Annotated in this window: 54 protein-coding genes, 1 tRNA gene and 2 pseudogenes (2 of these 57 only partly in view); 27 read left to right on the top strand and 30 right to left on the bottom strand. The window is 50.7% G+C overall.

Features of this window, described 5'->3' with window-relative positions; genetic code table 11:
• Nucleotides 1-977 carry the 3' portion of an MFS transporter gene (locus J4650_RS14485; RefSeq protein ID WP_001092104.1) on the top strand. 334 nt of this gene lie to the left of the window's left edge, so only the last 977 of its 1,311 coding nucleotides appear in the window; the start codon falls outside the window, past its left edge; the stop codon is at nt 975-977.
• A gap of 82 nt (nt 978-1,059) precedes the next feature.
• Here J4650_RS14485 and cysE read toward each other — a convergent pair whose 3' ends face one another.
• The 5 genes from cysE to J4650_RS14460 all read right to left on the bottom strand — a co-directional run bounded on the left by cysE (nt 1,060) and on the right by J4650_RS14460 (nt 4,257).
• Nucleotides 1,060-1,881, bottom strand: a complete 822-nt coding sequence (gene cysE, locus J4650_RS14480; RefSeq protein WP_001112114.1) for a serine O-acetyltransferase — start codon at nt 1,879-1,881, stop codon at nt 1,060-1,062.
• A gap of 77 nt (nt 1,882-1,958) precedes the next feature.
• Nucleotides 1,959-2,978, bottom strand: coding sequence for an NAD(P)H-dependent glycerol-3-phosphate dehydrogenase (gene gpsA / locus J4650_RS14475; protein WP_001076596.1), 1,020 nt, complete (start codon nt 2,976-2,978; stop codon nt 1,959-1,961).
• On the bottom strand, nt 2,978-3,445 hold the full coding sequence (gene secB / locus J4650_RS14470) for a protein-export chaperone SecB (protein ID WP_000003370.1): 468 nt from the start codon (nt 3,443-3,445) through the stop codon (nt 2,978-2,980). Before secB ends, gpsA begins: the two co-directional genes overlap by 1 nt.
• 43 nt (nt 3,446-3,488) lie before the next feature.
• Nucleotides 3,489-3,740, bottom strand: coding sequence for a glutaredoxin 3 (grxC, locus tag J4650_RS14465; RefSeq protein WP_001273795.1), 252 nt, complete (start codon nt 3,738-3,740; stop codon nt 3,489-3,491).
• An 85-nt stretch (nt 3,741-3,825) separates the two neighbouring features.
• Nucleotides 3,826-4,257 (bottom strand): rhodanese-like domain-containing protein, encoded by a 432-nt coding sequence (locus J4650_RS14460; protein ID WP_001156179.1) that lies wholly within the window; start codon nt 4,255-4,257, stop codon nt 3,826-3,828.
• A gap of 247 nt (nt 4,258-4,504) precedes the next feature.
• On the opposite strand from J4650_RS14460, the gene gpmM reads away from it, so the two are divergent.
• From gpmM to J4650_RS14445, 3 genes are read left to right on the top strand one after another with little or no spacing between them, the layout of a single operon-like run.
• Nucleotides 4,505-6,049 carry a 2,3-bisphosphoglycerate-independent phosphoglycerate mutase gene (gpmM, locus tag J4650_RS14455; RefSeq protein WP_000116576.1) on the top strand — a complete coding sequence of 515 codons (1,545 nt, stop codon included), beginning with the start codon at nt 4,505-4,507 and terminating at the stop codon, nt 6,047-6,049.
• Nucleotides 6,050-6,082: 33 nt separating this feature from the next.
• Nucleotides 6,083-7,342: a murein hydrolase activator EnvC gene (gene envC, locus J4650_RS14450; RefSeq protein WP_058814511.1), complete on the top strand. Its 1,260-nt coding sequence runs from the start codon at nt 6,083-6,085 to the stop codon at nt 7,340-7,342.
• A 3-nt stretch (nt 7,343-7,345) separates the two neighbouring features.
• Nucleotides 7,346-8,308, top strand: a complete 963-nt coding sequence (locus J4650_RS14445; RefSeq protein ID WP_001135518.1) for a divergent polysaccharide deacetylase family protein — start codon at nt 7,346-7,348, stop codon at nt 8,306-8,308.
• Here the strand turns inward: J4650_RS14445 and J4650_RS14440 are convergent.
• From J4650_RS14440 to kbl, 3 genes are all read right to left on the bottom strand, one after another.
• The gene (locus tag J4650_RS14440) at nt 8,295-9,329 is read right to left on the bottom strand and encodes a glycosyltransferase (RefSeq protein ID WP_023993472.1); all 1,035 of its coding nucleotides are present in this window, start codon (nt 9,327-9,329) and stop codon (nt 8,295-8,297) included. The two genes, J4650_RS14445 and J4650_RS14440, sit on opposite strands and share 14 nt — an antisense overlap.
• Nucleotides 9,330-9,622: 293 nt before the next feature.
• A complete protein-coding gene (gene tdh / locus J4650_RS14435; protein ID WP_023993471.1) occupies nt 9,623-10,648 on the bottom strand; it encodes an L-threonine 3-dehydrogenase in 1,026 nt (341 codons plus the stop codon).
• A 9-nt stretch (nt 10,649-10,657) separates the two neighbouring features.
• Nucleotides 10,658-11,854, bottom strand: a complete 1,197-nt coding sequence (gene kbl / locus J4650_RS14430; RefSeq protein WP_001213790.1) for a glycine C-acetyltransferase — start codon at nt 11,852-11,854, stop codon at nt 10,658-10,660.
• Between the two features lie 202 nt (nt 11,855-12,056).
• Between kbl and rfaD the strand changes: the two genes are divergently transcribed.
• The 4 genes from rfaD to rfaL are packed head-to-tail and all read left to right on the top strand — an operon-like array spanning nt 12,057 to nt 16,245.
• On the top strand, nt 12,057-12,989 hold the full coding sequence (gene rfaD / locus J4650_RS14425; protein WP_000587771.1) for an ADP-glyceromanno-heptose 6-epimerase: 933 nt from the start codon (nt 12,057-12,059) through the stop codon (nt 12,987-12,989).
• A 2-nt stretch (nt 12,990-12,991) separates the two neighbouring features.
• Nucleotides 12,992-14,038 carry an ADP-heptose--LPS heptosyltransferase RfaF gene (gene rfaF, locus J4650_RS14420; protein WP_000699196.1) on the top strand — a complete coding sequence of 349 codons (1,047 nt, stop codon included), beginning with the start codon at nt 12,992-12,994 and terminating at the stop codon, nt 14,036-14,038.
• Nucleotides 14,038-14,991 carry a lipopolysaccharide heptosyltransferase RfaC gene (rfaC, locus tag J4650_RS14415; protein ID WP_001264610.1) on the top strand — a complete coding sequence of 318 codons (954 nt, stop codon included), beginning with the start codon at nt 14,038-14,040 and terminating at the stop codon, nt 14,989-14,991. Before rfaF ends, rfaC begins: the two co-directional genes overlap by 1 nt.
• A 39-nt stretch (nt 14,992-15,030) precedes the next feature.
• Nucleotides 15,031-16,245, top strand: coding sequence for an O-antigen ligase RfaL (gene rfaL / locus J4650_RS14410; protein WP_023993470.1), 1,215 nt, complete (start codon nt 15,031-15,033; stop codon nt 16,243-16,245).
• A 56-nt stretch (nt 16,246-16,301) separates the two neighbouring features.
• On the opposite strand, the gene J4650_RS14405 is transcribed toward rfaL, so the two are convergent.
• The 10 genes from J4650_RS14405 to rfaQ all read right to left on the bottom strand — a co-directional run bounded on the left by J4650_RS14405 (nt 16,302) and on the right by rfaQ (nt 25,672).
• Nucleotides 16,302-17,447: a lipopolysaccharide N-acetylglucosaminyltransferase gene (locus tag J4650_RS14405; protein WP_023993469.1), complete on the bottom strand. Its 1,146-nt coding sequence runs from the start codon at nt 17,445-17,447 to the stop codon at nt 16,302-16,304.
• A 99-nt stretch (nt 17,448-17,546) separates the two neighbouring features.
• Entirely contained in the window at nt 17,547-18,356 is an 810-nt protein-coding gene (waaZ, locus tag J4650_RS14400; RefSeq protein ID WP_000536017.1) for a 3-deoxy-D-manno-oct-2-ulosonate III transferase WaaZ, read from the bottom strand.
• Between the two features lie 149 nt (nt 18,357-18,505).
• Nucleotides 18,506-19,204, bottom strand: coding sequence for a lipopolysaccharide core heptose(II) kinase RfaY (rfaY, locus tag J4650_RS14395; RefSeq protein ID WP_000582811.1), 699 nt, complete (start codon nt 19,202-19,204; stop codon nt 18,506-18,508).
• Nucleotides 19,205-19,226: 22 nt separating this feature from the next.
• A complete protein-coding gene (gene rfaJ / locus J4650_RS14390; protein ID WP_023993468.1) occupies nt 19,227-20,240 on the bottom strand; it encodes a lipopolysaccharide 1,2-glucosyltransferase RfaJ in 1,014 nt (337 codons plus the stop codon).
• 17 nt (nt 20,241-20,257) lie between these two features.
• Entirely contained in the window at nt 20,258-21,271 is a 1,014-nt protein-coding gene (waaO, locus tag J4650_RS14385) for a lipopolysaccharide 3-alpha-galactosyltransferase (protein ID WP_023193300.1), read from the bottom strand.
• A gap of 5 nt (nt 21,272-21,276) precedes the next feature.
• Entirely contained in the window at nt 21,277-22,356 is a 1,080-nt protein-coding gene (waaB, locus tag J4650_RS14380) for a lipopolysaccharide 1,6-galactosyltransferase (protein WP_023993467.1), read from the bottom strand.
• Between the two features lie 69 nt (nt 22,357-22,425).
• On the bottom strand, nt 22,426-22,635 hold the full coding sequence (locus J4650_RS14375; RefSeq protein WP_000065390.1) for a glycosyltransferase family 8 protein: 210 nt from the start codon (nt 22,633-22,635) through the stop codon (nt 22,426-22,428).
• 55 nt (nt 22,636-22,690) lie between these two features.
• Nucleotides 22,691-23,488, bottom strand: a complete 798-nt coding sequence (rfaP, locus tag J4650_RS14370; protein WP_000229825.1) for a lipopolysaccharide core heptose(I) kinase RfaP — start codon at nt 23,486-23,488, stop codon at nt 22,691-22,693.
• Entirely contained in the window at nt 23,481-24,605 is a 1,125-nt protein-coding gene (locus tag J4650_RS14365; protein WP_023993466.1) for a glycosyltransferase family 4 protein, read from the bottom strand. The genes rfaP and J4650_RS14365 overlap by 8 nt, the downstream gene beginning before the upstream one ends.
• A complete protein-coding gene (gene rfaQ / locus J4650_RS14360) occupies nt 24,602-25,672 on the bottom strand; it encodes a lipopolysaccharide core heptosyltransferase RfaQ (protein WP_001522125.1) in 1,071 nt (356 codons plus the stop codon). Before rfaQ ends, J4650_RS14365 begins: the two co-directional genes overlap by 4 nt.
• 408 nt (nt 25,673-26,080) lie before the next feature.
• Between rfaQ and waaA the strand changes: the two genes are divergently transcribed.
• Together waaA and coaD are read left to right on the top strand one after the other, a co-directional pair.
• Nucleotides 26,081-27,358 (top strand): lipid IV(A) 3-deoxy-D-manno-octulosonic acid transferase, encoded by a 1,278-nt coding sequence (gene waaA, locus J4650_RS14355; protein ID WP_023993465.1) that lies wholly within the window; start codon nt 26,081-26,083, stop codon nt 27,356-27,358.
• An 8-nt stretch (nt 27,359-27,366) separates the two neighbouring features.
• Nucleotides 27,367-27,846, top strand: coding sequence for a pantetheine-phosphate adenylyltransferase (gene coaD, locus J4650_RS14350; RefSeq protein ID WP_001171884.1), 480 nt, complete (start codon nt 27,367-27,369; stop codon nt 27,844-27,846).
• 27 nt (nt 27,847-27,873) lie between these two features.
• Here coaD and mutM read toward each other — a convergent pair whose 3' ends face one another.
• The 4 genes from mutM to radC all read right to left on the bottom strand — a co-directional run bounded on the left by mutM (nt 27,874) and on the right by radC (nt 30,088).
• Complete coding sequence (gene mutM / locus J4650_RS14345) at nt 27,874-28,683, bottom strand: bifunctional DNA-formamidopyrimidine glycosylase/DNA-(apurinic or apyrimidinic site) lyase (RefSeq protein ID WP_023993464.1); 810 nt, start codon at nt 28,681-28,683, stop codon at nt 27,874-27,876.
• A 97-nt stretch (nt 28,684-28,780) separates the two neighbouring features.
• Nucleotides 28,781-28,948, bottom strand: coding sequence for a 50S ribosomal protein L33 (gene rpmG, locus J4650_RS14340; protein ID WP_001051798.1), 168 nt, complete (start codon nt 28,946-28,948; stop codon nt 28,781-28,783).
• Nucleotides 28,949-28,968: 20 nt separating this feature from the next.
• Entirely contained in the window at nt 28,969-29,205 is a 237-nt protein-coding gene (gene rpmB, locus J4650_RS14335) for a 50S ribosomal protein L28 (protein ID WP_001519051.1), read from the bottom strand.
• 217 nt (nt 29,206-29,422) lie between these two features.
• Nucleotides 29,423-30,088: a DNA repair protein RadC gene (radC, locus tag J4650_RS14330; RefSeq protein WP_000380129.1), complete on the bottom strand. Its 666-nt coding sequence runs from the start codon at nt 30,086-30,088 to the stop codon at nt 29,423-29,425.
• A 175-nt stretch (nt 30,089-30,263) separates the two neighbouring features.
• Here radC and coaBC point away from each other — a divergent pair, with 175 nt between their 5' ends.
• The 3 genes from coaBC (at nt 30,264) to slmA (ending at nt 32,624) form a co-directional block, all read left to right on the top strand.
• Nucleotides 30,264-31,484 carry a bifunctional phosphopantothenoylcysteine decarboxylase/phosphopantothenate--cysteine ligase CoaBC gene (coaBC, locus tag J4650_RS14325; protein WP_023993463.1) on the top strand — a complete coding sequence of 407 codons (1,221 nt, stop codon included), beginning with the start codon at nt 30,264-30,266 and terminating at the stop codon, nt 31,482-31,484.
• Nucleotides 31,462-31,920 (top strand): dUTP diphosphatase, encoded by a 459-nt coding sequence (gene dut, locus J4650_RS14320; protein ID WP_000976078.1) that lies wholly within the window; start codon nt 31,462-31,464, stop codon nt 31,918-31,920. Before coaBC ends, dut begins: the two co-directional genes overlap by 23 nt.
• A 107-nt stretch (nt 31,921-32,027) precedes the next feature.
• Nucleotides 32,028-32,624 carry a nucleoid occlusion factor SlmA gene (slmA, locus tag J4650_RS14315; RefSeq protein WP_000818607.1) on the top strand — a complete coding sequence of 199 codons (597 nt, stop codon included), beginning with the start codon at nt 32,028-32,030 and terminating at the stop codon, nt 32,622-32,624.
• Between the two features lie 77 nt (nt 32,625-32,701).
• Here slmA and pyrE read toward each other — a convergent pair whose 3' ends face one another.
• Both pyrE and rph read right to left on the bottom strand, forming a co-directional pair.
• A complete protein-coding gene (gene pyrE, locus J4650_RS14310; RefSeq protein WP_000806167.1) occupies nt 32,702-33,343 on the bottom strand; it encodes an orotate phosphoribosyltransferase in 642 nt (213 codons plus the stop codon).
• 78 nt (nt 33,344-33,421) lie between these two features.
• Nucleotides 33,422-34,138: a ribonuclease PH gene (gene rph, locus J4650_RS14305; protein ID WP_001247078.1), complete on the bottom strand. Its 717-nt coding sequence runs from the start codon at nt 34,136-34,138 to the stop codon at nt 33,422-33,424.
• Nucleotides 34,139-34,263: 125 nt separating this feature from the next.
• On the opposite strand from rph, the gene J4650_RS14300 reads away from it, so the two are divergent.
• Complete coding sequence (locus tag J4650_RS14300) at nt 34,264-35,127, top strand: YicC/YloC family endoribonuclease (protein ID WP_000621352.1); 864 nt, start codon at nt 34,264-34,266, stop codon at nt 35,125-35,127.
• A gap of 49 nt (nt 35,128-35,176) precedes the next feature.
• On the opposite strand, the gene J4650_RS14295 is transcribed toward J4650_RS14300, so the two are convergent.
• The gene (locus J4650_RS14295) at nt 35,177-36,079 is read right to left on the bottom strand and encodes a LysR family transcriptional regulator (RefSeq protein ID WP_001050860.1); all 903 of its coding nucleotides are present in this window, start codon (nt 36,077-36,079) and stop codon (nt 35,177-35,179) included.
• A 73-nt stretch (nt 36,080-36,152) separates the two neighbouring features.
• Between J4650_RS14295 and J4650_RS14290 the strand changes: the two genes are divergently transcribed.
• Together J4650_RS14290 and J4650_RS14285 are read left to right on the top strand one after the other, a co-directional pair.
• Nucleotides 36,153-37,037, top strand: coding sequence for an HARLDQ motif MBL-fold protein (locus tag J4650_RS14290; RefSeq protein WP_001082980.1), 885 nt, complete (start codon nt 36,153-36,155; stop codon nt 37,035-37,037).
• Between the two features lie 247 nt (nt 37,038-37,284).
• Complete coding sequence (locus tag J4650_RS14285) at nt 37,285-37,902, top strand: trimeric intracellular cation channel family protein (protein ID WP_000924334.1); 618 nt, start codon at nt 37,285-37,287, stop codon at nt 37,900-37,902.
• Here the strand turns inward: J4650_RS14285 and ligB are convergent.
• Nucleotides 37,899-39,584: an NAD-dependent DNA ligase LigB gene (gene ligB, locus J4650_RS14280; protein ID WP_001241845.1), complete on the bottom strand. Its 1,686-nt coding sequence runs from the start codon at nt 39,582-39,584 to the stop codon at nt 37,899-37,901. The genes J4650_RS14285 and ligB overlap by 4 nt on opposite strands.
• 256 nt (nt 39,585-39,840) lie before the next feature.
• Between ligB and gmk the strand changes: the two genes are divergently transcribed.
• The 5 genes from gmk to recG are packed head-to-tail and all read left to right on the top strand — an operon-like array spanning nt 39,841 to nt 45,705.
• Nucleotides 39,841-40,464 (top strand): guanylate kinase, encoded by a 624-nt coding sequence (gene gmk, locus J4650_RS14275; protein WP_000046966.1) that lies wholly within the window; start codon nt 39,841-39,843, stop codon nt 40,462-40,464.
• 54 nt (nt 40,465-40,518) lie between these two features.
• On the top strand, nt 40,519-40,794 hold the full coding sequence (gene rpoZ / locus J4650_RS14270; protein ID WP_000135058.1) for a DNA-directed RNA polymerase subunit omega: 276 nt from the start codon (nt 40,519-40,521) through the stop codon (nt 40,792-40,794).
• 18 nt (nt 40,795-40,812) lie between these two features.
• The gene (gene spoT / locus J4650_RS14265) at nt 40,813-42,924 is read left to right on the top strand and encodes a bifunctional GTP diphosphokinase/guanosine-3',5'-bis pyrophosphate 3'-pyrophosphohydrolase (protein WP_000280481.1); all 2,112 of its coding nucleotides are present in this window, start codon (nt 40,813-40,815) and stop codon (nt 42,922-42,924) included.
• Nucleotides 42,925-42,928: 4 nt separating this feature from the next.
• Complete coding sequence (gene trmH, locus J4650_RS14260) at nt 42,929-43,618, top strand: tRNA (guanosine(18)-2'-O)-methyltransferase TrmH (RefSeq protein WP_001068436.1); 690 nt, start codon at nt 42,929-42,931, stop codon at nt 43,616-43,618.
• Between the two features lie 5 nt (nt 43,619-43,623).
• Nucleotides 43,624-45,705: an ATP-dependent DNA helicase RecG gene (gene recG, locus J4650_RS14255; protein ID WP_000016751.1), complete on the top strand. Its 2,082-nt coding sequence runs from the start codon at nt 43,624-43,626 to the stop codon at nt 45,703-45,705.
• A 35-nt stretch (nt 45,706-45,740) separates the two neighbouring features.
• On the opposite strand, the gene gltS is transcribed toward recG, so the two are convergent.
• Nucleotides 45,741-46,946, bottom strand: a complete 1,206-nt coding sequence (gene gltS, locus J4650_RS14250; protein WP_000462250.1) for a sodium/glutamate symporter — start codon at nt 46,944-46,946, stop codon at nt 45,741-45,743.
• A gap of 227 nt (nt 46,947-47,173) precedes the next feature.
• Between gltS and xanP the strand changes: the two genes are divergently transcribed.
• Nucleotides 47,174-48,565 carry a xanthine/proton symporter XanP gene (gene xanP, locus J4650_RS14245; protein ID WP_000115428.1) on the top strand — a complete coding sequence of 464 codons (1,392 nt, stop codon included), beginning with the start codon at nt 47,174-47,176 and terminating at the stop codon, nt 48,563-48,565.
• Nucleotides 48,566-48,685: 120 nt separating this feature from the next.
• Nucleotides 48,686-50,395, top strand: coding sequence for an AsmA family protein (locus J4650_RS14240; RefSeq protein ID WP_023993462.1), 1,710 nt, complete (start codon nt 48,686-48,688; stop codon nt 50,393-50,395).
• A gap of 102 nt (nt 50,396-50,497) precedes the next feature.
• On the opposite strand, the gene yicI is transcribed toward J4650_RS14240, so the two are convergent.
• The gene (yicI, locus tag J4650_RS14235) at nt 50,498-52,816 is read right to left on the bottom strand and encodes an alpha-xylosidase (protein ID WP_023993461.1); all 2,319 of its coding nucleotides are present in this window, start codon (nt 52,814-52,816) and stop codon (nt 50,498-50,500) included.
• Between the two features lie 11 nt (nt 52,817-52,827).
• Nucleotides 52,828-54,210: a glycoside-pentoside-hexuronide family transporter gene (locus tag J4650_RS14230; protein ID WP_000834256.1), complete on the bottom strand. Its 1,383-nt coding sequence runs from the start codon at nt 54,208-54,210 to the stop codon at nt 52,828-52,830.
• Between the two features lie 287 nt (nt 54,211-54,497).
• Between J4650_RS14230 and J4650_RS14225 the strand changes: the two genes are divergently transcribed.
• Nucleotides 54,498-54,592, top strand: a tRNA-Sec gene (locus tag J4650_RS14225).
• A gap of 35 nt (nt 54,593-54,627) precedes the next feature.
• Here J4650_RS14225 and J4650_RS14220 read toward each other — a convergent pair.
• A pseudogene (locus tag J4650_RS14220) lies at nt 54,628-54,967 on the bottom strand (transposase); the annotation flags it as partial.
• A gap of 380 nt (nt 54,968-55,347) precedes the next feature.
• Between J4650_RS14220 and J4650_RS22850 the strand changes: the two are divergent.
• The 3 genes and pseudogenes from J4650_RS22850 to misL form a co-directional block, all read left to right on the top strand.
• A pseudogene (locus J4650_RS22850) lies at nt 55,348-55,458 on the top strand (transposase); the annotation flags it as partial.
• A 756-nt stretch (nt 55,459-56,214) separates the two neighbouring features.
• Nucleotides 56,215-56,832: a helix-turn-helix transcriptional regulator gene (locus tag J4650_RS14215; RefSeq protein ID WP_000984806.1), complete on the top strand. Its 618-nt coding sequence runs from the start codon at nt 56,215-56,217 to the stop codon at nt 56,830-56,832.
• A 74-nt stretch (nt 56,833-56,906) separates the two neighbouring features.
• On the top strand, nt 56,907-57,155 hold the 5' end (the start) of the coding sequence (gene misL / locus J4650_RS14210; RefSeq protein WP_023993460.1) for an intestinal colonization autotransporter adhesin MisL. The gene runs 2,619 nt beyond the window's last position; the window shows 249 of its 2,868 coding nt (coding positions 1-249); it begins with the start codon at nt 56,907-56,909; the stop codon falls past the right edge of the window.

Here is a 57,155-nt window from a genome sequence, read left to right as displayed (position 1 = left end):
GTCTGCTGATGGGCGCGATTGAAGCGCCTGCCTTTCCGGCGAACAGCCGTTTAAGCGTACAATGGTTTCCCAATAATGAACGAGGTTTCGTTACTTCAGTTTATCAGGCTGCGCAATATATCTCGCTGGGCATTATCACCCCGCTAATGACGATCATTCTGCATAATTTAAGCTGGCATTTTGTCTTCTATTATATTGGCGCTATTGGCGTGATGCTCGGTATATTCTGGTTAATGAAAGTCAAAGATCCGATGCACCACCCAAAAGTTAATCAAGCGGAAATTGACTATATTCGTAGCGGTGGTGGCGAGCCCTCTCTGGGCTGTAAAAAGGAGCCGCAGAAAATAACGTTCGCGCAGATTAAAACCGTCTGTGTTAACCGGATGATGATCGGTGTTTACATCGGGCAATTCTGCGTCACCTCTATCACCTGGTTCTTCCTGACCTGGTTCCCGACCTACCTGTACCAGGCGAAAGGCATGTCGATTCTGAAAGTCGGTTTTGTGGCCAGTATTCCAGCCATTGCCGGTTTTATTGGCGGCCTGCTCGGCGGCGTGTTCTCCGACTGGCTACTCAAACGCGGCTATAGCCTTACCGTCGCGCGGAAACTGCCTGTTATCTGCGGTATGTTGCTCTCTTGCGTAATTGTGATCGCCAACTACACCTCTTCAGAATTTGTGGTCATTGCGGCGATGAGTCTGGCCTTTTTTGCCAAAGGGTTTGGTAACCTGGGCTGGTGCGTACTCAGCGACACCTCGCCGAAGGAAGTTCTGGGTATTGCCGGCGGCGTATTTAACATGTGCGGCAATATGGCAAGCATCGTTACGCCTCTGGTCATCGGCGTGATTCTTGCCAATACTCAGTCGTTCGACTTTGCCATTTTATACGTTGGCTCGATGGGACTTATTGGTCTCATTTCATATCTGTTTATCGTCGGCCCGCTGGATCGCATCACGCTGACATCATCCGCAGCCTGATTGTCCACATTGCGAATTCTTCGCTCCGCTGTTCCGGGATTGCACTCCATCGGAACAGCGTTTTTTAGTTGTACCGCGCAATTCAGATGCCGTCGCCATACTCAAACGTATGGTGTAGCCCGTTGAAATGCTGGTCCATATCCATCGACGGCTTATCGCTGCCCGGCTTGCCGACAATACGCGCCGGAACGCCTGCGGCGGTAGTGTGCGGCGGGACAGGCTGTAAAACGACGGAACCTGCGCCAATTTTCGCGCCGCGCCCCACCTCGATATTGCCGAGAATTTTCGCGCCCGCGCCAATCATCACGCCTTCGCGGATTTTAGGATGACGATCGCCGCTCGTTTTCCCGGTACCGCCCAGGGTGACGGATTGCAGGATCGACACATCATCTTCAATAACCGCCGTCTCCCCCACCACAATACCGGTGGCATGGTCGAGCATAATCCCGCGGCCAATTTTCGCTGCCGGGTGAATATCCACCTGAAACGAGACTGAAACCTGATTTTGCAGGAAGATAGCCAGCGCGCGGCGACCTTTATTCCACAACCAGTGACCAATGCGGTAGGCCTGTAGCGCATGAAAGCCTTTCAGATATAACAGCGGCGTGGAGTATTTATCCACCGCCGGATCGCGAGTGCGCACGGCCTGAATATCGCAGGCTGCCGACGCGATCATTTCCGGGTCGGCGGCATAGGCTTCTTCAACTACTTCACGGATAGCGATAGCGGGCATGATGGGCGAAGCCAGTTTATTTGCCAGCATATAGCTCAGCGCACTGCCCAGATTTTCATGCTTGAGTAGCGTGGCGTGATAAAAACTGGCCAACATAGGCTCACAGTCAGCTAAAGCGCGGGCTTCAGCTTTAATATTCTTCCAGACGATTTCCAGTTCTTCACACGGCATGGCTTACTCCAGACGGGCAGAAAACGACCAACCCGTTCTGTGCGGGTTGGGTCGTTTATGCAAACAGTTCCTTACGGCTAGTGGCGACTCAGCTCTTCCTTGCGGGCGCGACCTAATAACGTTAATGCTGCCTCGCGCGCGTTTTTTCCGCAATACAATACTTGATAAATTTCCTCGGTTATTGGCATTTCAACACCAAAACGGTGCGCCAATTCACGAACTTCTTTCGTATTGCGATAGCCTTCGACCACCTGGCCAATCTTATCCTGCGCGCCTTTAACGTCCATGCCCTGGCCAAGCATCATGCCAAAACGACGGTTGCGCGACTGGTTGTCGGTACAGGTCAGCACCAGATCGCCTAAACCCGCCATCCCCATAAAGGTGGCGGGATCGGCACCAAGCGCTGCGCCAAGCCGCGACATTTCGGTCAGTCCACGCGTGATTAGCGCCGTGCGGGCGTTCGCGCCGAAGCCGATGCCGTCAGACATCCCCGCGCCAATCGCAATCACGTTTTTCACCGCGCCGCCAAGCTGCACGCCGATAAAATCCGCATTGATATAGACGCGAAAACTTTTTCCGCAGTGCAACAGTTGCTGGAGATCGTCGGCAAAGGTCTCATCGGTTGAGGCCAGCGAGATTGCCGTCGGCAAACCCGCCGCCAGCTCTTTAGCGAACGTCGGACCGGAAATCACCGCCAGCGGGATTTGATCGCCTAACGCCTCGCGAGCGACATCCTGCAACAGGCGCCCCGTTTCCGCTTCCAGGCCTTTGGTCGCCCATACCAGACGCGCATCCGGACGCATCAGCGGTTTAATCTGCCGCAGCACGTCGCTGAAAACATGGCTTGGCACCACTACCAGAATGTTACGACTGGCCGCCAGCGCGGTTGCTAAGTCGCTTTCCAGGTGTAACGTATCGGGAAAAGGCACATCGGGAAGGAACGCGACGTTGCAGCGATCGTGCTCCAGGGTCGCGATATGTTTTGGGTCGTGGCCCCACAGGACAACCTGGTGGCCGTTTCTCGCCAGAGTGATGGCAAGAGCGGTGCCGTACGAGCCGGCACCGATGACTGTCATTGACGCATTACTTTGGTTCATCAGGCATCCTGATGTTCTTCAGTACCTTCGCCAGCCTGCTGCTGCAAATAGTTCATGAACAGCGCATCAAAGTTGACCGGCGCAAGGTTCAGTTGCGGGAACGTACCGCGTGAAACCAGGCTGGTGATGCACTCGCGAGCATACGGGAACAGAATGTTCGGGCAGTATGCGCCCAGGCAATGCGCCATCTGAGTACCTTCAATACCGCTGATGGAGAAAATACCGGCCTGCTGAACTTCGCACAGGAACGCGGTTTCTTCCCCCAGGGAAGCCGTTACGGTAACACGCAGCACAACTTCATAAACGTCATCCGCCAGTTGGGAAGATGCCGTATCAAGATCCAGTTTAACCTCTGGCTGCCAATCTTTCTGGAAAACATGCGGTGCGTTTGGCGCTTCGAAAGAAACATCCTTGGTATAGATACGTTGGATCTGGAAAGCCATTTCAGTGTTATTTTGTTCTGACATGTGTAAAACCCTTTAGTGTTGTCCTTAAATACTTGAGTACGCCTTAACGCAACAGCGGATCCAGTCCACCACGCGCATCCAGCGCATACAAGTCGTCACAACCGCCAATGTGCTGTGCATCAATAAAAATTTGCGGAACCGTCGTTCGGCCACTACGTTTGATCATCTCTTCACGCTTCACGGCGTCGCCGTCAATCGCAATTTCCTGGAAACTCACGCCCTTGCTGTTTAACAGCGCCTTTGCACGATGGCAAAACGGACAGGTTGCTTTGGTGTAGATTTCAATATTGGCCATGACTTCGCTCCTGTTTTTTACCCGATGGATTTCATGTCGACGCAAGGGCAAGTCATTCCCCTTGCGTCATGAAAACGACGGGTAATCACTTACCGCGCACCAGAGGCAGATTCTCGCCGCTCCAGCCTGCTACGCCTTCTTTCAACACAAAGACCTTTTCAAAGCCGGCTTTTGTCAGCGCGTTAGCGGATTCCTGGCACTGCATACCTGAACCGTCGACCACGATAATCGGCTTGTCTTTGTGCTTTTCCAGTTCGCCAACATTGTTGGCTTTGATTTCGCTCGGCAGCAAATTGGTCGCGCCAGCGATATGGCCTTTACGGAAATCGTCACGTTGACGTAAATCCACAACAACGGCGTCCTCTTTGTTGATAAGGCGCGTGGCTTCGCCGCGTGTAATCACCTTAACTTTTGAAGTCAGACCTTTGAACGTGGTAAATAAAACCGCCACCAGTAACGCAATCCAGGCGATACTCAGTATGGGATGACGGCCAACAAATTGCATAATTTCTTGCATGGGGGGTAACAACTCCCGACGTAGTGATTAAAAAACCAGGAAAGGAGTATACCTGTGCAGTGGCGCAAATACAGCCAGAGCGTGCACTGGAATGCATTTTTGCGGGGCGCTACGAAAAAAAATCACGCTATTACTTGCCTTCTCACGCCAGCGCGATCCCTTTCTTTGATCTTCTGAGGCTATTTTATCGATTCAGCTGTAGTAAAATTACGCAATTATTTTGTCTATTGAGTATGAGGTTGTCGCAATGTCGGTTTCTAAAAAACCTATGGTACTGGTGATTCTGGATGGCTACGGCTACCGTGAAGAACAGCAGGATAACGCTATCTTAAACGCCAAAACCCCGGTGATGGATGCTCTGTGGGCAAAACGTCCGCATACCCTGATCGACGCATCTGGTCTGGAAGTGGGTCTGCCTGACCGCCAGATGGGCAATTCCGAAGTGGGCCACGTGAACCTGGGCGCAGGCCGCATCGTTTATCAGGACCTGACGCGTCTGGACGTTGAAATTAAAGAACGTACTTTCTTTGCTAACCCAGTCCTGACCAATGCGGTAGACCAGGCGAAAAACGCCGGTAAAGCGGTTCATATTATGGGTCTGCTGTCCGCGGGCGGTGTCCACAGCCACGAAGATCACATTATGGCGATGGTGGAACTGGCCGCAGAGCGCGGCGCAGAAAAAATCTATCTGCACGCCTTCCTCGACGGTCGCGACACGCCGCCGCGCAGCGCTGAAGCCTCGCTGAAAAAATTCGAAGACAAATTCGCCGCGCTGGGCAAAGGCCGCGTGGCGTCTATCGTCGGTCGTTACTACGCTATGGACCGCGACAACCGTTGGGATCGCGTGGAAAAAGCGTATGATCTGATGACCCTGGCCCAGGGCGAATTCCAGGCGGATACCGCTGTGGCTGGCCTGCAGGCCGCTTACGCTCGTGATGAAAACGATGAGTTTGTCAAAGCGACCGTTATCCGCGCCGAGGGCCAGGCTGATGCGGCGATGGAAGACGGCGACACGCTGATTTTCATGAACTTCCGCGCTGACCGCGCGCGCGAAATTACCCGCGCTTTCGTTAATGCTGATTTCGACGGCTTTGCGCGTAAGAAAGTGGTTAATCTGAACTTCGTGATGCTGACCGAATACGCCGCCGACATCAAAACTGCCGTTGCCTACCCACCAGCGTCGCTGGCGAATACCTTTGGCGAATGGATGGCGAAAAACGACAAAACTCAGCTGCGTATTTCCGAAACGGAAAAATATGCGCACGTAACCTTTTTCTTTAACGGCGGCGTAGAAGAACCGTTTGCTGGCGAAGAGCGCATTCTGATCAACTCCCCGAAAGTGGCCACTTATGACCTGCAACCGGAAATGAGCTCTGCAGAATTGACTGAAAAATTGGTCGCGGCGATCGAAAGCGGTAAGTACGACACCATCATTTGTAACTATCCAAACGGCGATATGGTCGGTCATACCGGCGTGATGGAAGCCGCCATCAAAGCGGTGGAAGCGTTGGATAACTGCATTGAACAGGTAACAAAAGCGGTTGAGTCCGTTGGTGGACAACTGTTGATTACCGCGGACCACGGCAACGCGGAGCAGATGCGCGATCCGGCGACCGGTCAGGCGCATACCGCCCACACCAACCTGCCGGTGCCGCTGATTTATGTCGGCGAGAAAAACGTGAAGGCGGTTGAAGGCGGCAAACTTTCAGACATTGCGCCTACCATGCTGTCGCTGATGGGGATGGAAATCCCGCAAGAGATGACTGGTAAGCCGCTGTTCATCGTGGAATAATCCCTCCCCATGAGGGGAAAGGCGATTAACACCATTCAACAGGCCGTGAAACCAAGAACGTTTTCAGTCAGGCCTTTGTTCTACGCCAGCGTACTTAGCGCTGGCGTATTGTTGTGCGCCTTTTCCGCCCACGCGGATGACCGCGATCAACTCAAATCTATTCAGGCCGATATCGCCGCGAAAGAACGCGACGTACGCCAGCAGCAGCAACAACGCGCCAGCCTCCTGGCACAACTTAAAGCCCAGGAAGAGGCCATCTCGGCCGCAGCACGTAAGCTGCGCGAAACGCAAAGCACCCTGGATCAGTTAAACGCGCAAATTGATGAGATGAACGCCTCAATTGCCAAACTGGAGCAGCAAAAAGCCAGCCAGGAGCGTAATCTCGCCGCACAGTTGGACGCCGCTTTCCGCCAGGGCGAACACACCGGCATTCAGCTTATTCTTAGCGGAGAAGAGAGCCAGCGTGGGCAACGCCTGCAGGCCTACTTCGGCTATCTGAACCAGGCGCGCCAGGAGACTATCGCCGAACTGAAACAGACTCGCGAACAGGTCGCCACACAAAAAGCCGAGCTGGAAGAGAAGCAAAGCCAACAACAAACGTTGCTGTATGAACAGCGCGCTCAGCAGGCCAAGCTGGAGCAGGCGCGTAATGAACGTAAGAAAACGCTTGCCGGACTGGAGTCGTCTATTCAGCAAGGCCAGCAACAGTTAAGCGAACTGCGCGCCAACGAATCACGCCTACGCAACAGTATCGCGCGGGCGGAAGCGGCGGCCAAAGCGCGAGCGGAGCGTGAAGCCCGCGAAGCGCAGGCGGTACGCGATAAGCAGCAGGAAGCCTCGCGTAAAGGCAGCACCTATAAGCCGACGGAAAGCGAGCGTTCGCTAATGTCCCGCACCGGCGGTCTGGGCGCGCCTCGCGGTCAAGCATACTGGCCGGTACGCGGCCCGATATTGCATCGCTATGGCGAACGGCTGCAGGGTGAGCTACGTTGGAAGGGGATGGTGATCGGCGCGTCGGAAGGCACCGAGGTCAAAGCCATCGCCGACGGCAGGGTGATTCTGGCGGACTGGCTGCAAGGCTATGGCCTGGTGGTGGTCGTGGAGCATGGTAAAGGCGATATGAGCCTTTACGGCTATAATCAGAGCGCGCTGGTCAGCGTAGGCGCGCAGGTGCGCGCCGGACAACCTATCGCCCTTGTGGGCAGTAGCGGCGGTCAGGGCAGACCCTCGCTTTATTTCGAAATTCGTCGCCAGGGTCAGGCCGTCAATCCACAGCCGTGGTTGGGAAGATAAGTTTTGCCTCAGTTTCGTCGCTCCATTCTCACGCTGGCCACTTTGCTGGCGTTTGCACATCCCGTTTTCGCTGGCAAGCTCGCCATCGTGATTGATGATTTTGGCTATCGCCCGCATACGGAAAACCAGGTTCTGGCGCTGCCGCCAAACATCTCCGTCGCCGTACTGCCCAACGCGCCGCACGCGCGCGAAATGGCAACTAAAGCGCACAATAGCGGGCATGAGGTGTTAATCCATCTGCCGATGGCGCCGTTAAGCAAACAGCCGCTGGAGAAGGATACGCTGCGACCAGATATGAGTAGCGATGAGATCGAGCGCATTATCCGCGAGGCGGTAAACAACGTGCCGTATGCCGTTGGGCTTAATAACCACATGGGCAGCGCAATGACTTCCAGCCTGTTCGGTATGCAAAAAGTTATGCAGGCGCTGGAACATTACAATCTCTATTTTCTCGACAGCATGACGATTGGCAATAGCCAGGCGATGCGCGCGGCATCCGGTACGGGTGTGAAAGTGATCAAGCGCAAAGTGTTCCTCGACGATACGCAAAACGAGGCGGATATCCGCCGTCAGTTTAATCGCGCTATCGAACTGGCCCGTCGCAACGGTTCCGCTATCGCGATTGGTCATCCGCATCCCGCAACGGTTCGCGTGCTGCAACAGATGGTTTATCGCCTGCCGGCGGATATCACCCTGGTACGTCCAGGCAGCCTGCTCAACGAACCGCAGGTAGATACGTCCCGACCTGGTGTAACGCCGCAGAAAATTGACGCGCCGCGCAATCCCTTTCGCGGCGTGAAGATGTGCAAGCCGAAAAAACCGCTGCAACCGGTCTACGCTACGCGCTTTTTCAGCGTCATCGGCGAGAGCATTACGCAAAGTTCCGTGGTTACCTGGTTTCAGCACCAGTGGCAAGGCTGGGGGAAAATCGCCGCGCCTAAAAACGTGAGCGCTAAGACAGATTGAGCGCCTTACGGGCCATACGACGGTGCGACAAGGTTTTGTCGCGCCATTGCCACAGCCGGAAAGACCAGAGCAGCGTCTGATAAGCCGCTTTCGCGCTGCGGACGTTAGCCATCATCCGTCTATACATGCCAGAAGTAAAAATTTCGGCAATCATACGCTGGCGGGTCAAAATATCAGGCTCTTTACGTACCGCATGACAAACGCGTAACGCTTCCCAGGTAATTTGCTGGCGAAATTCCGGGTAAATCGGAATACGACGGGCATAATCACGATTGAGCTTTTCTAATAATCGCGTAATTTTAATATAATGCCGCTGATAATTAAGATTTTTATTGCCTTGTCTTTGCAAACGGCTTACCGAATTATCATGCAGGAAATATTTATATAATGATTGTTCGGTATAACGTACGCGCGTGGCATTAAACATAACTTCCGTCGACCATAATATGTCCTGATGATGTAGTCCGGGAACGAAAGTAATATTGTTATCGGTAATTAACGCACGTCGATAAACGCCCATCCAGACAACATGCATCCAGCGCCGCGAGGCCAACGCCATACGCAACCAATCCGGTCCGCTTAATACCCCGGTGGAACGCAGACGATCGGTCAGAATAGATTGCCAGGCGTGCCCGGTTTTTCGGACGCACCAGTCCGCATTACACTGCGCAACGTCCAGATCATCGTTAAGCGCCATAGTCATCAGCGTTTCATACATCTTCGGGTAGACCTGGTCATCCGCATCGACAAAGGCGACATAATCGCCGGTCGCCGCTTGCAGGCCAAGATTACGGGCGACAGATGCGCCAGCATTGGCCTGATGAAGCAGTCGAACATATGGGTAATGTTCCGCGTAATGTTTTGCTATCTCAACGGAATGATCTGTCGATCCATCATTCACAATAATAATTTCCAGCGCCGACCACGTTTGCGCGATTAACGACGCCATGCAAGCATTAAAATCCGCTCCCGCATTATATAACGGGACAATGATACTCACTTTGGTTTTACTATTTTTCATAACGATTACCAGAAAAACCTTAATTTACCCTGCCTTTATACTGTGGCTCTATTAAGAAACTATTAAGCCGCCATAATTAATTTTTACAGTAAAAAGCAAGCACAAAACTCAGAGTAGAGCGTGACGTTAGCGAGTAAAATAAGAGTAAAGCGCAATTACGAATGCTTGATGTCTATGACAATTCTTTACGGCTTTCCAGATTTTCCCTAACAAAAAAGGTTGGCGAATGACACCAACCTTTTACGATGAAACGAATATCAGACCCGATAAATATCATCGGGTCTCTATACATATTAATCCCAGCTCAGAATAACTTTTCCTGACTGGCCTGAACGCATGGCGTCAAAACCTTTCTGGAAATCATCAATAGAGAAACGATGGGTGATAATCGGTGACAGATCCAGACCGGACTGGATCAGCGCCGCCATTTTGTACCACGTTTCGAACATCTCACGACCATAAATACCTTTAATGAACAAGCCCTTAAAGATAACTTTTGTCCAGTCGATAGACATATCTGATGGCGGAATCCCCAGCATCGCAATACGACCGCCGTGATTCATGGTGTCCAGCATGGTACGAAACGCCGGCGGCGCGCCGGACATCTCCAGACCCACATCGAATCCTTCGGTCATTCCCAGCTCCTCCATGACGTCGTTCAGGCTCTCTTTCGCGACGTTGACCGCGCGGGTGACGCCCATTTTGCGCGCCAGCTCCAGACGGTATTCATTGACGTCAGTAATCACCACATGACGCGCGCCAACATGTTTCGCCACCGCGGCGGCCATTACGCCGATTGGCCCCGCCCCCGATACCAGTACATCTTCGCCGACCAGATCGAAAGACAGCGCCGTATGCACCGCATTACCAAACGGGTCGAAAATAGAGGCTAAATCATCAGAAATGTTATCCGGGATTTTAAACGCATTGAACGCCGGGATGACCAGATATTCCGCGAAGCAGCCGGGACGGTTGACGCCCACGCCGGTGGTGTTGCGACACAGGTGAGTACGACCACCACGGCAGTTGCGGCAATGACCACAGGTGATATGACCTTCGCCGGAGACGCGATCGCCAATTTTAAAGCCTTTCACTTCCTGACCGATGCCGACCACTTCGCCAACATATTCATGCCCCACGACCATCGGAACCGGGATGGTTTTTTGCGACCAGTCATCCCAGTTATAGATGTGAACGTCAGTACCGCAGATGGCTGTTTTACGGATTTTAATCAGCAAATCGTTATGGCCGACTTCCGGTTCCGGAACGTCGGTCATCCAGATGCCCTCTTCCGCTTTCAGTTTGGATAACGCTTTCATCTTACATCCTCAGGCAATCACGCCCAGTTGTTTACCAATACGCGTGAACGCGTCTACCGCACGCGTAATTTGCTCAGGCGTATGCGCCGCAGACATCTGGGTACGAATACGCGCCTGACCTTTTGGTACGACCGGATAGAAGAAACCGGTAACGTAAATGCCCTCTTTTTGCAGTTCGCGGGCAAATTTCTGCGCGACAACCGCATCTCCCAGCATTACCGGGATGATGGCGTGATCCGCGCCTGCCAGCGTAAATCCCGCGGCAGACATCTGCTCACGGAACTGCCGGGCGTTCGCCCACAAGCGATCGCGCAGTTCTGCGCCCGCTTCCACCATCTCTAACACTTTAATAGAAGCCGCCACGATCGCCGGCGCCAGGGAGTTGGAGAACAGATATGGGCGGGAACGCTGACGCAACCACTCAACGACCTCTTTACGCGCCGCGGTATAGCCGCCGGATGCGCCGCCTAACGCTTTGCCCAGCGTACCGGTAATAATATCTACGCGGCCCATTACGTCGCAGTATTCATGGGAACCGCGACCGTTTTCGCCGACAAAGCCTACCGCGTGAGAATCATCAACCATCACCAGCGCATCGTATTTATCGGCCAGATCACAGACGCCTTTCAGATTGGCGATGACGCCATCCATTGAGAACACCCCGTCGGTGGCGATCAGGACATGACGCGCGCCGGCTTCACGCGCCTCTTTCAGCCGCGCTTCCAGCTCAGCCATATCGTTGTTGGCATAGCGATAGCGCTTCGCTTTACACAAACGCACGCCGTCAATGATAGACGCGTGGTTCAGCGCGTCGGAAATAATGGCGTCTTCCGCGCCCAGCAACGTCTCAAACAAGCCGCCGTTAGCGTCGAAACAGGAGGAATACAGAATCGCATCTTCCATGCCGAGGAAGCTTGCCAGCTTTTGCTCCAGCGCTTTGTGGCTATCCTGGGTGCCGCAGATAAAACGCACGGACGCCATACCGAAACCGTGGCTGTCCATACCCGCTTTTGCGGCATTAATCAGCTCAGGGTGATTCGCCAGCCCGAGGTAGTTATTGGCGCAAAAGTTAATAACGTGGCTTCCATCCGCCACGGTGATATCCGCCTGCTGCGCAGACGTAATAATGCGCTCTTCTTTAAACAATCCTTCCGCCCGAGCGGTTTCCAGATCGTTGGTTAACTGTTTGTAAAAATCCCCACGCATTGCGATTCTCCAGACTGGGCAAATTTCAGCACATATTACCCAAAGCGATACGTTGATACGAGATGACGCGTCATCACTTCTTTAAAATGCAGCATAAATCACGCGTATCCTCACGGGTTATCAGTGAATGGATGAATAGTGTTATGATAAGAGCATTCATGTCTGAGACAGTCTCTGACACCATAATTCAAAGGTTACAGTTATGATCATCGTTACCGGCGGCGCAGGCTTTATCGGCAGCAATATCGTTAAGGCCCTGAATGATAAAGGTATCACCGATATTCTGGTGGTGGATAACCTGAAAGACGGCACCAAGTTTGTAAACCTGGTGGATCTGAACATTGCTGACTATATGGATAAGGAAGATTTCCTGATCCAGATTATGTCCGGAGAAGAGCTCGGCGATATCGAAGCTATTTTCCATGAAGGCGCCTGCTCTTCCACCACCGAGTGGGACGGCAAGTATATGATGGATAATAACTATCAATACTCCAAAGAGCTGCTGCACTATTGTCTTGAGCGCGAAATCCCGTTCCTCTACGCCTCTTCTGCCGCCACTTATGGCGGTCGCACGTCTGATTTCATCGAATCGCGCGAATACGAAAAACCGCTTAACGTTTACGGCTATTCTAAATTCCTGTTTGATGAATATGTGCGCCAGATCCTGCCAGAAGCGAACTCGCAGATTGTCGGTTTCCGCTATTTCAACGTCTATGGACCACGTGAAGGCCATAAAGGCAGCATGGCAAGCGTGGCATTTCATCTGAATACACAGTTAAACAACGGCGAAAGCCCGAAACTGTTTGAAGGCAGCGAAAACTTCAAGCGCGACTTCGTTTACGTGGGCGATGTGGCCGCCGTTAACCTGTGGTTCCTGGAAAGCGGCAAGTCCGGCATCTTTAACCTGGGCACAGGCCGCGCGGAATCTTTCCAGGCCGTCGCCGACGCGACGCTGGCATACCATAAAAAAGGCAGCATTGAATACATTCCGTTCCCGGATAAGCTGAAAGGCCGCTATCAGGCGTTTACGCAGGCGGATTTAACCAATCTACGCAACGCGGGCTACGACAAACCCTTTAAGACCGTCGCCGAAGGCGTCACGGAGTATATGGCCTGGCTGAACCGCGACGCGTAAGTATGAAAATTTTGGTCATTGGCCCGTCCTGGGTGGGCGACATGATGATGTCGCAAAGTCTCTATCGCACGCTTAAAGCGCGCTATCCCCAGGCGATAATCGACGTGATGGCGCCAGCCTGGTGCCGTCCGTTGTTATCGCGTATGCCGGAAGTTAACGAGGCGATACCCATGCCGCTGGGCCACGGCGCGCTGGAAATCGGCGAGCGCCGCAGATTGGGCCATAGCCTGCGAGAGAAGCGCTACGATCGCGCCTGGGTGTTGCCAAATTCGTTTAAATCGGCGCTGATTCCTTTCTTTGCCAATATCCCGCACCGTACCGGCTGGCGCGGCGAAATGCGCTATGGCCTGCTGAACGATGCGCGCGTCCTTGATAAAGACGCCTGGCCGCTGATGGTGGAGCGCTACGTGGCGCTGGCCTATGACAAGGGCGTGATGCGCACGGCGAAAGATCTGCCGCAGCCGCTGCTCTGGCCGCAGCTCCAGGTTAGCGAGGGTGAAAAGTCGCTGATGTGCAGCGACTTTTCACTATCTTCTGAACGTCCTCTGATCGGCTTTTGCCCCGGCGCGGAATTTGGCCCGGCAAAACGTTGGCCGCACTATCACTACGCCGAACTGGCAAAACAGCTCATTAACGAAGGGTACCAGGTCGTACTGTTTGGCTCGGCAAAAGACCATGAAGCCGGAAATGAGATCCTGGCGGCGCTGAATAGCGAGCAGCAGGCATGGTGTCGCAACCTGGCGGGGGAAACCCAGCTGGAACAGGCCGTCATTCTGATAGCCGCCTGTAAAGCCATCGTCACCAACGATTCCGGGCTGATGCACGTCGCGGCGGCGCTCGACCGCCCGCTGGTCGCCTTGTATGGCCCAAGTAGCCCGGATTTCACGCCACCGCTGTCTCATAAGGCCCGGGTGATTCGTCTCATTACGGGTTATCACAAAGTGCGTAAAGGCGATACGGCGCAAGGCTATCACCAGAGCCTGATCGATATCACGCCGCAGCGGGTTCTGGAAGAGCTGCATTCGCTGTTGTCGGAAGAGGGCGTTTAATGCGGGTTTTGATCGTTAAAACATCATCGATGGGCGACGTATTACATACCCTGCCTGCGCTTACCGACGCGCAACAGGCGATTCCGGGGATTCAATTTGATTGGGTTGTCGAAGAAGGGTTTGCGCAAATTCCGTCCTGGCACAGTGCTGTCGATCGCGTGATTCCCGTCGCTATTCGCCGTTGGCGCAAGGCCTGGTTTTCCGCGCCCATTAAAGCGGAACGCATAGCCTTTCATCGGGCGGTATGCGCATACCAATACGACGCTGTGATTGATGCGCAGGGGCTGGTAAAAAGCGCGGCGCTGGTGACGCGTCTGGCGCATGGGATAAAGCACGGTATGGACTGGAGTACCGCCCGCGAACCGCTGGCCAGCCTGTTTTATAACCGTAAACACCATATCGCAAAGCAACAACATGCGGTTGAACGGACGCGCGAGCTGTTCGCCAAAAGCCTGGGATACGATAAACCGCAGTCGCAGGGCGATTATGCCATCGCAAAACATTTTCTGCATTGTCAGCAGGCGGTTAGCGATCCATATGCGGTGTTTTTACATGCCACGACCCGCGATGATAAACACTGGCCGGAAGCAAACTGGCGCGAGCTTATCGGCCTGGTAGGCAACACCGGATTACGGATAAAACTTCCCTGGGGCGCGCCTCATGAGGAGGCCCGGGCTAAACGACTGGCCGAAGGCTTTGACTATGTGGATGTGTTACCGCGCATGAGCCTGGAGGAGGTCGCCAGAGTGCTGGCTGGCGCAAAATTTGTCGTATCGGTTGATACCGGCCTGAGCCATCTCACCGCCGCGCTCGACAGACCGAATATTACGCTATATGGCCCAACGGACCCTGGGTTAATTGGAGGTTATGGGAAGAACCAAATGGCATGCTGCTCACCAGAACAGAACCTGGCGAATTTAGATGCCACAAGCGTATTTGGAAAGATTCATTAAAGAGACTCTGTCTCATCCCAAACCTATTGTGGAGAAAAGATGCTAACCACATCATTAACGTTAAATAAAGAGAAATGGAAGCCGATCTGGAATAAAGCGCTGGTTTTTCTTTTTGTTGCCACGTATTTTCTGGATGGTATTACGCGTTATAAACATTTGATAATCATACTTATGGTTATCACCGCGATTTATCAGGTCTCACGCTCACCGAAAAGTTTCCCCCCTCTTTTCAAAAATAGCGTATTTTATAGCGTAGCAGTATTATCATTAATCCTTGTTTATTCCATACTCATATCGCCAGATATGAAAGAAAGTTTCAAGGAATTTGAAAATACGGTACTGGAGGGTTTCTTATTATATACTTTATTAATTCCCGTACTATTAAAAGATGAAACAAAAGAAACGGTTGCGAAAATAGTACTTTTCTCCTTTTTAACAAGTTTAGGATTACGTTCGCTGGTAGAAGTTGTCTTTTATATTCAGGACTATTCCAGGGGGGTGATGCCATTTACAAACTATGACCATCGACATATATCTGATTCAATGGTATTTCTGTTCCCGGCATTGTTGAATATCTGGCTATTCAGAAAAACATCGCTCAAACTCGCTTTCTTTGCGCTGAGCGCCGTCTACTTATTCTTAATGTTAGGCACCTTGTCGCGGGGAGCATGGCTGGCAGTTTTAGTGGTGGGCGTTTTATGGGCGATTTTGAACCGCCAGTGGAAACTAATGGGAATTGGCGCTGCTATCCTGGTTATTGCTGGCGTTTTAGTTATCACTCAGCAAAGCCATAAACCGGATCAGGAGCGACTACTGTATAAATTACAGCAGACAGATAGCTCATATCGTTATACTAACGGAACCCAGGGCACCGCGTGGATACTGATTCAGGAAAACCCGATCAAGGGCTACGGCTATGGTAATGATGTGTATGATGGTGTTTATAATAAACGCGTTGTCGATTATCCAACGTGGACCTTTAAAGAATCTATCGGTCCGCATAATACCATTCTGTACATCTGGTTTAGTGCAGGCATATTGGGTCTGGCGAGCCTGGTCTATTTATATGGCGCTATCATCAGGGAAACAGCCAGCTCTACCTTCAGGAAAGTAGAGATAAGCCCCTACAATGCTCATCTCTTGCTATTTTTATCTTTCGTCGGTTTTTATATCGTTCGTGGCAATTTTGAACAGGTCGATATTGCTCAAATTGGTATCATTACCGGTTTTCTGCTGGCGCTAAGAAATAGATAAAAAAACGCGCTGATACTTATTACGGTATCAGCGCGTTTTCCATCATCAGGACTCAATCACTTATCAAACCAGTTTTTCATTTGTTCCTCGAAACGCTGCGCTACATTTTCCCAACTGTATTTTGAAAACACCAGGGATTTTGCTTTTTCGGCAATCTGGTAGCGTTCCTTATCAGCAAGCGCACGGTTAATATCATTAATTATACTGTCGCTCGACATAGGTTCTGCGAGGTGATAGCCCGTTATGCCATCTAACACAAATTCGCTAATCCCCCCTTTTTTGCTGGCAAGAACCGCTTTTCCTGCTGCCATCGCTTCTACAGCCACCATACAAAATGCTTCTTCAACCTGAGATGGCACAATAACCAGATCGGCCATATGATAGAAGTTATGCATCTGGTCAGGAGATTGCCCCCCAGCCATAATACAATCAGTTCCAATCTCTTTTGCGGCGTCCAGTACTTTCTTTTGATACTCTGCTTTTTCACCCTTGCGGCTTGCATAAGGGTCGCCAACAACGACAAGTTTAATATTACTTCTTAAGGTACGTAATTGTTTGAACGCCTGCAAAAGCAACAGGATGCCTTTATCAGGCGAAATTCTCCCGGCATATAAGAGAACGGTGGCATCTTCCGCAATATTTAATTGCTGACGGAGGTTATTTTGTGGGTTTCTTTTATAAGTCTCAGCACAAAAACCATTAGGCACAATACTAACAGCAGCGGCGGGCAATCTTTCTTCATAAAACGCTTTAAGAAACTGACTGGGCACGATAATTTTTGCATCATTATCAGGCAGTTCTGGTTCAAATGCGTTATGCATGTGCATAACCAGTTTTGCATTTGGATTGCGCTCTCTGATCTGCCGATACAGTTTCATACTATTATGAATAACAATGACGCTATCTTCCTGGGTAGTCACTTTATCTCTAATATTAAGGACACGCTGGGAATAGGGTAGTGGGTCGAGACGAGTCCATTTCTGAAAAAGACGCTTATAAACTTTACTAAACCCAATGTAATGAATATCACAGTTATCGTTTATTTTATTATATTCAGGATAGCCAGCATTCTTTATACAAGCAATAGCACTCGGTATTGATAGTCGTTTTGCAACCTGGTAAATCCAGGTTTCTACCGCAGCCGCACCACGAGGAGGAATTGAAAATATAGGAGTAACAGTAAATATGATTTTTTTAATCATAATAGCTATAATCCAGAATAGTTAACTTTATAGAAAAAGAAATGTTATAGAAAAAGAAATGCGTGCCGAAGCAACGCAAAATAATGATTTATCTAGTGTCTAGACAATTTTATCGTAATATATTTCATCCTCAAGTTCCGAGGCTGTAATATATGGAATAATATCGTAATGAATTGCAGTATCATCTGATAAATTAAAGATATTTAAATCACTCACATTTTTTCTCATAAAAGTAAAAAATGGCAGTATTTTAAACAGATCTTTACTAAGCTCAGATGGCATAGGGCTGGTAGATTCGTCATAGAAACGTGGGCAACTTCCTGTTAAGTCAAGCCCAGAACATATAATACGGCCATACTTGAGGGAATAGGCAACCTGAATAGCGGTATAAGCAATAGTATGACAAGAGCAATACCCGATGCTGATATCCTTGCAAAATCCAGCCAGTCGTCCTCTTTTCGAAAGAGGAACTGAAATAAGTAATGCTTTATGAACCCGCTTGAGGATATTAAATTTAATTTTCTTTAAAAAGCCCCCTTTTTCTCGGCGATAAAAGGAGCGAATAATTAAACAGTTTTCTTCAATATATTTTTGATCATCCACTGAAGCCTGTTCGTACACATCAAGATTGACGATAGTAAACTGACTGTTACGGCTAAAGTTATAAAAATCTTCGCGCCGACGATGGAGGAAGCGAACATCCGTCAGAAGGTACAAAAATGGCTTGACGTTATTGTTTAACAAATATTGAACAGAACCATTGACTGCAATGACATCTTTCATTCGTAACAAGGACAGCGGCGTCTTTCTGGACGTAGGACCAGAAAGAAAAATAATACAATCTTCAGCCGTTCTTTTCGCAATAAGTTGCAGAACATCGGCGTGAGTTATGAAGTTAACGCTGCCCATAAAAAACTCGTATGTTTATCATGCAACCTATAAATAAATGTTATATTCAATAACTAATATTACATCTCAAATTCTCTCAAGTATGTCATAACGCTGCAGCAAATAAAAGTCAGTCAGCCCCTTAAATTAAACCAAACGTGCTACATTGATCAGCGCTTTTCCTTACCCTTAATACGACGCAAGAAATTTCGAAGTTTTTTCTTATAAATCAATAAGTAAAATCCGATATCTCTCACATTATTTTTGATACCATAATGTCTTTCTAAATCAATACGATCCTTTGCTTTTCGTTGTCTGGAAGGTCTTTTTCCGGACAAATCGATAATTCTGATCTCATTGCCTTGCAGGATAAAGTTACCTTTATGGGGATCGCCCGAAACCATACCATGTTGATGCAGAGAATATATCGACTGTTTGATTTTCCCTCTCACCTCGTCAGAAATTTCTGGCATATCAACAAGTTCAATACCTTCAATATACTCAATTATCATCACGTATGTTTTTACATAGCGTAATGTTTTAATTTCCGCCAGCAGGTAAAAATCATTAAGCGCCGCAAACCCTTCACGCCGCACACGATCTGTCTGATGAAAAAGCTTTTCGTAGTAATCCCCTTTTACTAACGATTTAAAAAAGCGTTCAGTATTTTTTACTTTTGGGCTAAATACTTTGAGAATATATTTTCCGTAGTCTGTATTAATCAATACAACTTTTGTATCTTCTATATTACGGAAGACTTTAATAACCTGATGATTATAAGATAGAAAATCTTTGAATATCCCAATGTATTTTTCACCGTCTTTTTTGACAAAGACGGTATAGTTTTTAATCTTTTTTTCAATAATCATAATGGAGATTTAGGGAGGGGAATTATTTGTGGAAAAGTTTACGATAAAGATATGCGCTTCCAGCCAGAAGGCCTTTAAAATAATGACCTTGCACGAGAAGATGTTTATATCGCTTCTTAAATTCGACTATGGTACGCGCATCTTTTGCGGGAAAATCTTTCCAGGGCGAGTTCAGTCGTGCATTTTTATAATAGATAACTGAAGGATAATTTGCCCAGGCATGCCATGGTTTTGTAGCGCCCGTATAATGAATTAAAATAGTATTATCATTAATTATATTGCTATATTTTTTATGTGACTTATCTTTCAACTCACTTTTAATAGTATAAATAGTATTATACGGTCGCGGTAGAAAAATGACTTTATCCTGTAGGAGAATATTCAAAACATCCTGATCGGGATATTTAAAAGAGTCAGCCTCTTTACCTGCCAAAAGTAAAAATGCCTTTTTGGTTAAGGCATTCTCTTTCCATAATTTCAGGTTAACAAAAACCACGCCGGAGTTAAAATAACCACCTTGTAAATTAAAAGCGCTTAATCTCTCATTTACCTTATTCTGGATGGAATCAACATCTTTTACGACCGCAGCGATCTTCTCTGTCAGATCAAGCTGTAAAAGATCTTGCAAAGATCCTTTGCATACAACATCGGCATCCAAATAAAGTAGTGTGTTTACCTTCTTGCTGAGATAATCGAAAGCGAATAAACGAAAATACATTGCTCTCGACCATACTTTAGTTTGAGGCAATACCTCAAGGCTTTCTACTTTAATAAGATAAAGAGAAATTTTTATGTGATGCTGTACGGCTAAACGCTCTATATATTTTACAAAACACGGAGAGTATGAATCACAAATAATGTGAAAAGCGAGCGGGATATTATTGTTTAGTACAACTGAAGCAATTGACACCCCCACACCATCAAGATAGTTTTCATCAACGCCATAAGAAATGTTTAATACGTTATCATCATTATTATTATTACTTTCATCAAAAATTTTATATTCAGCTATTTCTATCTCAGGAAATGAATCCATTACATCACCTATGGGTTTTATTCAAGAAGTTTACGTTTAAAGTAGGCTATATAATAATTTATACCCGAAGTATAATGCTTCTGATTAAACATATGCTTTGCCGCATAACGTAACTGATGGCTAGTCACTGGATTTAAAAGTGCACAATGAGACCATGGTGAGTTGCTCTTAGCCTGTAAAAAATATTGTGACACAGGGTAAGCCCCCCAACTATGCCAGGGCTTCGTTGGTCCGATATAATGAACAAATACAGTCTCAGCATCGACTGGATTAATAACTGAATCTTTTAATTCATAGTTAAGACTAAATTGTGTATTAAATTTTTTATCAACAAAACGCGCTTTATTCACTAACAATATATTTAATACATCCTGATCAAGGTGCGTTATGCGCTGTACTACCTCCGGATCTTTTAGCATTTCAATCGCTTTCTTAGAGATATTTTCTGCGGTCCAAAGAGGTATGTTAATTAAAATAAAACCGGCATTAAAATAGCCAGAAACCAGCCCAGGCGTTGCCAGGCTAACCGAGCGCTTAGTCCACCACTCCAACTCGCCTTCAGCAACAACCGCCGCAATCTCATTTTCAGCGAAATTAAGATCAATAAGTTCCTGAATACTTCCCTTACATGCAATATCTGCATCCAGATAAAGCACTCTATCTGTTTTATCTGAAAAATAGTCGGCAATAATGAATCTAAAGTATGTTGCATAGGTCCAGTTTTTGGTACTGGGTAGCGATTTTAATCGCTCACAGTCAATGAGATAAACAACAATCTGCGTAGCGTACTGTTTTGCTAATGCATCAAATCGCTGCTGATCTTCAGGGCCAAAGAAATCGGTAAAAACATGGAAAGCTAACGCCTTCTCACGGTTAGCAATGAGAACCGATGCAATAGAGACACCACAGCCAAAAAGAAAGTTTTTATCAATCCCATAAGCTATATTAAATTTATTAGCATCACTATGTTGTGCATAGTTATAATCTAAAGTCTGTTGAATGACTTCTTCTTCAAAATATTTTCTGCTCATAGTGATCACTTTTGTAATTTCGAGAATATCGCATTATTAAAATTTTTAAAATATAGCACATCGTAAAATCGCTCAATCGTGCCGGGAATAATATCATGCTGATATTTTATTTCACCAGAAATAACGCGATTAAGATGCCCTACAAAATCATCTATAGCCCCCGGGGTGTAAAGCTCACCATTCAAACCGGGTTTAATCATATCGCGCGGGCCAGACATACAATCAGAACTAATACACGGAATTCCATATGACATTGCTTCCAGCAGGGTCATAGGAAATCCCTCAAATGCAGAGGTAAGTAGTAACGCGGTGACATTTTTTATTTTTTGCTGTACGACTTGCCACGGCGCGCTTTGCCAACTATACCAGATCACACGCTGCTCAATACCAAGCTCCCGACTATAGGCCTGGCACTTTTCAAAATCTGAGCCATCACCAATAATATGTAGCTGCCATTCCCCTGTCGTACGAGCTAAGCCATCAAATAGATCTTTAACTCTTTTCTGCCCTTCAAATTTAAGACGCCCTACATAGAGAAATACAGCGGGTTTATCGCGCTCAGGCGGCGGCACAATGATTGTTTTAATAGAGACAGGATTATAAACGACGCTAATATCTTGCGCTGAGATACCCCGTGCCATCATCTGTTCTTTAATACCACTACTGATGGCCAGATGATAATCCGCGTACGTTATACATTCTGCATGTTTTTTATGGTCGAGCGAAAAATGCGGCCACGAGAAAATAGTAAACTGTTTACCACTTTTCTTTCGTGCTTTATTGGCATAAAGACATGAGATGACATCAATACATATCACAATATCCGGTGACGTTTCTTTCAGCCACTGACTAAAATTATAAACATGCTTAGCTCGACGAAGAAAACTTAATTTTATATTTGAAAATGATTGCGCATATTTAATCTCTTTTAGCCATGCTTTATCCATTTTGTCATTACGACAAAAGAAAAACATTTCACAGTTGATTTTCGGAGAGCTATTTTCAAACGTATGGATAACGTTGCTAATAACGGTTTCCATCCCTCCAAAACCGGATACCGCTTCGCCAATAAAAGCTATTTTCATATATACCCCAGAGTTAAAACCTTAATCTAAAGACTTTAGATATTAAATAGCAAAAATAGTAATATAACCCTATAGAGTAATTTTTACCTGACATCTCTCTTTTTGCTTTAAGGCGTAGTCAATATCTTTATTATTTTCGATAATGGAATATATTGCCACACCTGCTGGCATTATAAAACCATGATCAAAGCAAAGAGCAATGTCCAGTCTTCCTCCAAAAAAATCATCATGTTGAATTATGTTTTTTTGGTTTGAAATATAACTTTTAATGTTAGACATTCTGTCTATCCTTGTCTCACTCATAAATTACTCACTGAGTGCATAATTATTATAATTACAGATTTTTTCTTATTGTCCTTTCTTTAATTCGAGCGGCTTTAACATCTGCCTGATGAATCAACCCCGATTCTTTTTGCAAAATCTCTCGCAGGGGGAGAGAGAAATACTCACGCATAAACCGGAATATATCTCGCTGAGTCAGGCCAATATTCATTGAAGAAAAATAAAGCCCAATTAAATCTTTGTCACGCCAGCGAAGGGGAACGTGCTGACGTATCTGCGCGCGATGCAGGTCAATTACGGAGATTTTTAAATCCTCTTCGCGACCAGTGAAAGGTAAATGCAGAAGAAAGTGGCAAATATAACAGTCGCGATGGTTAATTCCCCCGGCGTGCATTTTACGTACCATAGTCGCAACACGCTTAATGATCATCCACTTCACCTGCGCGTCCGGTGGATTAACAGCCCAGTCAGCACAGTAGTCTTCAAGGCTAATGGTGGGCGTTAAATCTTCGGTGATAATAAATGATGTTCTGGTTAGCGGGTTTACGCCTTTTTCACCAAAACCAACGCCGTGCATCGTATCAACGCCCAGCTCATGTAGACGATGAATGGCGTGCCATTCTCTGTCAGCGCCCAGAACAGGCATACGTAACGAAATCAGGTTCTTCACAATTTCTTTCAGCGAAGTGCCTTTATGCCACTTCAGGAAGTAACTTTTGCCGTCCAGCTCAAACCGCAATGTTCGACGCGTCTCCAGCTCTCTGAACACTTCGCCCTGTAACGTTTTCACTTCCTCAAAAGCATCTTTACCGCGCCATAGTGTGGTTAACGGCGCTTTCAGCTCAACCATCTAAATCACCTGTAATAATATCTGCGGCCTTCTCCGGTAAGCTGTATAAATCCTGGGTATCAGCATAATACCGCGCATTTTCAGCCCAGGCGTTGCGTAAGGAAGGCTGTGTCAGCGCTTTGAGTAAAACCTCATTTAGCGTATCCTGACGGAATGGTTCAGTCATCGCTTCGCCACAGTTGGCATCCACAATATAATGTGCATAACCGCACACCGCAGTTGTCAGCACCGGCAAACCAGCAGTAATGGCTTCCAGCAAAACAATACCTGCAGCTTCCTGATAGGCTGGATGCAGTAAAAGGTCGGCTGCCGCCATTAACTCCGCGATATCATTACGTCCGGAGAAAAAATGCACATTCGTGCCGACGCCGCTTCTTTCAGCCAGTGCTGCAAACTTCTTCGGCTTATCCTGCCCGACAACATAGAGCACCGTATTTTGCCGTAAAGATTCGGGTAGCGATGCCAGCGCTTCAATAGAGCGATCCACACCTTTACGGGTAAAGTCAGACCCTACTTGCAACAGTAATTTTTGCTGTTCTGAGATACCATTTTTCTGACGATAAATTTGACGACTGTTTGGGATCTGTTGGCTATATTTTCTGTCCGGGTAAATCCCCGGAGGAAGAATATGGAAACGCTCCGCTTCAGTCTGATAATGTTTTTGGAAGTCAGCAATCTGCTTATTCGTCAGCATTAATAGTTGCGTCGGCTTGCCGTGTTCAAACGTGGCGCGTTCAAAAGCAGCATAATGCCGATAGCGTGATGTCAGGCGATAGAAAAATCCTTTTTCCTGTGCGACTTTTTCGGCGTAACACACGTCTGCGGCGTAATACACATCAAGGCCCGGCATCTTATTGAATCCAACCACCCGATCGACAGGGTGGTCGCGCAAATGGTGTTGCACCCAGGCATAATATTCTGCGTTACGACCGTGGTTCGTCCGGGATTTAACCGGCACGCGGATTAATTCAAAGTTATCCGGGCATTCCCCTTCCCATGACTGAGTATAAACACGAACCTGATGACCTCGCGCCGCCACGGTTTGAGCAATACGCATAAAATCACGCTGCAGACCGCCAAAAGGAAAATATTTATATAAGCAAAAGGCAACTCTCATAGCAGGCTGTCCAAATCTATGGGGCGTGCCTCATGCGGCAGCATTTTTTCCGTCGCGGCGATAACATCTTCAGCCGGAATCACGGAAAGGTATTTTTTATTACGATCAAGCTCATGCCGTTCAGGCATCGGCTGATAATTTCCTGCCCAAAACTGAATGATGTCGTCGGTCCAGGGACGCCAGAATACATGATCCGTCGCGCCAAAAAGACAAATGACCGGCGTTTTGACTGCTGCGGCAATATGACCGGGGGCCGAATCAACGCCGATAAAGAGATCCGCATGGTCAATCAATGCGCCCAATTCAGGAAAGCGAGTTTTACCCGCCAGACCAGTAACCGGTTTTGTCTCACAGCCGCGTGCAATAGCATCCACGCAGGCCATCTCGTCTGCGGCCGGGCCTGACGTCAGTACAACCTGATAACCGCGGCGCTGCACGGCATCAATAACCTGCGAGAATTTATCATTATCCCAGCACTTAAATAGCTGCCGTGCCGTAGGCTGAATAACAACATATTGTCGGGTCACACCAAGTTGTTTGAGCTGTTGTCGCATGTTTTCCCAATGTTCCGGGCGATAGCTCATGGTGGTTTCCGTGACATACTGTTTTAGCGCTAACGGCTTTAGCGCGGATAATGTGCGCTCAACAGCATGTTCTCCCGCATAAGGTACTAAATGCGTAAAGCTCTTTTTCCATAAAGCAGACTGACGATTACCGAAATCCTGCGAGATTTTTATTTTTGCGTTTAAAAAACGCACAATAAGCGCCACGCTCCACTGATCGGTGAGATTGACGACCAGATCATACGAGTTAGCACGCAATTTTTTGATTAACGATAGCGCGTTTTTGATCTTCTCTTTTGTTCCTGCGCCTTTGTTACTGATGCCGTAGAGTGCATTAATCTCCGGATTTTCCGACAATATCGGTATAGTGTTCTGGTAAAGAAGCACATCGATTTTTGCATCGGGATAATTCTGCTTCAGCGTGCTGATGACAGGGGTGGTAAGTAACATGTCTCCATGAAAACGCATTTTTATAATCAGAATTCTTCGAAATGGCTTTTCCACAAGCGACTCTTTGGTTGAAATTGTCCGGATAAATAAGCAGAAAAAAGCACGCTACCGCCCCAGGCTTCACAGCAACCCGATGGCTAATACCGCACTCATTTTAGATGCGCTAGTGTAACACTTCTTTCGCAGCAATCCGATACGAATAATTTTTATACACAATCATTTTTTTAATCATAAATTCAAAGAGATATTAATTTATCCCTCTCTTGTGAATGGTCATTCCCATTGTCTGGGGCGACAAGGGCGGCAAATTTCAATGGATTGCGTAAAAATGCAAAAATAATGGGGTTCAGCGCCTGGAATCCTCGCTTCTGAGCCAATTTGGCGCAAAAATGGGAAAAGTAATGGTAAAGCCCAGGCTAAATACATAGAATCCCCAGCACATCCATAAGTCAGCTATTTACTATGCTCGAATTGCTTTACACCGCTCTTCTCTACCTTATTCAGCCTCTGATCTGGATACGGCTTTGGGTGCGTGGACGTAAAGCGCCGGCCTATCGTAAGCGCTGGGGTGAACGCTACGGATTCTACCGCCGTCCGTTGAAACCGGGCGGAATCATGCTGCATTCCGTCTCGGTGGGCGAAACTCTGGCGGCCATCCCATTGGTCCGCGCTCTACGTCATCGCTATCCCGATCTGCCTATTACCGTAACGACCATGACGCCGACCGGCTCGGAGCGCGTCCAGTCCGCCTTTGGCAACGATGTTCAGCACGTTTACTTGCCTTATGATTTGCCCGATGCGCTCAATCGTTTCCTCAATAAGGTTGATCCTAAGCTGGTATTGATCATGGAGACTGAGCTCTGGCCAAATCTGATTGCTGCGCTGCACAAACGTCATATTCCGCTGGTTATCGCTAATGCGCGGCTTTCCGCCCGCTCCGCCGCGGGTTATGCGAAGCTTGGCAAGTTTGTCCGTACGCTCCTGCGCCGTATCACCCTGATTGCCGCGCAAAACGAAGAAGATGGCGAACGCTTTGTGGCATTGGGCGCGAAGAACAATCAGGTCACGGTCACCGGCAGTCTGAAATTTGATATTTCAGTTACGCCGCAGCTGGCGGCTAAAGCCGTTACGCTACGCCGCCAGTGGGCGCCGCACCGTCCGGTCTGGATTGCCACCAGCACCCACGATGGCGAAGAGAGTATCGTTATCGCCGCTCACCAGGCGTTATTACATCAATTCCCGAATTTATTACTGATTCTGGTGCCCCGCCATCCGGAGCGTTTCCCGGATGCTATCAATCTTGTACGTCAGGCAGGGTTAAGCTACATCACTCGCTCTTCGGGCGAAGTACCGTCCGCCAGCACTCAGGTCGTGGTAGGCGATACCATGGGCGAATTAATGTTGCTCTATGGCATTGCCGATCTCGCCTTTGTTGGTGGTTCGCTGGTTGAACGCGGCGGTCATAACCCGCTGGAGGCCGCCGCTCATGCGATTCCAGTACTGATGGGTCCGCATACCTTTAACTTTAAAGATATTTGCGCCCGTCTGGAGCAGGCGAGCGGACTTATCACGATTACCGATGCGGCTACGCTGGCAAAAGAAGTTTCCTCTTTACTGACCGACGCTGATTATCGTAATTTCTACGGACGTCACGCAGTTGAAGTGCTGTATCAAAATCAGGGCGCGCTCCAGCGTCTGCTGCAACTGCTGGAACCTTATCTGCCACCGAAAACGCATTGAGGACTGTCATGCAAAAACGGGCGATTTATCCAGGTACGTTTGATCCGATTACTAACGGTCATCTCGATATTGTGACGCGCGCAACGCAGATGTTCGACCATGTCATTCTGGCCATCGCCGCCAGCCCCGGCAAGAAACCCATGTTCACCCTGGACGAACGTGTGGCGCTGGCGCAAAAAGCGACCGCACACCTGGGTAACGTAGAGGTGGTGGGCTTTAGCGACCTGATGGCCAATTTCGCCCGCGACAGACAGGCGAATATCCTGATTCGTGGTCTGCGCGCGGTGGCGGATTTTGAATATGAAATGCAGTTGGCGCATATGAATCGCCATCTGATGCCGCAACTGGAAAGCGTTTTCCTGATGCCGTCCAAAGAGTGGTCGTTTATTTCATCGTCGCTGGTCAAAGAAGTGGCACGCCATCAGGGCGATGTGACCCACTTTCTGCCGGACAATGTGCATCAGGCGCTAATGGATAAGTTGAAATAAGTTTCCTTCCTTGCCGGCCCTGGCGTTTTACTTCTGACAGTGACGGCAATAGAACGTCGCACGCTGTGCGTGTTTCGTTGCGACTATCGGCGTACCGCATACCCGACACGGCTCGCCTTTGCGCCCGTACACCTGCAACTCCTGCGCAAAATAGCCCGGTTTCCCATCGCTTTGCAGAAAATCCTTCAGCGTTGTCCCGCCTTGTTCAATAGAGCGCAGCAAAACGGCTTTAATCACCCGTGCCAGCAGGTCGCACTCCTCTGTCGAGAGTGACGACGCCAAGCGGTCAGGGTAAATACCAGCGGCAAACAGCGACTCGCTGGCGTAGATATTCCCCACGCCGACCACCAGCTTGTTATCCATCAGCCAGGGTTTAATCGCCGTCTTCTTCTTCGCGCATTTCTGCCGCAAATATTCGCCATTAAACTCATCGCTTAGCGGCTCCGGTCCCAGATGCGCCAGTACGTTATGCCCTTCCAGCTCTTTGGTCCATAACCAGGCGCCAAAGCGGCGAGGATCGGTATAACGTAGAATTTTGCCGTTGCTCATCACCAAATCGACATGGTCGTGCTTTTCCGCCGGCAGCGCTTCCGGCAGTATCCGCAAGCTTCCCGACATCCCCAGGTGAATAATTATCCAGCCGTCAGGCAGCTCCAGCAGTAGATATTTAGCACGACGCTGAACGCTAAGGACGGGTGTATCGCTCAGACGATAAATTTCATCTGAAACCGGCCAGCGCAGACGGCCGTTACGGATATGGGCGTGCAGGATAGTAGCGCCAACTAAATGGGGTTCAATACCCCGGCGGCTGGTTTCAACTTCGGGTAATTCAGGCATAACGTCTCCGGCTGTGTGGCAGGTCTCATTAATATGGGGACGGCCAGAAAACAAAAAACCCCGCCGAAGCGAGGTTTTTGTTACATCAAAGCGAGAATTATTTGATTTTCGCTTCTTTGTAGATCACGTGCTGACGGACAACTGGATCGAATTTTTTCAGTTCCAGTTTTTCCGGCTTAGTACGTTTGTTCTTCGTCGTGGTATAGAAGTGACCAGTACCAGCAGAAGAAACCAGCTTGATTTTCTCACGAATACCTTTAGCCATGATTTATTTCCTCTTAGTACTTAGTACTTTTCGCCACGGGCACGCAGTTCAGACAGAACTGTTTCGATGCCTTTTTTATCGATGATACGCATACCTTTAGCAGATACACGCAGGGTGACAAAACGCTTCTCGCTCTCAACCCAGAAACGGTGAGAGTGCAGGTTAGGCAGGAAACGGCGTTTAGTCGCGTTCAGTGCGTGGGAACGGTTGTTACCGGTCACCGGACGCTTGCCAGTAACTTGGCAGACTCGGGACATGTCTATTCTCCAAAAATCAAATTAGCTCGAGCTTCGTATGGGGTATCGGCGCCTCGTCAGGCTTTACAGCCTGGTCATCGCGCAGTTCTATTGAACTCTCGATTGCCAGGCCCAAATGCCAAACCCGAGATTCTCAAAGGTGGCGTAGTATACGCTGACCCGGCGATATGCTCAAGTCCCGAACAGACAAAGATCCCGATGGATCGCGCAAAGAATCTTAAATCCAGCCGCGTTCGGCAAAAGAAACGTACTCTCCGCGCCCAATTATCAGGTGATCGAGCACCCGGATATCCATAAACTGGCAACACTTTATCACGCGCTCAGTGATAAGTTTATCTGCTTTACTTGGCTCTGCGCAGCCTGAAGGGTGGTTATGCGCCAGAATGACCGCTGAAGCATTGAGTTTAATCGCTTCCCGAACAATCTCACGCGGATGCACCTCTACGTGGTTAAGCGTGCCGGAAAACAGGCGGCTGTGCTGAAGCACCCGGTGCTGGGCATCAAGGAAGATCACCAGAAAGATCTCACGCTCTTCGCCCGTCAGTTGGCTTTGCAGAAATTCCCGCGTCATTTCCGGACTCAGCAACGCACTTTCCTCATTCATGCGCACGCTGTAATAGCGCCTTGCCAGCTCAGCAATGCCTTTCAACTGCGCGAATTTCGCCAGGCCGATGCCGTTTACGCCGCGAAACTGCGCAAAGTCCGCCGACAGCAGGCCATACAGCGACCCAAAGTGCTGCAATATCTCTTTTGCCAACGTCATAACATCTTTTCCCGGCGTGCCGGTACGTAAAAAAAGCGCCAGCAGCTCCACGTCGCTGAGGGAAGCAATGCCGGATCTGAGCATTTTTTCACGCGGTAATAATTCGTCCAACGTATCCATACGCGCACCTCCTTTTTTAAGGAAGCGGCATAGTGGCACAGCCTTTGGGAGAGATCGACGCCCCGATTTTGCTCTTGCGTAGCGCCTCGCAAAGTGGAGCGCAGGCAAAGACACGACGCCGTAGAGATTGTGATAAAATAGCCGCCTTTCAAAGTCACCCAACAGGAAAGACATGATGAGCCTGGCCGGTAAAAAAATTGTTCTCGGCGTTAGCGGCGGTATCGCTGCGTATAAAACGCCGGAGCTGGTGCGCCGTTTACGTGAGCGCGGCGCTGACGTGCGCGTGGCAATGACCGAGGCGGCAAAAGCCTTTATTACCCCCCTGAGCTTACAGGCAGTGTCGGGCTATCCCGTATCCGACAGTCTGCTTGACCCTGCCGCCGAAGCCGCGATGGGGCATATCGAGTTGGGGAAATGGGCCGACCTGGTGATTCTTGCTCCCGCGACCGCCGATCTGATCGCCCGTGTAGCATCGGGTATGGCTAATGATTTAGTCTCCACCATCTGCCTGGCGACGCCAGCCCCGGTGGCCGTGCTTCCGGCCATGAACCAACAGATGTACCGCGCTGCCGCCACGCAACATAATCTGGAGGTGCTCGCCTCTCGCGGCCTGTTCATTTGGGGGCCGGATAGCGGCAGTCAGGCGTGCGGCGACGTAGGCCCAGGCCGAATGCTGGACCCATTAGTTATCGTTGATAAGGCCGCCGCGCATTTCGCCGCCGTCAACGATCTGCGACATCTTAATATCATGATTACGGCAGGCCCGACGCGCGAACCGCTCGACCCGGTGCGTTATATTTCCAACCACAGCTCCGGTAAAATGGGCTTCGCTATTGCGGCGGCCGCCGCGCGTCGCGGCGCAAATGTCACGCTGGTCTCCGGTCCCGTTTCGTTACCGACGCCGCCTTTTGTAAAACGGGTTGATGTCATAACCGCGCTGGACATGGAAGCCGCTGTTCAGGCCGCCGTTCAACAGCAGCATATTTTCATTAGCTGCGCCGCCGTGGCTGACTATCGCGCAGAGACTATTGCCAGTGAAAAAATCAAAAAACAGGCGGCGCAACGTGATGAATTAATAATAAAAATGGTCAAAAACCCGGACATTGTCGCCGGGGTGGCCGCACTCAGTGACAATCGCCCCTACGTTGTTGGGTTTGCCGCGGAAACGAATAATGTGGAAGAATACGCCCGGCAAAAACGTATCCGTAAGAACCTTGACCTGATTTGTGCAAATGATGTTTCTCTTTCAAATCAGGGATTTAATAGCGATAAAAACGCTTTACACCTTTTCTGGCAGGATGGAGATAAAGTCTTACCGCTTGAGCGGAAAGAACTCCTGGGCCAATTATTACTCGACGAGATCGTGACCCGTTATGATGAAAAAAATCGACGTTAAGATTCTGGACCCGCGTGTTGGTCAGCAGTTTCCGCTGCCGACTTATGCTACTTCTGGTTCTGCCGGGCTTGACCTGCGCGCCTGTCTCGACGACGCCGTAGAACTGGCGCCTGGCGCAACGACGTTGGTACCTACCGGACTGGCCATTCATATCGCCGATCCATCACTGGCGGCAGTCATGTTGCCGCGTTCGGGCCTGGGCCATAAACATGGTATCGTGCTGGGCAACCTGGTCGGGCTGATTGATTCCGATTATCAGGGGCAACTGATGGTTTCGATCTGGAACCGTGGTCAGGACAGTTTTACCATTGAACCGGGCGAACGTATCGCGCAAATGGTGTTTGTTCCGGTCGTTCAGGCCGAATTTAATCTGGTGGAAGCATTTGACGCCACCGAACGTGGCGAGGGCGGCTTCGGTCATTCTGGCCGTAAGTAAATTTTACGCATCCCCATAACGTCATAATACTGCCGCAAGCGCTGAGTTTGCGGTTATAGCGTGGGTGCTCGCCTGGCAAGTGCTTATTTTCAGGGGTATTTTGTAACATGGCAGAAAAACAAACTGCGAAAAGGAATCGTCGCGAAGAAATACTTCAGTCACTGGCGCTGATGCTTGAATCCAGCGATGGAAGCCAACGCATCACGACGGCAAAACTGGCGGCCTCGGTCGGCGTTTCCGAAGCGGCGCTATACCGCCATTTTCCCAGCAAGACCCGCATGTTCGATAGCCTGATTGAGTTTATCGAAGATAGTCTGATTACCCGTATCAATCTGATTTTAAAAGATGAAAAAAACACCAGCACGCGTTTGCGCCTGATTGTGTTGCTGATTCTGGGTTTTGGCGAACGCAACCCTGGCCTGACGCGCATTCTTACCGGGCACGCGCTGATGTTTGAACAGGATCGCCTGCAGGGGCGCATTAATCAGCTTTTTGAACGCATCGAAGCGCAGCTCCGCCAGGTGCTACGAGAAAAAAGAATGCGTGAAGGCGAAGGCTACACGACGGATGAAAATCTGCTGGCAAGCCAGCTGTTAGCCTTCTGTGAAGGTATGCTTTCACGGTTCGTGCGTAGCGAATTTAAATACCGCCCAACGGACGATTTCGACGCCCGCTGGCCGCTCATTGCCGCTCAGCTACAGTAACGCTGGCTGGATAGTGGCTCACGCCTTATCCAGGCGACAGAAACATAAGCCCGGTAAAGCGCCACCGGGCAATTCGCTTACACGCCAAATTCTTCCCGGTATGCTCGCACAGCCGCCAGATGCTCAGCCATATCAGGTTTTTCTTCCAGATAGGCAATCAGGTCTTTCAGCGTAATGATGGAGATAACCTTACAGCCATAGTCGCGCTCCACTTCCTGAATCGCGGAAATCTCGCCGCGGCCACGTTCCTGACGATCCAACGAAATCAGTACGCCAGCCAGCGTAGCCCCGTGCGCCTGAATAATCTCCATCGACTCGCGAATCGCCGTACCTGCGGTAATCACGTCATCCACCAGCATCACGCGGCCCTGTAGCGCGCTGCCCACCAGACTCCCGCCTTCACCATGATCTTTTGCCTCTTTGCGGTTAAAGCAGTACGGCAGGTCTTTATCGTGATGTTCCGCCAGCGCAACCGCCGTCGTCGTCGCGATCGGAATACCTTTGTACGCGGGGCCAAACAGCAGATCAAATTCAATACCGGAATCCACCAGCGCTTCGGCATAAAAACGGCCTAACAACGCCAGGTCGCGCCCGGTATTAAACAGCCCGGCGTTGAAGAAATAGGGGCTTTTGCGCCCGGATTTCAGCGTAAACTCGCCAAACTTTAGTACCTGCTTGTTAAGCGCAAACTCAATAAACTGGCGCTGATACGGTTTCATGGATTCGCTCCTTTTCTTACTTTCATCATTTACGAAATTTACGGACAAAAAAAAGGCGACTTTTCAGTCGCCTTAAAATCAATTTTCTAACGCCGCCTTCTGCGTCGCCACAATGGATTCAATTCCCCCTCGGGCCAGCGCCAACAAAGTGAGAAGTTCTTCATGGCTGAACGGCTCGCCTTCCGCGGTACCCTGTACTTCAATAATGCGGCCGTCTTCAGTCATCACGACGTTCATGTCGGTTTCTGCGGCGGAATCTTCAACATATTCCAGATCGCAGATCGCTTCGCCGTTAACGATGCCTACGGAAACCGCCGCCACCATGCCTTTCATCGGATTGGTTTTCAGCTTACCGTTGGCAACCAATTTATTCAGCGCATCCGCCAACGCCACGCAGGCACCGGTAATAGACGCTGTACGCGTACCGCCATCGGCCTGGATTACATCGCAGTCCAGCGTAATGGTAAATTCGCCGAGCGTTTTCAGATCGACCGCCGCACGCAGCGCACGCGCGATCAAACGCTGAATTTCCATAGTACGACCGCCCTGCTTACCCTTTGCCGCTTCGCGCGCGTTACGGGTATGGGTAGCGCGAGGCAACATGCCATACTCTGCGGTGATCCACCCCTGGCCTTGTCCTTTCAGAAAACGTGGAACGCCCTCTTCAATGGAGGCAGTGCACAACACTTTGGTATCTCCAAATTCGACCAGTACCGAGCCTTCAGCGTGTTTTGTATAGTTACGGGTCAGGGTTACGGGACGCACCTGATTAGCGCTACGGCCTGCTGGACGCATATTGAGATCTCCGGCTTAAAACGAATGTGGCTGCGCATTATACGGACTTCCGATGGTTATTCCTATCCTGACAAGGCCTGGATAGCTATAATCCCCTCATCTCTCCTTTAAAAACGGGAACATCTATGATCCGCAGTATGACCGCCTACGCCCGGCGTGAAATCAAGGGTGAATGGGGTAGCGCGACCTGGGAAATGCGCTCGGTAAACCAGCGTTATCTGGAAACTTACTTTCGTCTGCCGGAACAGTTCCGTAGTCTTGAACCCGTCGTGCGCGAACGCATTCGTACACGCCTGACGCGCGGCAAAGTCGAATGTATGCTGCGTTTTGAACCCGATGCCAGCGCGCAAGGCGAGCTTATTCTGAATGAAAAGCTCGCGAAACAATTAGTTAGCGCCGCAAACTGGGTCAAAATGCAGAGCGACGAAGGGGAAATCAATCCGGTTGATATTTTGCGCTGGCCAGGTGTCATGGCGGCGCAAGAGCAGGATCTGGACGCGATTGCCGCAGAAATTTTAGCCGCGCTGGACGGTACCCTGGATGACTTTATCGTCGCGCGCGAAACGGAAGGCCAGGCGCTGAAAGCGCTGATTGAACAACGGCTGGAGGGCGTCAGCGCCGAAGTAGCGAAAGTCCGCGCGCATATGCCGGAAATCCTGCAATGGCAGCGTGAACGCCTGGTCGCGAAGCTGGAAGATGCTCAGGTTCAGTTGGAAAACAACCGTCTGGAGCAAGAGCTGGTGATGATGGCGCAGCGCATTGATGTGGCGGAAGAGCTGGATCGTCTGGAAGCGCACGTCAAAGAGACTTACAACATTCTGAAGAAAAAAGAGGCGGTAGGTCGCCGTCTGGACTTCATGATGCAAGAATTTAACCGTGAGTCGAACACCCTGGCCTCCAAATCCATCAACGCTGATGTAACTAACTCCGCTATTGAATTAAAAGTGTTGATCGAGCAAATGCGCGAGCAAATCCAGAATATTGAATAATTCTGGCGCTCAATATGTCACAGAGCCCGCCTTATGCGGGCTCTCGCGTTTATCGGTAGTACGTTTTTAATTTCCGGCGAATAGCGTCGATAAGGCGCCGCTTCCACTCTACCGTTGAAGCCCGATACTGCATAAAAATAGCGCCTTCCGCCTGCTCCCCGGCAAGCGGCAGGACAAAAAGACCGCGCTTATCGGATAAATTTTCATACCAGGGGCACGGTACAATCGCCATTAGCGGCGCCGACTGGACAGCAGGCGCAAGTTGACTGTAATCATGACAAACAAACGCCAGCGGACGTTCAAACCCGGCACGAGCCTGCTGCCTGTCCAGTTCGTTGTTCTCTTTTGTCCACGGCAAACAGTAAATGTGTTGATAATGCTGCAGATCAGCAAAATTCAACGCTGCGGCATTCTCCAGACGTGAACGCAATGGCGCGCCATAAACCGCGATCAAACGCGTCGTCCCCACCCGCTCGTAATGCAGAGCGCTGACCTGCTTTTGATGGTCGCCAATTGCCAGCACCAAATCAACCGAGCTATCCAACAGTTCATCACGCCAGGGTCGGCGGGCAAAAGGAAGGCACTCGATCACCGCCTGATGAAGATGACCTTTCTCTGCGAGAACGGGCGTAAGCAGCGCGTTCAATGCGGGAGGAAGTACCACCCGGAAACAACGGGAGCCGTTCTCTTTATCGCCAAACAGCTCCTCATTAAGCGAAACAAACACAGGCGCCAATTTGTCACGCAGCGCCTGCGCATAAGGCGTAGCAATCTGGCGGTTCCCTTCCCGTCGAAACAACGGGTCGTTTAGCGCATCGCGCAATCTCATTAACGCATGACTTACCGCAGAAGGCGATAAAGCCAGCTTTTGCGCCGTTTTCCCCGTAGAGCTCGTCTCCAGCAGCACATACAGTACTTTTAACAGGTTCATATCCATTTGCAGCAAGTTCATTAAACGTCTCTCTTATTGAACCTGGCTAAATTACTGCCAGGTATACTGCGGGCGCTTCAATCAGGAGAACATTATGAATCGCTATGCATTATTCCTTGTATGTATATTTTCAACATCAGCACTTCCTGCCATGGCGGCATTAGATCCTTCACAACCGTTATCACCCGCGCCTCCGTTATCACTGTTTAAAGCGTGGGCTAAGCCTATAAAGCCGTTTCAAATCACAGAAGGCGTGTGGTATGTCGGTACGAAAAATCTCTCTTCTATTCTGCTGACCACTCCGGCAGGGCATATTCTTATTGATGCGGGGTTGGATGAAAGCGCACCGCAAATTAAAGCGAATATTGAAGCGGCAGGATTCCGCCTCACAGACGTGCGCTATCTGTTGAATAGCCATGCGCGGCTGGATCAAGCGGGGGGCATGGCACGTTTGAAAGCGTGGAGCGGCGCACAATTGGTCGCCAGCCAACCCAACGCCGATCAGATGGCGAGGGGTGGACGAGAGGATTTTGCGCTTGGCGATGCGCTCCCCTTCCCGCCCGTCACCACTGATAAAATTATCCACAACCAGGAAAGCATCAGCCTCGGAGGGATAACCGTGACAGCACTATTCACGCCTGGACATCTGCCCGGCTCAACTTCCTGGCGCGTAACGCTTCGCAACGGCAAGACGCTAATTTACGCAGATAGTCTCGCCACGCCCGACTATCTGCTGATTAACAACAAAAATTACCCTGACCTGGTTACTGATATTCAGAGCAGCTTTAAGACACTGGCCGCCCAGCATGTTGATATCTTTATTGCCAACAAAGGTGACCGCTTCGGGCTACTGGAGAAACGACAGCAACTTCGCAACGGCGATACACAGGCATTCTTTGATTCCAATGGCTTGCAACAGTATGTGGAACGCTCGCGTCAGCGCTTCATCACACAGCTTACCGCACAGCAGCCACAATGAAATGACTCACCGGCGGCGCGTCCAGGGCGCCGTTCAGGTAATTTATCTAAGTCAAAATAGAAAAACCTCGCATAAAATAAATCACAAAAGTGATGTTCAATTTATTGATATATATAATAAATAATTATTAATCATAAATTTAAAATCATTACTAAAATTTATTAATCGTGTAATGCCTTAGAAAATCTCAATCGTGATACAACGCACAAATCGTTAATCTTCGCCCCCAGTAAATTAGGGGGAAATCATGCTGTTGCACGTTCTTTATTTAATTGGCATCACTGCCGAGGCCATGACGGGCGCACTCGCTGCGGGTCGTCGTCGCATGGATACATTCGGCGTAATTATTATTGCTACCGCCACCGCCATTGGTGGAGGCTCGGTTCGCGACATTCTGCTCGGTCACTATCCGCTGGGTTGGGTGAAGCATCCCGAATATGTCATTATTGTGGCGACTGCCGCTGTATTGACCACCATTGTTGCCCCCGTCATGCCCTATTTACGCAAGCTTTTCCTGGTACTTGACGCGCTGGGGTTGGTGGTTTTCTCTATTATTGGCGCTCAGATAGCCCTTGATATGGGCGAAGGGCCAATTATCGCCGTGGTAGCCGCCGTCACTACCGGCGTCTTTGGCGGCGTGCTCCGCGATATGTTCTGCAAACGCATTCCACTGGTGTTTCAAAAAGAGCTATATGCCGGCATTTCGTTCGCCTCGGCGGTGCTCTATATTGCGCTGCAACATTACGTCATGAATCCGGATGTCGTCGTTATCTCTACACTACTGTTTGGCTTTACAGCAAGGTTATTAGCGCTACGTCTTAAACTTGGCCTGCCGGTATTTTATTACCGCCATGAAGGGCACTAAGACCCAAATCCGGGAATATGCTGAGCAGCCAGCCATCTGCTCAGCGTTTTGATCTGCGGATTATTCCGCCAGTCGATGACTCTCCCGGCACGACGCTCGCCCGTCGCTGGTAACTGCCGCCAGTGTTGCTCTGTTCGCATTAATAACTGCTCCCATGAACGATCGCCGCTGGCCTGTAATGCAGCCTGCGTTAAGGGGATATCCATCGCCATGATCCAGCGGGTAAACGACTGCCGGCGCGCCAGGTTAAATTGCCGCCATATCTGCTCGCTTTTTCCTTTAGCAAAGCCTGGCGTGTTGGCTATTTGCGCTGACGTCAGGGTAAGCCAGGAGAAGATATGCTCAAAGCGATGCGTCTGATGCAAGGCCCGCCAGCTGGCTTCACCCATTCCGTCCAGACCCAACGCCGACCGTGACCCCAGCCATACCAGCCTGGAGATAAACTGTTCCTGACACGTTGCCGACGCGTAAAAGCAGGTCAGCGAGTTGAAATGGCTATCAGGCGGTACAGGCTTACTCCGCTCACAACTCCGCCAGACGACCTCATCAAGCCGGGGAATGCCTTGCCCCGCCAGACTCACCAGGATCTGATCGCCCGGCGCGATATCCCACGCTTCCCAACGCTTCACAGAACCGATATTGACCCGCTGAACCCGCTTATCATCCAATATAACGGGGACAAGCGACGCTACTACGGTAATTTTGCCGCTTTTCCCCACCGAGAACTGAATAGCGCTCACTTGCGCGACCTGCGCTACTGGCGGATATTTCCATGCTGCCAGCCAGTCGCCCTGCCCGGGTCGCCAGTGTTGTGACGCAGGTTCTTTAGCCATGCGTATCACTACGCCATCCGTTACAAAGGGTAATGCTGACGTCAGCCATGACTGGCGCGCCCGCTCGACCTCGCTGGCATTTTTTACCACCAGGGAATATTTCTTCGTCAGACTGAATCCAGCCTTAGCAAGTTGGCTTAATCTTTCGGGCATATTTGCCGGACCGTCCGGCCACGCCCAAATAAAAATACCCAACGAATTTAGCGCGGAGGCGTTATCCTGGCGCATTAACATTCCTGCGGCTTTCGAGCGCGCATTCATCCCGCCCATCCGTTGCTGGATATGCCCCTCGCGCTGTAGAAAAATTTCGCCCTGCAACACCGCGTTAGCTAGCGCGCCTTGTGTTGTCTGCGGTATAGAGGGGATCAGGCGAATTTTTGGCGTCCAGTCCTCGCCTTGTAGTCCGTTACCCCGGCTAATGGCCCTGGTCAGTTTACCGTTTTGATAAACCAGTGTTACCGCTACGCCATCCACTTTTGGCTGTACCCAAAGCTCGCTGCGCCCGCGCATCCACTGTTCTACCGCCTGTCGGTCCGCGAGTTTACGTACGCCCGTGTGCGCAACAGGGTGCATTGTTGTACCGTTTAACGGCGGTGAAACCGGAGTAGATGAAACATCCTGACCAACACAGCGTTGCCACTGAACCAGCCTTGCGCTGAGCTGGTCGTACACACTATCGTCAACCGCGCTAACACCTTGTTTCCAGTAGATGTCATTCCAGTCAGCGAGCTGTTGCTGTAAACGGGTGATTTCTTCAGCGGCCCTTGCTGGCGGCCAGGCCGGGCAAAGCGCCCCACTCTGCGAATGCCACAATAAAATTCCCCACGCCATACTTTTCCATAATCTCATCACGACCTCCTGCGCACATTGCCCGGCAGGTATAGCGCTTTAGTGAATAAAAACCGACAGGTAAAAATGCATCATCCGAGCCGCTTTCCAGATTTTTTGGTGGGTTGCTGCAACGACGCGATAAAAGCGGAAAAAGGGACGCAAAATGCAATAATCTGGCGCAAAAAGTGTGACAAAGACTACGTCGCATAACGGCGATGTGTATAATAAGCCCGTATCAAGGCTCTATTTCGATAATCACAGACGTAAGATACTCATGGCTCAAGGTACGCTTTATATTGTTTCTGCCCCCAGTGGCGCGGGTAAATCCAGCCTGATTCAGGCTTTATTAAAAACCCAACCGTTGTATGACACTCAGGTTTCCGTTTCACATACCACGCGCGCGCCGCGTCCGGGTGAAGTGCACGGTGAGCACTATTTCTTTGTAAATCATGATGAGTTTAAAACCATGATTGGCAGGGAGGCGTTTCTGGAGCACGCGGAAGTGTTTGGCAATTACTACGGCACTTCGCGCGAAACCATTGAGCAAGTGCTGGCAACCGGCGTTGATGTTTTTCTGGATATCGACTGGCAGGGCGCCCAGCAAATTCGCGAAAAGATGCCGCAAGCACGCAGCATTTTTATTTTGCCGCCATCAAAGATCGAATTGGATCGCCGTTTACGCGGCCGCGGGCAAGATAGCGAAGAAGTCATTGCCAAACGAATGGCGCAAGCGGTTGCAGAAATGAGCCATTACGCCGAATATGATTATCTTATTGTGAATGACGACTTTGATACCGCGTTAAGCGACTTGAAAACCATCATTCGCGCTGAACGTCTGCGTATGAGCCGCCAAAAGCAGCGTCATGACGCTTTAATCAGCAAATTGTTGGCAGACTGAACCCACTTTCAGTATCATGCCCAGTCATTTCTTCACCTGTGGAGCATTTTAAGTATGGCACGCGTAACTGTTCAGGACGCTGTAGAGAAAATTGGTAACCGTTTTGACCTGGTACTGGTCGCCGCGCGTCGCGCTCGTCAGATGCAGGTAGGCGGAAAGGATCCGCTGGTACCGGAAGAAAACGATAAAACTACCGTTATCGCGCTGCGCGAAATCGAAGAAGGTCTGATTAACAACCAGATCCTCGACGTCCGCGAGCGCCAGGAACAGCAAGAGCAGGAAGCCGCTGAATTACAAGCCGTTACCGCTATTGCTGAAGGTCGTCGTTAATCACAAAGCGGGTCGCCCTTGTATCTGTTTGAAAGCCTGAATCAACTGATTCAAACCTACCTGCCGGAAGACCAGATTAAGCGTCTTCGGCAGGCGTATCTCGTTGCACGTGACGCTCACGAGGGCCAGACACGTTCAAGCGGTGAACCCTATATCACGCACCCGGTAGCGGTGGCCTGTATTCTGGCCGAGATGAAACTCGACTACGAAACGTTGATGGCCGCTCTGCTGCATGACGTGATTGAAGATACCCCCGCCACCTATCAGGACATGGAACAGCTTTTCGGTAAAAGCGTTGCCGAGCTGGTAGAGGGGGTGTCGAAACTTGATAAGCTCAAGTTCCGCGATAAGAAAGAGGCGCAGGCCGAAAACTTTCGCAAAATGATTATGGCGATGGTGCAGGATATCCGCGTCATTCTCATTAAGCTTGCTGACCGTACCCATAACATGCGCACGCTGGGCTCGTTACGCCCGGATAAACGTCGTCGTATTGCCCGTGAAACGCTGGAAATCTACAGTCCTCTGGCGCACCGTTTAGGTATTCATCACATCAAAACCGAGCTGGAAGAGCTGGGCTTTGAAGCGCTGTATCCCAATCGTTACCGCGTCATCAAAGAAGTGGTAAAAGCGGCGCGCGGCAACCGTAAGGAGATGATCCAAAAAATCCTCTCTGAAATCGAAGGACGTTTGCAAGAGGCGGGAATTCCGTGTCGCGTTAGCGGTCGCGAAAAACATCTTTACTCGATCTACTGCAAAATGGTGCTCAAAGAGCAGCGTTTTCACTCGATCATGGACATTTACGCTTTCCGCGTCATCGTTCATGACTCCGATACCTGCTATCGCGTACTCGGCCAGATGCACAGTCTCTATAAGCCGCGTCCGGGACGGGTGAAAGACTATATTGCCATTCCCAAAGCGAACGGCTATCAGTCTTTGCACACCTCGATGATCGGCCCGCACGGCGTTCCTGTTGAAGTCCAGATCCGTACCGAAGATATGGATCAGATGGCGGAAATGGGGGTCGCGGCGCACTGGGCGTATAAAGAACACGGTGAGACCAGCACCACGGCGCAGATCCGCGCCCAGCGCTGGATGCAGAGCCTGCTGGAGCTACAACAGAGCGCCGGTAGTTCGTTTGAATTTATCGAAAGCGTAAAATCCGATCTCTTCCCGGATGAGATTTACGTTTTCACCCCGGAAGGGCGCATTGTCGAACTGCCCGCTGGCGCTACGCCGGTGGATTTTGCCTATGCAGTGCATACCGACATCGGCCACGCCTGCGTCGGCGCGCGTGTCGACCGCCAGCCTTATCCGCTGTCGCAGCCGCTTAGCAGCGGTCAGACCGTCGAAATTATTACCGCGCCGGGCGCGCGTCCCAACGCCGCCTGGCTGAACTTTGTCGTCAGCTCTAAAGCGCGCGCTAAAATTCGTCAGTTGCTGAAAAACCTCAAACGTGATGACTCCGTAAGCCTGGGCCGTCGTCTGCTTAACCATGCTTTAGGCGGCAGTCGTAAGCTGGCGGAAATTCCGCAGGAAAATATTCAGCGCGAATTGGATCGTATGAAGCTGGCAACGCTTGACGATCTGCTGGCGGAAATCGGTCTCGGCAACGCGATGAGCGTAGTGGTCGCGAAAAATCTGCAGCAAGGCGAAGCCGTGGTGCCGACCGTTGCGCAATCGAATCACGGCCACCTGCCGATTAAAGGCGCGGATGGCGTGCTTATCACCTTTGCGAAGTGTTGTCGTCCGATCCCAGGCGACCCGATCATCGCTCACGTAAGCCCAGGTAAAGGACTGGTGATCCACCACGAATCCTGCCGTAATATCCGTGGATACCAGAAAGAGCCAGAGAAATTTATGGCGGTCGAATGGGACAAAGAGACGGAGCAGGAATTCATTACCGAAATCAAGGTGGAAATGTTTAACCATCAGGGCGCGCTGGCTAACCTGACGGCGGCGATTAATACCACCACCTCCAATATTCAAAGCCTGAATACTGAAGAGAAAGATGGTCGCGTCTATAGTACCTTTATTCGCCTTACCGCACGCGATCGCGTACATCTGGCGAATATCATGCGCAAAATCCGCGTGATGCCAGACGTTATTAAAGTCACCCGTAACCGAAACTAGCGCTATGAATCCAAAACGTTATGCGCGTATATGCGAAATGCTCGCCAGGCGTCAGCCTGATCTCACGGTCTGCATGGAGCAAGTCCACAAACCTCATAACGTTTCTGCAATCATTCGTACCGCAGATGCCGTTGGTGTCCATGAAGTCCATGCCATCTGGCCTGGTAGCCGGATGCGCACCATGGCTTCCGCGGCGGCGGGCAGCAACAGTTGGGTACAGGTGAAAACTCACCGTACCATTGGCGATGCGGTAGCCCATTTGAAAGGACGGGGAATGCAGATTCTGGCAACCCATCTTTCTGATAAGGCCGTAGACTTTCGCGAGATTGATTACACGCGCCCGACCTGTATTCTGATGGGTCAGGAGAAAACCGGTATTACTCAGGAAGCATTAGACCTGGCGGATCGGGATATCATCATTCCGATGATCGGCATGGTACAGTCGCTGAATGTTTCCGTCGCCTCCGCGCTCATTCTTTATGAAGCCCAGCGCCAGCGACAGAACGCGGGCATGTATCTGCGTGAAAATAGCATGTTGCCGGAAGATGAACAGCAGCGCCTGCTGTTTGAGGGTGGTTATCCGGTGCTGGCGAAAGTCGCTAAACGTAAAGGTCTGCCTTATCCTCGCGTCAATCAGCAGGGCGAAATCGACGCCGATGCTGACTGGTGGGCGACGATGCAGGCGGCAGGGTAATCACCATGTCAGGCCGCTTGTTAGACGCTGTTCCGCTCAATTCCCTGACAGGCGTCGGCGCAGCGCAAAGCAGTAAACTGGCGAAAATTGGCCTGCATACCGTGCAGGACCTCCTGCTCCACCTCCCTCTGCGTTACGAAGACCGCACCCATCTCTACCCCATTGGCGAACTGCTGCCTGGCATCTACGCCACCGTTGAAGGCGAAGTGCTGAACTGCAATATCACTTTCGGCGGTCGTCGGATGATGACCTGCCAGATTAGCGACGGTTCCGGCATTCTTACCATGCGCTTTTTCAATTTTAACGCGGCGATGAAAAACAGCCTGGCGACGGGACGACGTGTGCTGGCCTACGGGGAAGCGAAGCGCGGCAAGTATGGCGCAGAGATGATCCATCCGGAATATCGCCTGCAGGGCGATCTCAGCACGCCGGAACTTCAGGAAACGCTCACCCCCGTCTATCCGACCACCGAGGGCGTGAAGCAAGCGACACTGCGCAAGCTTACCGATCAGGCGCTGGAGTTGCTCGACACCTGCGCCATTGCCGAACTACTGCCACCGGAACTGGCGCAGGGTATGATGAGCCTGCCGGAGGCTCTACGTACCTTGCATCGCCCGCCGCCGACGCTCCAGCTCGCCGATTTAGAAACCGGCAAACACCCGGCGCAGCGGCGGCTTATTCTTGAAGAGCTACTGGCGCATAATCTCAGTATGCTGGCGCTTCGCGCAGGCGCGCAGCGCTATCACGCGCAGCCGCTAAGTACCAACAACATATTGAAAGACAAGCTGCTGGCGTCGTTGCCGTTTAAACCCACCAGCGCGCAGGCGCGGGTGGTGGCAGAGATCGAACGTGATATGGCGCTCGATGTGCCGATGATGCGTCTGGTTCAGGGCGACGTCGGCTCAGGGAAAACGCTGGTTGCGGCGCTTGCCGCCTTGCGCGCTATTGCCCACGGTAAGCAGGTCGCGTTGATGGCACCGACCGAACTGCTGGCTGAACAGCACGCAAATAATTTCCGCAACTGGTTCGAACCGTTGGGCGTTGAAGTGGGTTGGCTGGCCGGTAAGCAAAAAGGTAAAGCGCGTCAGGCGCAGCAAGAGGCTATTGCCAGCGGTCAGGTGCAGATGATTGTCGGCACCCACGCTATCTTCCAGGAACAGGTGCAGTTTAACGGGCTGGCGCTGGTCATTATCGATGAGCAGCACCGCTTTGGCGTCCACCAGCGGCTGGCATTGTGGGAAAAAGGCCAGCAGCAGGGCTTTCATCCGCATCAGTTGATTATGACCGCAACGCCCATTCCTCGCACCCTGGCGATGACTGCCTACGCCGATCTCGATACCTCGGTGATTGACGAGCTACCGCCGGGCCGTACCCCTGTCACTACCGTTGCGATTCCGGATACCCGTCGCCATGAAATCATTGATCGTGTGCGCAACGCCTGCACAACCGAAGGCCGTCAGGCCTACTGGGTCTGTACGCTGATTGAAGAATCTGACCTGCTGGAAGCGCAGGCGGCGGAAGCCACCTGGGAGGAGCTCAAGCTGGCGTTACCGGAGTTGAATATCGGCCTGGTACACGGCCGCATGAAGCCCGCCGAAAAACAGGCGGTGATGCAGGCCTTTAAGCAGGGCGAACTGCAACTGCTGGTCGCCACTACGGTGATTGAGGTGGGGGTCGATGTTCCTAACGCTAGCCTGATGATTATTGAAAACCCGGAGCGACTGGGCCTGGCGCAGTTACACCAGCTCAGAGGACGCGTTGGCCGTGGCGCGGTCGCGTCGCACTGCGTGCTGCTCTATAAATCGCCGTTGTCGAAAACGGCGCAGAAGCGTTTACAGGTATTGCGCGACAGCAACGACGGCTTTGTGATTGCACAAAAAGATTTAGAGATTCGCGGCCCGGGGGAATTACTGGGCACGCGCCAGACGGGTAACGCCGAATTTAAAGTAGCTGATTTGCTGCGCGATCAAGCCATGATCCCCGAAGTTCAGCGTATTGCCCGTCATATTCACGAACGTTATCCGCAGCAGGCACAAGCGCTGATTGAGCGCTGGATGCCGGAAACCGAACGTTATTCCAACGCCTAATGAGCACGGCGGCTTTAATGCCGCCGTACAAACCCTTATTGCGCGAAAATCGGTAACATCAGGTACAGCTTGATCACCAACGCATTGACGATATCGATAAAGAACGCGCCGACCATCGGCACCACCAGAAACGCCATATGTGAGGGGCCAAAACGGTCGGTAATCGCCTGCATATTAGCAATGGCGGTCGGCGTTGCGCCCAGGCCAAAACCACAGTGACCCGCCGCCAGCACCGCCGCATCGTAGTTTTTCCCCATCATGCGCCAGGTGACGAAGATCGCGTACAGCGCCATGAAGATGGTCTGTACCACCAGAATCGCCAGCATCGGCAGCGCCAGTGACGCCAGTTCCCACAGCTTCAGGCTCATCAGCGCCATTGCCAGGAACAGTGACAAACTCACGTTCCCCAGTACCGAAACAGCACGCTCAAATACGCGATAAAAACCCACCAGCGCCAGGCCATTGCTGAGGATCACCCCAACAAATAGCACACAAACGAAGACCGGCAGTTCAAGCACCGTTCCCGCCAGTAGCTGCGCTACGATTTTGCCCACGGTCAGACAGATAGCAATCAGGGCGATGGTTTCGATTAGCACCAGAGAGGTGATCATACGGCCCACATCCGGCTTTTCAAAGGCTGTCGGCACGGCCTGATCGTCAGGCATTCCATCCGGCGTGGTGGAGTGTTTCACCAGATAACGCGCTACCGGGCCGCCAATCAACCCGCCCAGCACCAGGCCAAAGGTTGCACATGCCATCGCAACTTCGGTGGCATTGGCAAAACCATAACGTTCGACAAACAGTTTACTCCACGCCGCGCCGGTACCGTGTCCGCCGGACAGCGTAATTGACCCGGCAATCAGCCCCATTAACGGGTCCAGCCCCAACAGACTCGCCATGCCGATACCGATGGCATTCTGCATCAGCAGTAATCCGACCACGACGACCAGGAAGACGCCAACAACGCGTCCCCCCTTGCGCAGGCTGGCAAGGTTAGCGTTAAGGCCGATCGTCGCGAAAAACGCCAGCATCAACGGATCGCGCAGGGTCATATCAAAGTTGACCTCCCAACCGACGCTTTTTTTCAGCACAAGCAGAGCAACCGCGACCAGTAACCCCCCCGCCACCGGTTCCGGAATCGTATATTTCTTCAGTAAGGAGACAGACTGGACCAGCTTGCGACCCAGTAGCAGCACCAGCGTGGCGGCGACAAGGGTCGATAAGGTATCGAGTTCAAACATTTAAAGCTCCTGTAGTGCGCTGTGACATGTGCGCACAAATCATTTCCTGAGTCAGTTTTTTAGCTCTTTGCGAGTCTTCGGCATGGATTTTAAGCAGAAAAAGGCAAAAAGTTATATAAAAAGGTGCATTTATCTTTTTTAAATATTAAGAATATTCGCTCGCAATCGTTTGCTTTTACCACCTGGTCAGATAAAATCACCGCTTTTCCACCACGAGAATGTCCCTGATGTCCGTTAACGCCATCGAGCCGGCAGATGCGCAACCGGTTGCGCAGACGCAAAACAGCGAATTAATTTACCGTCTTGAAGATCGCCCGCCGCTCCCTCAAACCCTTTTTGCCGCTTGTCAGCATCTGCTGGCCATGTTTGTCGCGGTAATCACGCCAGCGCTGTTAATCTGCCAGGCGTTGGGTTTACCGGCGCAGGATACGCAGCACATTATCAGCATGTCGCTGTTCGCCTCCGGCGTAGCCTCTATTATTCAAATCAAAGCGTGGGGGCCGGTAGGATCGGGGCTGTTATCCATCCAGGGAACCAGTTTTAACTTTGTCGCCCCGCTGATTATGGGCGGTACCGCGCTGAAAACCGGCGGCGCGGACGTCCCGACGATGATGGCGGCGCTGTTCGGCACGCTGATGCTGGCAAGCTGCACCGAGATGGTGCTTTCTCGCATTCTACATCTGGCGCGCCGGATTATCACGCCGTTAGTCTCCGGCGTCGTGGTGATGATTATTGGCCTGTCGCTGATTCAGGTGGGGCTAACCTCCATCGGCGGCGGCTATGCCGCCATGAGCGACAACACCTTTGGCGCACCGAAAAACCTGCTGCTGGCCGGCGTCGTCCTGGCCATTATTATCCTGCTGAATCGGCAGCGTAATCCCTACCTGCGCGTGGCTTCTTTGGTTATTGCCATGGCGGCAGGCTATCTTTTGGCCTGGTTTATGGGCATGTTGCCTGAGAATAACGCGCCGGTCTCGCAGGACATCCTGATGGTGCCGACCCCGCTGTATTATGGTCTGGGCATTGACTGGAACCTGTTACTGCCGTTGATGCTGGTCTTTATGATTACGTCGCTGGAGACCATCGGCGACATCACCGCCACCTCTGATGTCTCTGAGCAGCCGGTATCCGGCCCCTTGTACATGAAACGGCTAAAGGGCGGCGTACTGGCTAACGGCCTGAACTCATTTGTTTCAGCGGTATTTAATACGTTCCCGAATTCCTGTTTCGGTCAGAACAACGGCGTCATTCAGTTGACTGGCGTCGCCAGTCGCTATGTGGGATTTGTCGTCGCGCTGATGCTGATTGTACTCGGCCTGTTCCCGGCGGTAAGCGGTTTTGTGCAGCATATCCCGGAACCGGTGCTCGGCGGCGCCACGTTGGTGATGTTCGGCACCATTGCCGCCTCCGGGGTGCGTATTGTCTCGCGTGAGCCACTGAACCGCCGCGCGATTCTGATTATCGCCCTGTCGCTGGCCGTGGGTCTTGGCGTTTCGCAACAGCCGCAGATCCTGCAGTTCGCGCCGGAATGGGTGAAAAATCTGCTCTCATCCGGAATTGCCGCTGGCGGCATCACGGCTATCGTGCTGAACCTGATTCTCCCGCCGGAAAAACCGTAAAAACCCTGCGGCGGCGACACGATTCGCCGCTGCTGTAACGCTCTTTCACCATTCCTGTCTTGAGGATTGCACGCAAATCGTGCATAAATCCCCTATGTGCATTTCACGGGATGGAAGACCATGAAATTGATTGGGAGGTTGCTTCTCTACGTGCTGATCGCCTGTTTAGTGGTGATTTTCGGCTTTTATTTTCTGCTGCAAACGCGCTGGGGCGCAGATCATGTCAGCAACTGGGTATCAGAGAACAGCGGTTATCACCTCACATTCGACGTGATGGATCATCGTTTTTCCGCCCCATCCCATCTTTTACTGGAGAATGTGACCTTTGGTCGTGATGGTCAGCCTGCTACCCTGGTCGCGAAAACCGTAGATATCGGTCTGAGCATTCGCCAGTTAACCGCGCCGCTGCATGTCGACACGATTCTGTTACAGGACGGCACGCTGAATATTTCAGTGCAAACCGCCCCTTTCCCGTTTGAGGCCGACCGCCTGCAACTTCGCAATATGGCGCTCAATAGTCCCGGCAGCGAATGGCGGTTGAGCGCCCAGCGCGTTAACGGCGGCGTTATGCCCTGGCGCCCCGAAGCCGGTCGGGTATTGGGCAATAAAGCCCAGATCCAACTGAGCGCCGGTTCGCTGACGTTAAACGACGTTCACGCCACGAATGTGCTTATTGAAGGCAGTATCGACCATGATCAGGTGATGTTAAACACCGTTGGCGCCGATATGGCGCGCGGAGCGTTAACCGGCGTCGCCCGGCGTAACGCTGATGGTAGTTGGGTCGTTGAAAATCTGCGGCTGAATGATATTCGGTTACAAAGCGATAAATCCCTGAGCGAGTTTTTCGCGCCGCTTACTACGGTTCCATCTTTGCAGATTGGTCGTCTTGAAGTGACGGACTCCAGCCTGCAAGGACCAGACTGGGCTGTCACCGATCTTGACCTGAGTTTGCGCAATCTGACTCTGCGCAAAGAAGACTGGCAAAGTCAGGAAGGTAAATTATCGATGAACGCCAGTGAGTTTATTTACGGCTCACTGCACTTGCTCGATCCAATCCTGAACGCCGAATTTTCACCACAGGGCGTTGCGCTACGCCAGTTCACCACCCGCTGGGAAGGCGGTATGGTCAGAACCTCCGGCGCCTGGTTACGCGAGAGCAAAGCGCTGATTCTGGACGATACCGCTATCGCCGGGCTGGAGTATACGCTGCCGGAAAACTGGAAGCAGTTATGGATGAAGCCGTTGCCCGACTGGTTGAACAGCCTGACGCTGAAAAAATTCAGCGCCAGCCGCAATCTGGTGATCGATATCGACCCGGCCTTCCCGTGGCAAATCACCGCTCTGGACGGCTACGGCGCAAACCTGGAGCTGGTACAACATCATCAATGGGGCGTCTGGAGCGGCAATGCGACCCTCAACGCCGCAGCGGCAACCTTTAACCGTGTGGACGTGCGCCGCCCGTCGCTGTCGTTGACGGCTAATGCCAGCACGGTCAACATCAGCGATCTGAGCGCGTTTACTGGAAAAGGGATACTGGAAGCCACTGCCAGCGTATCGCAACTGCCGCAGCGTCAGACGCAAATCAGCCTGAACGGACGCGGCGTACCAATGGATGTGCTACAGCAGTGGGGCTGGCCGGCATTACCGATTGCTGGCGATGGCAATATTCAGCTCACGGCCAGCGGCAATATTCAGGCCGATGCGCCGTTGAAACCGACGGTAAACGGGCAATTACACGCGGTCAACGCACAAAAGCAGCAGATAACACAGACGATGCAAGCGGGCGTGGTGTCCGGCGGTGAAGTTACGTCAACGGAGCCAACGCTGTAATTGAGGGCTTGCCCGGTGGCGATGGCGCTTACCGGGCTTACGGTTCTTGCTCATTTGTAGGCCGGATAAGCGCAGCTCACGGCGCCATCCGGCGATTCAGATTTAAAGCGTAATCACCACTTCATTTCCCTGCGGGGTGACCACTACGCCCAGTTCACTTCCCGCATATGAGCCGCATTTGGTACCGCTAATCTGCGTAATATTACGCAGACACAGCGTCCAGTTGCGCGCCTTGCCTTCGCCGCTCACCGTAATAGTATTGCCTGTGCGTTTCGCCTGCAGCGTAAAGATTGTCGAACCATCCGTAGCAGGGACTTCGCAGACCGCTTCGCAGCCGTCATCCAGATGGAATAACTGGAAGGCCGTACCCTCATGCCAGGCGTAATCGGGCTTCTGGCTATTGTTGCCCAGCGCCAGTAGTGTATTGTCACGCACGTACACTGGCAGACTCAGGAAGTCATGCTGCTGTTTATGCCAGCGGCTGCCCTGCACTTCATCGTTGCGCCACAGGTGCGTCCAGCGGCCTTCTGGCAGGTAGAACTCCACGTCGCCCGCTTCACTAAATACCGGCGCTACCATGACCGCATCTCCCAGCATGTACTGGCGATCAAGATAATCACACGCCGGATCGTCCGGGAACTCCAGCATCATCGCCCGCATCATTGGCGTACCGGCTTCGTTGGCGCGCGCCGCTTCCCGATACAGATACGGCATCATCCGGCACTTCTGTTCGGTGAAGAAGCGCACCACGTCACAGGACTCGTCGTCATAGGCCCACGGAACCCGGTAGGATTTGCTACCGTGCAGGCGGCTGTGGCTGGAGAGCAAGCCGAATGCGCACCAACGCTTGTAGACATGCGCCGGCGCGGTATTCTCGAATCCGCCAATATCATGACTCCAGAAGCCAAACCCTGACAGGCCGATGGACAGCCCGCCGCGCAGGCTTTCCGCCATCGATTCGTAGTTGGCGTAGCAGTCGCCGCCCCAGTGCACCGGGAACTGTTGCGCGCCCACCGAGGCGGAACGGGCGAACAGCACCGCCTCTTCAACGCCGACGGTCTCTTTCAGCACGTTCCACACCAGTTCGTTGTAGATGTAAGCATAATGGTTGTGCATTTTCTGTGGATCTGAACCATCAAACCACTGCACATCCGTTGGAATGCGTTCGCCGAAGTCAGTTTTGAAGCAGTCCACTCCCATCTCCACCAGGCCCTTCAGCTTGTCGGCATACCATTCGCAGGCTTGCGGGTTGGTGAAGTCGTAAATCGCCAGTCCCGGCTGCCATTTATCCCACTGCCACAAGGAGCCGTCCGGGCGTTTAAGTAAATACCCTTTCTCTTTCAGCTCCTGGAAAACCGGGGATTTCTGGCCGATGTAGGGGTTAATCCACACGCAGACTTTCAGCCCTTTCGCTTTCAGGCGGCGAATCATCCCTTTCGGATCGGGGAAAGTCACCGGGTTCCATTCAAAATCGCACCACTGGAAAGCCTTCATCCAGAAACAGTCGAAGTGGAAGACGTGCAGCGGCAGATTGCGCTCGGCCATACCATCGATAAAGCTGTTAACGGTCGCTTCGTCGTAGTTGGTGGTGAATGAGGTGGTCAGCCACAGGCCAAACGACCAGGCGGGCGGCAGCGCCGGACGACCCGTAAATTGGGTATAGCGGTTCAGCACGTCTTTCGGGGTCGGGCCGTCGATGACGAAGTATTCCAGATACTCGCTCTCAACGCTGAACTGAACTTTGGAGACTTTCTCGGAGCCAATTTCAAACGACACGCACTGCGGATGATTCACCAGCACACCGTTGCCACGGTTGGTGATATAGAACGGGATGTTCTTGTAAGACTGCTCGGTACTGGTGCCGCCGTCACGGTTCCAGGTCTCCACCGTCTGACCGTTGCGCACCAGCGCGGTAAAACGCTCGCCAAGCCCGTAGACGGTTTCGCCCACGCCGAGATCCAGACGCTCGAACATGTAGTTGCGCCCGCTGTTGGTATCCTGCACATAGCCGTTATTCTTCAACTGGCTACCGGTGATACGTACACCGTTGCGCAGAAAATCCAGTGACCAGAGCTCGCCTTTGGTGACGCGCACGCTCAGGCTGCCGCTCTTGAGTTCGGCAAATTCGGCGTTGTTCTGCATCTCCACGTTGATATCTTGCAAGACATTGAGCGGATAATGTGGGCCGTTATCCAAAGCGCCCTGGAAGTGTTCCATCCGTACACCTATCACTCCTTCCTGCGGCGAGAAAAAGCGCAGGGTAAACAACGGGGTATCCAGTTGCCAGGTTCGTTCGCGGACATCGCGCGGCGCGGCATAGACCACCATCTCATTCCCGTGCTGTTCAACGTCGAACACCTGAACCGGGTGAATCAAATTAAGGCCAGGCTGGATCAGCCAGTTTCCGTCGCTAATTTTCATAGTCTGTTCCTTTAGTTCTGCAATTCTTTATGGGTAAATTCTTGTTCGTTGCGGTGTGCGCCCTGCGCCAGTTGTTCCAGAATGGTTTTCAGGAACGGGCTTTTCAGGGTGTAGTAGCGTTTAGCGATCGCGGCGCTCAGCAGATAACAGATGGCCGGAACGATAGTGAACAGAGCGATGATGATGCTGATCGTGGCGCTGTTTTGCGTTTTCGCCGCCGCGTCGTAACCGCCGCCTGCCAGCATCCAGCCAATCAGCGCCCCGCCGAGGGCAAGACCCAGTTTCAGCACGAACAACGTGCCGGCAAAACTGATCCCCGTCAGGCGTTTGCCGTTACACCATTCGCCGTAGTCGACGGTGTCAGACATCATCACCCACTGGATAGGCGTGACTAACTGGTGCAATACGCCAATCACAAAGATAAAGACGAACATAGCAATCGTGGCGTGCATCGGTACGAAGAACATCGCCACGCTGATTACTGCGAGTAAAGCGTTGGTCCAACAAAAAACGCTCACTTTGCATTTCCAGTCGGTCAACGGTTTTGCCAGCGCCGAGCCAATCAGGTTGCCGACACAATAGGTGGTGAGGAAGGCGACAAACACGCCCGGTTTGCCCAATATCCAGGTGACGTAATACATCATCGCCCCGCCGCGCACGCATACCGCCAGAATATTCAGGATGGTGAGCAGGCCGACTATGCGCCACTGGTCGTTGTGCCAGATATCACGCAGGTCTTCACGCATGGAGGTATGGGTGGCAGGCGCTTCAACGCGCTCTTTGGTGGTAAAGAAGCAGAACGCCAGCATCAGGAACGCCACCACCGAGAGCGCTGCGATACCCCCCTGGAAGCCCAGCGCCTTATTCTCGCCGCCAATCAGTTTCACCAGAGGCATCATCAGTACGGTAGAAAGCATTCCGCCCGCCGTTGCCAGCACAAAGCGCCAGGATTGCAGGGAGATACGCTGCGTTGGGTCATTGGTTATTACACCCCCCAACGCGCAGTAAGGGATGTTGACCACAGTGTACAGAAGGGTGAGCAACGTGTAGGTGATGGCGGCATAAATCATTTTGCCGTTCAGACTGAGATCCGGCGTGCTATAAGCCAGCACACAAACGATACCAAACGGCAACGCGCCAAACAGCACCCAGGGTCGGAATTTGCCCCAGCGAGAGCGGGTACGGTCGGCCAGCAGGCCCATGCAAGGGTCGGAGATGGCATCAAGCGCACGCGCCAGTAAAAACATGGTGCCAACAAAACCAGCGGGAATGCCGAAAATATCGGTATAGAAGAACATCATATATAACATGACGTTATCAAAGATGATGTGGCTCGCGGCATCGCCCATACCATAGCCAATCTTCTCCTTAACGGAGAGAATCTCACTTTTCATTACGCATCCTTAACGCTCACAACGCTCACTGATACCGGTTACAGTTTTTGTAAACCTTCCCTGCGAGCATGAATATTCCGTTATTTAGTTATCAAATTACGATTCTTGTTTTCTGTGATCAGGGTAGCGCCAAAAAGTGTGATGAAATGTAACTAATGGATTTTATGGGGGTTTATATGAAACCGATCATGGCAGAAGGAAAGGGAAGTTAAAAAAGCACGGGAGGGGATGTGGAAACGTCAGGAAGTAGCTATAATGCGCGCGCCTCCATGTAGCAATCGAGGCGCGGAAGATCGTCGTCTCCGGTGAGGCGGCTGGACTTCAAATCCAGTTGGGGCCGCCAGCGGTCCCGGGCAGGTTCGACTCCTGTGATCTTCCGCCAATTAGCCTCTTCTGACCTCAATAAAATGAATCGCCACGCGCCCGTGGACTTCGGTATCCGACCTGAGCCTTTATCTCCACACGTTGCATCAACCACCAGACTTTGTTTACACCGCATTGTTCCCGATATCCAGCAGATCGAGACAGATCTTGCGATAACCATAAACACAGCCCGATTCCAGCCAGAACTGCCTGTATGCCCCGTCAGATTCAGGTCAACATGATGCCGTCGTGAATGTGGCGGCTTTATCCAGGCGTAAAGACTATGGATAGTAATATCAAGACGTGTTGCGACGCTGGAAACAGAATGGCTGCGCTCAATAATCTGTTCTACCACTTTAATTTTAAACGCTTCGGGATAACATTTACCGCTCATGGGCTCCTCTCTTTAAGTCATCTTAAATGACTCAGCGGTGTCTGTTAAACCTGTGGCGATTCCCTCCTCCGTTTTATCCAGACGAAATTATCCTGATAATGCGCTGTAGCGGCTGAATGACTTAATATCACATCAACCTAAACACTGAATAGTTTCTCAATTACCTGATTTTTCATTGTTATCTATTAGATACTGCAAGCATTTTATCTTTATACCCTTTCTCTCCCATACGTCCTGTTTATTCATAACCCCTCCCATTATTATATTTCAGCAGTAAAATATCCGTATACATTCTTATACCATGTGCTCATATTACTCCACATAATCGTGCTATTCACATTTAGAGATCACGTCATCGATCTGCTGACGAAGGAATCTCTATGCGTAAAGCCCGTCTCACTGAGCATCAGAACATCGCCGTAATTAAGTTGGTCGAAGCCGGACGAACGGTTAAAGATATCTGCCAGGAGGCGGATATTTGTGAAGTGACTGACGACATCTATGGACATTAGGTTTGACCACATCCTGTTTCTCACTAATGTGCTCCGGGAAAGAGTTTTCATCAAATGAGCAATTGAAAAAAGTAGCCAGAAGCTGAAGTTGCTTCGACCGATAAGTCTGTCGGTTGCTCAGACTGTCACGATCAGAATTAAGTCAGATCAACTTATTGGCAAGGTATGACTCCCGGCGTTAAGTTACAAAATTTTCTCATGGCATTAGCATTACACCCTCTTAAAGTTTACATGCGTCTCTATAAAATAGTCTTAAATTTGTATATAAGAAGTTGATGAGAGCACAAATGTCACCATTAAGTCATTGAATAACAATACAATAAAAGAAAAAATCTTAAATTAGCTTTTAATAATAAGAATTCATTACAGGTTTACAGGAATTACTTTTATATTTCATCACATCACCCCGATAGTGACAAAGGCAGCAGACAGATGGTATTGAGAACCGTTATTTATCACTCTCATGATTTAGCAAATAGTGCTGTTTTAAGATTTTTTATGATATTGGAGATACTGTATAAAAATCTCAATGCGTGAAATACAAATCCGAAATGATGTATTACGACTGTCGGATCTGTCATGGTTTTTTAAAGCTGTATTTTAGTGCTTTCCAGGAGTTTATGACACTGACAATATTTCGCGACTTTTGACAGTCGTAGTACTTTATATTATCTGGATTGACACATTTATTTACCAATGAAATATTAATAGAAACATCGACAGGAGTCGTTCAGGATGATGAGAAAGCCTTCACAAATTGTCCATTGCATTAGTTGCGATTTATCCTGTCAATTATTTCCTGACAGCGCAGTACGGGTGCAATACTGTCATAATGCGGCATTTTCCATCTGGCCAGATGGTAATGCTTTCCTGAAAAAAGGGTTTATTGAAAAGTTATTGCTTGATAGACACAATCATTTATCCAGCGGTTTTATCTTTGTTGATTTTTCTTTCCCGAATCTTCGACGATTTACCGATTTGCAATGGGCTGACAGTCTGGCAGACAGTGGCATGCATATTGTCCTGATTTCTGACAGAAGTTTAACTCCGCTGGCCAATTACTGGATTTTGAAAAGCAATAAAATACAAGGAATTATTTATTCCGATGACGATGATATTGTGCAACAGCAAAAGATGCACCGCTTGTTTACCGGTCGGCTCGCCAACAGTAAACGTGGACGAACGCTTAACTATACGGAATTTATATTACTGAAGCGCTTTGTATCAGGAATAAGTATTCAGCAGATTGTAAATATTGACAATATTGATATTAAGAAACTTTATGTGCATAAGCTGCGGCTTGAAAATAAGCTAGGGCATAGCATTCACAAAATAATATCAAATATTTTATAGATCCGTTTCCATTTTTATTATTTCCATATTATTGCGATGTGGAAGACGCTTTACGCCATAATGCAGGAGGCAGAATGCCAACTCCCCAAAATTACTCATTCATCGCCATAGCGGTATCAGCAGCGTTAGCCTCTATGGTATTTCCCTCCCAGGCGGCCTGGGTTGACGTTGATAGTCTGCCATCCAGTGGGCTGGTCAGCCAGTTGCCGCCGGAATTACAGGCTATTATTCCCGCTCAGGCCAGTACCGGTTTCACCAAAGTCGGTACTATGCCCAACTACGTTTATCAGTGGAACACCGGCACCATCCCGGTTTATGGCAAT

The sequence above is a fragment of the Salmonella sp. 32120201201600049SM genome (assembly GCF_017572835.1).
Classification (GTDB): domain Bacteria; phylum Pseudomonadota; class Gammaproteobacteria; order Enterobacterales; family Enterobacteriaceae; genus Salmonella; species Salmonella enterica.
The sequence above is the reverse complement of the archived record's forward strand: the minus strand, read 5'-3'. Positions and strand labels throughout refer to the sequence as shown.

Excerpts from the sequence above, each read along its gene's own strand:
- cysE (WP_001112114.1), bottom strand. The coding sequence starts at position 1,881 with ATGCCGTGTGAAGAACTGGAAATCGTCTGGAAGAATATTAAAGCTGAA.
- gpsA (WP_001076596.1), bottom strand. The coding sequence starts at position 2,978 with ATGAACCAAAGTAATGCGTCAATGACAGTCATCGGTGCCGGCTCGTAC.
- secB (WP_000003370.1), bottom strand. The coding sequence starts at position 3,445 with ATGTCAGAACAAAATAACACTGAAATGGCTTTCCAGATCCAACGTATC.
- grxC (WP_001273795.1), bottom strand. The coding sequence starts at position 3,740 with ATGGCCAATATTGAAATCTACACCAAAGCAACCTGTCCGTTTTGCCAT.
- J4650_RS14460 (WP_001156179.1), bottom strand. The coding sequence starts at position 4,257 with ATGCAAGAAATTATGCAATTTGTTGGCCGTCATCCCATACTGAGTATC.
- gpmM (WP_000116576.1), top strand. The coding sequence starts at position 4,505 with ATGTCGGTTTCTAAAAAACCTATGGTACTGGTGATTCTGGATGGCTAC.
- J4650_RS14440 (WP_023993472.1), bottom strand. The coding sequence starts at position 9,329 with ATGAAAAATAGTAAAACCAAAGTGAGTATCATTGTCCCGTTATATAAT.
- tdh (WP_023993471.1), bottom strand. The coding sequence starts at position 10,648 with ATGAAAGCGTTATCCAAACTGAAAGCGGAAGAGGGCATCTGGATGACC.
- kbl (WP_001213790.1), bottom strand. The coding sequence starts at position 11,854 with ATGCGTGGGGATTTTTACAAACAGTTAACCAACGATCTGGAAACCGCT.
- rfaD (WP_000587771.1), top strand. The coding sequence starts at position 12,057 with ATGATCATCGTTACCGGCGGCGCAGGCTTTATCGGCAGCAATATCGTT.
- rfaF (WP_000699196.1), top strand. The coding sequence starts at position 12,992 with ATGAAAATTTTGGTCATTGGCCCGTCCTGGGTGGGCGACATGATGATG.
- rfaC (WP_001264610.1), top strand. The coding sequence starts at position 14,038 with ATGCGGGTTTTGATCGTTAAAACATCATCGATGGGCGACGTATTACAT.
- rfaL (WP_023993470.1), top strand. The coding sequence starts at position 15,031 with ATGCTAACCACATCATTAACGTTAAATAAAGAGAAATGGAAGCCGATC.
- J4650_RS14405 (WP_023993469.1), bottom strand. The coding sequence starts at position 17,447 with ATGATTAAAAAAATCATATTTACTGTTACTCCTATATTTTCAATTCCT.
- waaZ (WP_000536017.1), bottom strand. The coding sequence starts at position 18,356 with ATGGGCAGCGTTAACTTCATAACTCACGCCGATGTTCTGCAACTTATT.
- rfaY (WP_000582811.1), bottom strand. The coding sequence starts at position 19,204 with ATGATTATTGAAAAAAAGATTAAAAACTATACCGTCTTTGTCAAAAAA.
- rfaJ (WP_023993468.1), bottom strand. The coding sequence starts at position 20,240 with ATGGATTCATTTCCTGAGATAGAAATAGCTGAATATAAAATTTTTGAT.
- waaO (WP_023193300.1), bottom strand. The coding sequence starts at position 21,271 with ATGAGCAGAAAATATTTTGAAGAAGAAGTCATTCAACAGACTTTAGAT.
- waaB (WP_023993467.1), bottom strand. The coding sequence starts at position 22,356 with ATGAAAATAGCTTTTATTGGCGAAGCGGTATCCGGTTTTGGAGGGATG.
- J4650_RS14375 (WP_000065390.1), bottom strand. The coding sequence starts at position 22,635 with ATGTCTAACATTAAAAGTTATATTTCAAACCAAAAAAACATAATTCAA.
- rfaP (WP_000229825.1), bottom strand. The coding sequence starts at position 23,488 with ATGGTTGAGCTGAAAGCGCCGTTAACCACACTATGGCGCGGTAAAGAT.
- J4650_RS14365 (WP_023993466.1), bottom strand. The coding sequence starts at position 24,605 with ATGAGAGTTGCCTTTTGCTTATATAAATATTTTCCTTTTGGCGGTCTG.
- waaA (WP_023993465.1), top strand. The coding sequence starts at position 26,081 with ATGCTCGAATTGCTTTACACCGCTCTTCTCTACCTTATTCAGCCTCTG.
- coaD (WP_001171884.1), top strand. The coding sequence starts at position 27,367 with ATGCAAAAACGGGCGATTTATCCAGGTACGTTTGATCCGATTACTAAC.
- mutM (WP_023993464.1), bottom strand. The coding sequence starts at position 28,683 with ATGCCTGAATTACCCGAAGTTGAAACCAGCCGCCGGGGTATTGAACCC.
- rpmG (WP_001051798.1), bottom strand. The coding sequence starts at position 28,948 with ATGGCTAAAGGTATTCGTGAGAAAATCAAGCTGGTTTCTTCTGCTGGT.
- rpmB (WP_001519051.1), bottom strand. The coding sequence starts at position 29,205 with ATGTCCCGAGTCTGCCAAGTTACTGGCAAGCGTCCGGTGACCGGTAAC.
- radC (WP_000380129.1), bottom strand. The coding sequence starts at position 30,088 with ATGGATACGTTGGACGAATTATTACCGCGTGAAAAAATGCTCAGATCC.
- coaBC (WP_023993463.1), top strand. The coding sequence starts at position 30,264 with ATGAGCCTGGCCGGTAAAAAAATTGTTCTCGGCGTTAGCGGCGGTATC.
- dut (WP_000976078.1), top strand. The coding sequence starts at position 31,462 with ATGATGAAAAAAATCGACGTTAAGATTCTGGACCCGCGTGTTGGTCAG.
- slmA (WP_000818607.1), top strand. The coding sequence starts at position 32,028 with ATGGCAGAAAAACAAACTGCGAAAAGGAATCGTCGCGAAGAAATACTT.
- pyrE (WP_000806167.1), bottom strand. The coding sequence starts at position 33,343 with ATGAAACCGTATCAGCGCCAGTTTATTGAGTTTGCGCTTAACAAGCAG.
- rph (WP_001247078.1), bottom strand. The coding sequence starts at position 34,138 with ATGCGTCCAGCAGGCCGTAGCGCTAATCAGGTGCGTCCCGTAACCCTG.
- J4650_RS14300 (WP_000621352.1), top strand. The coding sequence starts at position 34,264 with ATGATCCGCAGTATGACCGCCTACGCCCGGCGTGAAATCAAGGGTGAA.
- J4650_RS14295 (WP_001050860.1), bottom strand. The coding sequence starts at position 36,079 with ATGAACTTGCTGCAAATGGATATGAACCTGTTAAAAGTACTGTATGTG.
- J4650_RS14290 (WP_001082980.1), top strand. The coding sequence starts at position 36,153 with ATGAATCGCTATGCATTATTCCTTGTATGTATATTTTCAACATCAGCA.
- J4650_RS14285 (WP_000924334.1), top strand. The coding sequence starts at position 37,285 with ATGCTGTTGCACGTTCTTTATTTAATTGGCATCACTGCCGAGGCCATG.
- ligB (WP_001241845.1), bottom strand. The coding sequence starts at position 39,584 with ATGAGATTATGGAAAAGTATGGCGTGGGGAATTTTATTGTGGCATTCG.
- gmk (WP_000046966.1), top strand. The coding sequence starts at position 39,841 with ATGGCTCAAGGTACGCTTTATATTGTTTCTGCCCCCAGTGGCGCGGGT.
- rpoZ (WP_000135058.1), top strand. The coding sequence starts at position 40,519 with ATGGCACGCGTAACTGTTCAGGACGCTGTAGAGAAAATTGGTAACCGT.
- trmH (WP_001068436.1), top strand. The coding sequence starts at position 42,929 with ATGAATCCAAAACGTTATGCGCGTATATGCGAAATGCTCGCCAGGCGT.
- recG (WP_000016751.1), top strand. The coding sequence starts at position 43,624 with ATGTCAGGCCGCTTGTTAGACGCTGTTCCGCTCAATTCCCTGACAGGC.
- gltS (WP_000462250.1), bottom strand. The coding sequence starts at position 46,946 with ATGTTTGAACTCGATACCTTATCGACCCTTGTCGCCGCCACGCTGGTG.
- xanP (WP_000115428.1), top strand. The coding sequence starts at position 47,174 with ATGTCCGTTAACGCCATCGAGCCGGCAGATGCGCAACCGGTTGCGCAG.
- J4650_RS14240 (WP_023993462.1), top strand. The coding sequence starts at position 48,686 with ATGAAATTGATTGGGAGGTTGCTTCTCTACGTGCTGATCGCCTGTTTA.
- yicI (WP_023993461.1), bottom strand. The coding sequence starts at position 52,816 with ATGAAAATTAGCGACGGAAACTGGCTGATCCAGCCTGGCCTTAATTTG.
- J4650_RS14230 (WP_000834256.1), bottom strand. The coding sequence starts at position 54,210 with ATGAAAAGTGAGATTCTCTCCGTTAAGGAGAAGATTGGCTATGGTATG.
- J4650_RS14215 (WP_000984806.1), top strand. The coding sequence starts at position 56,215 with ATGATGAGAAAGCCTTCACAAATTGTCCATTGCATTAGTTGCGATTTA.